The sequence below is a fragment of the Brevibacillus migulae genome, assembly GCF_004521915.1.
In the GTDB taxonomy this organism is placed as follows: Bacteria; Bacillota; Bacilli; order Brevibacillales; family Brevibacillaceae; genus Brevibacillus_F; species Brevibacillus_F migulae.
Window position 1 is genome coordinate 230,687 of record NZ_SDKD01000005.1, and the last position, 57,671, is coordinate 288,357.

At 49.6% G+C, this 57,671-nt stretch carries 52 protein-coding genes and 1 riboswitch (2 of these 53 running past the window's edge); of the genes, 4 read left to right on the top strand and 48 right to left on the bottom strand.

Going from position 1 to position 57,671, the window contains the following annotated elements; all coding sequences use genetic code 11:
- The 5 genes from EIZ37_RS07990 to EIZ37_RS08010 form a co-directional block, all read right to left on the bottom strand.
- Positions 1-857: the 5' portion of an LLM class flavin-dependent oxidoreductase gene (locus EIZ37_RS07990; RefSeq protein ID WP_134684049.1), read on the bottom strand. It extends 499 nt beyond the left edge of the window; 857 of the gene's 1,356 nt are visible here — the first part of the coding sequence; it begins with the start codon at positions 855-857; its stop codon lies off the left edge, out of view.
- A gap of 44 nt (positions 858-901) precedes the next feature.
- Complete coding sequence (locus EIZ37_RS07995; RefSeq protein WP_205683809.1) at positions 902-1,738, bottom strand: MetQ/NlpA family ABC transporter substrate-binding protein; 837 nt, start codon at positions 1,736-1,738, stop codon at positions 902-904.
- Positions 1,739-1,766: 28 nt separating this feature from the next.
- Positions 1,767-2,417, bottom strand: coding sequence for a methionine ABC transporter permease (locus EIZ37_RS08000; RefSeq protein WP_134684051.1), 651 nt, complete (start codon positions 2,415-2,417; stop codon positions 1,767-1,769).
- A 2-nt stretch (positions 2,418-2,419) separates the two neighbouring features.
- Entirely contained in the window at positions 2,420-3,439 is a 1,020-nt protein-coding gene (locus EIZ37_RS08005) for a methionine ABC transporter ATP-binding protein (protein ID WP_167568735.1), read from the bottom strand.
- Between the two features lie 108 nt (positions 3,440-3,547).
- On the bottom strand, positions 3,548-3,805 hold the full coding sequence (locus EIZ37_RS08010; RefSeq protein ID WP_134684053.1) for a glutaredoxin family protein: 258 nt from the start codon (positions 3,803-3,805) through the stop codon (positions 3,548-3,550).
- A gap of 346 nt (positions 3,806-4,151) precedes the next feature.
- Between EIZ37_RS08010 and EIZ37_RS08015 the strand changes: the two genes are divergently transcribed.
- Positions 4,152-5,168 carry an LLM class flavin-dependent oxidoreductase gene (locus EIZ37_RS08015; RefSeq protein ID WP_134684054.1) on the top strand — a complete coding sequence of 339 codons (1,017 nt, stop codon included), beginning with the start codon at positions 4,152-4,154 and terminating at the stop codon, positions 5,166-5,168.
- Between the two features lie 75 nt (positions 5,169-5,243).
- On the opposite strand, the gene EIZ37_RS08020 is transcribed toward EIZ37_RS08015, so the two are convergent.
- Together EIZ37_RS08020 and EIZ37_RS08025 are read right to left on the bottom strand one after the other, a co-directional pair.
- Positions 5,244-6,563, bottom strand: a complete 1,320-nt coding sequence (locus EIZ37_RS08020) for an LLM class flavin-dependent oxidoreductase (protein WP_407921127.1) — start codon at positions 6,561-6,563, stop codon at positions 5,244-5,246.
- A 387-nt stretch (positions 6,564-6,950) separates the two neighbouring features.
- Complete coding sequence (locus tag EIZ37_RS08025; protein WP_134684056.1) at positions 6,951-8,189, bottom strand: aminopeptidase; 1,239 nt, start codon at positions 8,187-8,189, stop codon at positions 6,951-6,953.
- A gap of 173 nt (positions 8,190-8,362) precedes the next feature.
- Between EIZ37_RS08025 and EIZ37_RS08030 the strand changes: the two genes are divergently transcribed.
- Both EIZ37_RS08030 and EIZ37_RS08035 read left to right on the top strand, forming a co-directional pair.
- Positions 8,363-9,487 carry an NAD(P)/FAD-dependent oxidoreductase gene (locus EIZ37_RS08030; RefSeq protein WP_134684057.1) on the top strand — a complete coding sequence of 375 codons (1,125 nt, stop codon included), beginning with the start codon at positions 8,363-8,365 and terminating at the stop codon, positions 9,485-9,487.
- A 184-nt stretch (positions 9,488-9,671) separates the two neighbouring features.
- Complete coding sequence (locus tag EIZ37_RS08035; RefSeq protein ID WP_134684122.1) at positions 9,672-10,223, top strand: shikimate kinase; 552 nt, start codon at positions 9,672-9,674, stop codon at positions 10,221-10,223.
- Between the two features lie 96 nt (positions 10,224-10,319).
- Here EIZ37_RS08035 and EIZ37_RS08040 read toward each other — a convergent pair whose 3' ends face one another.
- From EIZ37_RS08040 to EIZ37_RS08135, 20 genes are all read right to left on the bottom strand, one after another.
- Entirely contained in the window at positions 10,320-11,051 is a 732-nt protein-coding gene (locus tag EIZ37_RS08040) for a KDGP aldolase (protein WP_134684058.1), read from the bottom strand.
- 15 nt (positions 11,052-11,066) lie between these two features.
- Entirely contained in the window at positions 11,067-12,167 is a 1,101-nt protein-coding gene (locus EIZ37_RS08045; protein WP_134684059.1) for a DgaE family pyridoxal phosphate-dependent ammonia lyase, read from the bottom strand.
- Between the two features lie 38 nt (positions 12,168-12,205).
- Entirely contained in the window at positions 12,206-12,865 is a 660-nt protein-coding gene (locus EIZ37_RS08050) for a DUF4310 family protein (RefSeq protein WP_134684060.1), read from the bottom strand.
- Positions 12,866-12,867: 2 nt separating this feature from the next.
- Positions 12,868-13,653 carry a DUF4311 domain-containing protein gene (locus EIZ37_RS08055; protein WP_134684061.1) on the bottom strand — a complete coding sequence of 262 codons (786 nt, stop codon included), beginning with the start codon at positions 13,651-13,653 and terminating at the stop codon, positions 12,868-12,870.
- 37 nt (positions 13,654-13,690) lie between these two features.
- Positions 13,691-14,032 (bottom strand): DUF4312 family protein, encoded by a 342-nt coding sequence (locus EIZ37_RS08060; RefSeq protein WP_134684062.1) that lies wholly within the window; start codon positions 14,030-14,032, stop codon positions 13,691-13,693.
- 5 nt (positions 14,033-14,037) lie between these two features.
- Complete coding sequence (locus tag EIZ37_RS08065; RefSeq protein WP_134684063.1) at positions 14,038-14,400, bottom strand: SFCGS family glycine-rich protein; 363 nt, start codon at positions 14,398-14,400, stop codon at positions 14,038-14,040.
- Positions 14,393-14,794, bottom strand: coding sequence for a hypothetical protein (locus EIZ37_RS08070; RefSeq protein ID WP_134684064.1), 402 nt, complete (start codon positions 14,792-14,794; stop codon positions 14,393-14,395). The genes EIZ37_RS08065 and EIZ37_RS08070 overlap by 8 nt, the downstream gene beginning before the upstream one ends.
- Positions 14,785-15,918, bottom strand: coding sequence for an amidohydrolase/deacetylase family metallohydrolase (locus EIZ37_RS08075; RefSeq protein WP_134684065.1), 1,134 nt, complete (start codon positions 15,916-15,918; stop codon positions 14,785-14,787). The genes EIZ37_RS08070 and EIZ37_RS08075 overlap by 10 nt, the downstream gene beginning before the upstream one ends.
- On the bottom strand, positions 15,878-17,860 hold the full coding sequence (locus EIZ37_RS08080; RefSeq protein WP_167568723.1) for a BglG family transcription antiterminator: 1,983 nt from the start codon (positions 17,858-17,860) through the stop codon (positions 15,878-15,880). The genes EIZ37_RS08075 and EIZ37_RS08080 overlap by 41 nt, the downstream gene beginning before the upstream one ends.
- A gap of 186 nt (positions 17,861-18,046) precedes the next feature.
- Positions 18,047-19,093 (bottom strand): GNAT family N-acetyltransferase, encoded by a 1,047-nt coding sequence (locus EIZ37_RS08085; RefSeq protein WP_134684067.1) that lies wholly within the window; start codon positions 19,091-19,093, stop codon positions 18,047-18,049.
- 33 nt (positions 19,094-19,126) lie between these two features.
- Positions 19,127-19,891 (bottom strand): response regulator transcription factor, encoded by a 765-nt coding sequence (locus EIZ37_RS08090; RefSeq protein WP_134684068.1) that lies wholly within the window; start codon positions 19,889-19,891, stop codon positions 19,127-19,129.
- A gap of 27 nt (positions 19,892-19,918) precedes the next feature.
- Positions 19,919-21,790 carry a sensor histidine kinase gene (locus EIZ37_RS08095; protein ID WP_134684069.1) on the bottom strand — a complete coding sequence of 624 codons (1,872 nt, stop codon included), beginning with the start codon at positions 21,788-21,790 and terminating at the stop codon, positions 19,919-19,921.
- Between the two features lie 23 nt (positions 21,791-21,813).
- The gene (locus EIZ37_RS08100; RefSeq protein WP_134684070.1) at positions 21,814-22,854 is read right to left on the bottom strand and encodes a TRAP transporter substrate-binding protein; all 1,041 of its coding nucleotides are present in this window, start codon (positions 22,852-22,854) and stop codon (positions 21,814-21,816) included.
- 105 nt (positions 22,855-22,959) lie between these two features.
- Positions 22,960-24,258: a TRAP transporter large permease gene (locus EIZ37_RS08105; RefSeq protein WP_134684071.1), complete on the bottom strand. Its 1,299-nt coding sequence runs from the start codon at positions 24,256-24,258 to the stop codon at positions 22,960-22,962.
- On the bottom strand, positions 24,255-24,758 hold the full coding sequence (locus EIZ37_RS08110; RefSeq protein WP_134684072.1) for a TRAP transporter small permease: 504 nt from the start codon (positions 24,756-24,758) through the stop codon (positions 24,255-24,257). Before EIZ37_RS08110 ends, EIZ37_RS08105 begins: the two co-directional genes overlap by 4 nt.
- 17 nt (positions 24,759-24,775) lie before the next feature.
- Positions 24,776-25,624, bottom strand: a complete 849-nt coding sequence (locus tag EIZ37_RS08115) for an SDR family oxidoreductase (RefSeq protein WP_134684073.1) — start codon at positions 25,622-25,624, stop codon at positions 24,776-24,778.
- A complete protein-coding gene (gene uxuA / locus EIZ37_RS08120; protein ID WP_134684074.1) occupies positions 25,611-26,696 on the bottom strand; it encodes a mannonate dehydratase in 1,086 nt (361 codons plus the stop codon). The genes EIZ37_RS08115 and uxuA overlap by 14 nt, the downstream gene beginning before the upstream one ends.
- A gap of 20 nt (positions 26,697-26,716) precedes the next feature.
- Entirely contained in the window at positions 26,717-28,126 is a 1,410-nt protein-coding gene (uxaC, locus tag EIZ37_RS08125) for a glucuronate isomerase (protein WP_134684075.1), read from the bottom strand.
- Complete coding sequence (locus tag EIZ37_RS08130) at positions 28,107-29,636, bottom strand: tagaturonate reductase (protein WP_134684076.1); 1,530 nt, start codon at positions 29,634-29,636, stop codon at positions 28,107-28,109. The genes uxaC and EIZ37_RS08130 overlap by 20 nt, the downstream gene beginning before the upstream one ends.
- Before the next feature lie 30 nt (positions 29,637-29,666).
- A complete protein-coding gene (locus EIZ37_RS08135) occupies positions 29,667-31,160 on the bottom strand; it encodes a UxaA family hydrolase (protein WP_134684077.1) in 1,494 nt (497 codons plus the stop codon).
- 300 nt (positions 31,161-31,460) lie between these two features.
- On the opposite strand from EIZ37_RS08135, the gene dacB reads away from it, so the two are divergent.
- Positions 31,461-34,376 (top strand): D-alanyl-D-alanine carboxypeptidase/D-alanyl-D-alanine endopeptidase, encoded by a 2,916-nt coding sequence (gene dacB / locus EIZ37_RS08140; protein ID WP_134684078.1) that lies wholly within the window; start codon positions 31,461-31,463, stop codon positions 34,374-34,376.
- Between the two features lie 23 nt (positions 34,377-34,399).
- Here the strand turns inward: dacB and EIZ37_RS08145 are convergent, their stop codons facing one another.
- The 21 genes from EIZ37_RS08145 to EIZ37_RS08240 all read right to left on the bottom strand — a co-directional run.
- Positions 34,400-35,848 (bottom strand): amidohydrolase family protein, encoded by a 1,449-nt coding sequence (locus EIZ37_RS08145; protein WP_134684079.1) that lies wholly within the window; start codon positions 35,846-35,848, stop codon positions 34,400-34,402.
- A gap of 449 nt (positions 35,849-36,297) precedes the next feature.
- Positions 36,298-36,423, bottom strand: coding sequence for a putative holin-like toxin (locus EIZ37_RS26705; RefSeq protein WP_407921124.1), 126 nt, complete (start codon positions 36,421-36,423; stop codon positions 36,298-36,300).
- 54 nt (positions 36,424-36,477) lie between these two features.
- Entirely contained in the window at positions 36,478-37,803 is a 1,326-nt protein-coding gene (locus EIZ37_RS08150) for a short-chain fatty acid transporter (RefSeq protein ID WP_134684080.1), read from the bottom strand.
- Positions 37,804-37,982: 179 nt separating this feature from the next.
- On the bottom strand, positions 37,983-39,344 hold the full coding sequence (locus EIZ37_RS08155; RefSeq protein WP_134684081.1) for a sigma-54-dependent transcriptional regulator: 1,362 nt from the start codon (positions 39,342-39,344) through the stop codon (positions 37,983-37,985).
- Positions 39,319-40,815: an ATP-binding protein gene (locus EIZ37_RS08160; RefSeq protein WP_134684082.1), complete on the bottom strand. Its 1,497-nt coding sequence runs from the start codon at positions 40,813-40,815 to the stop codon at positions 39,319-39,321. Before EIZ37_RS08160 ends, EIZ37_RS08155 begins: the two co-directional genes overlap by 26 nt.
- 138 nt (positions 40,816-40,953) lie before the next feature.
- A complete protein-coding gene (locus EIZ37_RS08165; RefSeq protein ID WP_134684083.1) occupies positions 40,954-42,624 on the bottom strand; it encodes an acyl-CoA dehydrogenase family protein in 1,671 nt (556 codons plus the stop codon).
- Positions 42,625-42,788: 164 nt separating this feature from the next.
- Positions 42,789-44,606 (bottom strand): APC family permease, encoded by a 1,818-nt coding sequence (locus tag EIZ37_RS08170; RefSeq protein ID WP_134684084.1) that lies wholly within the window; start codon positions 44,604-44,606, stop codon positions 42,789-42,791.
- 206 nt (positions 44,607-44,812) lie between these two features.
- Positions 44,813-44,965: riboswitch (cyclic di-AMP (ydaO/yuaA leader) on the bottom strand.
- Between the two features lie 132 nt (positions 44,966-45,097).
- Complete coding sequence (locus tag EIZ37_RS08175) at positions 45,098-45,418, bottom strand: rhodanese-like domain-containing protein (RefSeq protein WP_167568725.1); 321 nt, start codon at positions 45,416-45,418, stop codon at positions 45,098-45,100.
- Between the two features lie 13 nt (positions 45,419-45,431).
- On the bottom strand, positions 45,432-46,583 hold the full coding sequence (locus EIZ37_RS08180; RefSeq protein WP_134684085.1) for an MBL fold metallo-hydrolase: 1,152 nt from the start codon (positions 46,581-46,583) through the stop codon (positions 45,432-45,434).
- A gap of 27 nt (positions 46,584-46,610) precedes the next feature.
- Positions 46,611-47,066 carry a sulfurtransferase TusA family protein gene (locus EIZ37_RS08185; RefSeq protein ID WP_134684086.1) on the bottom strand — a complete coding sequence of 152 codons (456 nt, stop codon included), beginning with the start codon at positions 47,064-47,066 and terminating at the stop codon, positions 46,611-46,613.
- Positions 47,067-47,303: 237 nt separating this feature from the next.
- A complete protein-coding gene (locus EIZ37_RS08190) occupies positions 47,304-47,999 on the bottom strand; it encodes a YjjG family noncanonical pyrimidine nucleotidase (protein ID WP_134684087.1) in 696 nt (231 codons plus the stop codon).
- Positions 47,996-48,490, bottom strand: coding sequence for a DMT family transporter (locus EIZ37_RS08195; RefSeq protein ID WP_134684088.1), 495 nt, complete (start codon positions 48,488-48,490; stop codon positions 47,996-47,998). The genes EIZ37_RS08190 and EIZ37_RS08195 overlap by 4 nt, the downstream gene beginning before the upstream one ends.
- A gap of 43 nt (positions 48,491-48,533) precedes the next feature.
- Positions 48,534-49,232 (bottom strand): Crp/Fnr family transcriptional regulator, encoded by a 699-nt coding sequence (locus EIZ37_RS08200; RefSeq protein ID WP_134684089.1) that lies wholly within the window; start codon positions 49,230-49,232, stop codon positions 48,534-48,536.
- 15 nt (positions 49,233-49,247) lie between these two features.
- Entirely contained in the window at positions 49,248-49,673 is a 426-nt protein-coding gene (locus EIZ37_RS08205) for a DMT family transporter (RefSeq protein ID WP_134684090.1), read from the bottom strand.
- Between the two features lie 216 nt (positions 49,674-49,889).
- Positions 49,890-51,266: a family 4 glycosyl hydrolase gene (locus EIZ37_RS08210; RefSeq protein WP_134684091.1), complete on the bottom strand. Its 1,377-nt coding sequence runs from the start codon at positions 51,264-51,266 to the stop codon at positions 49,890-49,892.
- A complete protein-coding gene (locus EIZ37_RS08215; RefSeq protein ID WP_134684092.1) occupies positions 51,263-52,405 on the bottom strand; it encodes a rhamnogalacturonan acetylesterase in 1,143 nt (380 codons plus the stop codon). The genes EIZ37_RS08210 and EIZ37_RS08215 overlap by 4 nt, the downstream gene beginning before the upstream one ends.
- 105 nt (positions 52,406-52,510) lie before the next feature.
- On the bottom strand, positions 52,511-53,545 hold the full coding sequence (locus EIZ37_RS08220) for a glycoside hydrolase family 88/105 protein (RefSeq protein ID WP_134684124.1): 1,035 nt from the start codon (positions 53,543-53,545) through the stop codon (positions 52,511-52,513).
- 19 nt (positions 53,546-53,564) lie between these two features.
- Positions 53,565-54,452, bottom strand: coding sequence for a carbohydrate ABC transporter permease (locus EIZ37_RS08225; RefSeq protein WP_134684093.1), 888 nt, complete (start codon positions 54,450-54,452; stop codon positions 53,565-53,567).
- A 5-nt stretch (positions 54,453-54,457) separates the two neighbouring features.
- Positions 54,458-55,357 (bottom strand): carbohydrate ABC transporter permease, encoded by a 900-nt coding sequence (locus EIZ37_RS08230; RefSeq protein WP_134684094.1) that lies wholly within the window; start codon positions 55,355-55,357, stop codon positions 54,458-54,460.
- A 109-nt stretch (positions 55,358-55,466) separates the two neighbouring features.
- Positions 55,467-56,774 (bottom strand): ABC transporter substrate-binding protein, encoded by a 1,308-nt coding sequence (locus EIZ37_RS08235; RefSeq protein ID WP_134684095.1) that lies wholly within the window; start codon positions 56,772-56,774, stop codon positions 55,467-55,469.
- A 151-nt stretch (positions 56,775-56,925) separates the two neighbouring features.
- A protein-coding gene (locus tag EIZ37_RS08240; RefSeq protein ID WP_134684096.1) for an ABC transporter substrate-binding protein crosses the window boundary here: on the bottom strand, positions 56,926-57,671 show its 3' portion. 550 nt of this gene lie beyond the right edge of the window; only the last 746 of its 1,296 coding nucleotides appear in the window; its start codon lies off the right edge, out of view — the gene reads right to left on this strand; the stop codon is at positions 56,926-56,928.

Sequence of the window (57,671 nt, forward strand, 5' to 3'; positions counted from 1 at the left end):
ATGGCATCGGCTTCTTCCTGTGTATCCGCAATGATCGGGGATATGCCTTGCAGGATATGGAGTTCATCCGGTGTACGGCCATAAGCAGGAAGCCTGCTTTTCAGACTTTGATAAAACGCTTTCGCTCTGGCAAAATCTTTCACATGGGAAAAGACGACTTCTGCTGTGCGTGCAGCCAATCGCTGCCCAGGCTCGGAAGCACCTGCTTGCACGATAACAGGTTGACCTTGTTTGGAGCGGCCTATATTGAGCGGTCCTTGCACCGAGTAATACTTTCCTTTGTAATCCAATCGATGCATCTTGGTCGGATCAAAGAATACACCTGTTTCCTTGTCTTGAACGAAAGCATCGTCCTCCCACGAATCCCATAGCCCTTGGACCACATCGATGAACTCCTCTGCTCGTTCATATCGGTGATCATGCTCTACATGTGCCTCGCGACTGAAATTGCGTCCGGTTTCACCCGTAGCATCACCGGTTGTGACCATGTTCCAGCCCGCGCGGCCGCCGCTGATATGATCGACCGAAGCAAACAGTCTGGCTAAATTGTACGGCTCATGATAGGTGGTCGAAGCGGTGGCGACCAGCCCGATTTTTGAAGTCGCCCCAGCCAATGCAGCAAGCAAAGTAGTCGGCTCAAAGCGATTCAAAATATTCGGATGCGAATCTTCATTGACGGCCAAGCTGTCCGCTATAAACGCGATGTCAAACTTGCCGCGTTCGGCCGTCTGTGCCAAGCGTTTATAATACTCGAGATCGATACTTGCGTTTTTCGGGGCGGCTGGCAAACGCCACGATGCCACATGAATACCTGTACCCACCAAATATGCGGATAAGTGAATCTGCCTCTTAGTCATGAGCGTCTCTTCCTTTCTTCAGCGTCATTCAACGGATGGCACGATTAGTTTTTGTACGCATCTTTGAAGTTTTTCAGCTCTTCTACCGAAACTTGGGTAGGAATGTAGTTCCCTTTGTACGTTTCTGTGATAAAGTCCGAGACTTCTTTTGATTGATAGATGGCCACCAGCTTCTTCAGGTCCTCCCGATTCTCATTTTTCTTGGTTGTCGCAATCACATTAATATAAGGCTTAGCCGTCTGTTTTTCATGAAAGATCGCGTCTTTTAAGAGGAAGCCTGCTTCCACTGCGATCCCGTTATTGATGATCGAAGCGGCGACATCTTTCATCACACGCGGTGTGTTTGCACCATCAACCGGGACGATCTCGAGATTTTTGGGATTTTCCTTGATTTTGTCCGCACCGCCAAAACCGTCAAAATTGTCCACAACTTTGATAAGCCCAGCTTCCTGCAAAAGAACCAGCGATCGTCCCCAGTTTGAGTCATCATTCGGTACCGCGATCTTTGCATGGTTCGGAATGTCTTCGATCTTCTTGTACTTGTCTGAATAAATGCCGAGGGGAGCAATAATAGTTGAGCCGACTGGCACGATCTCCGAGTTGTTTTTCATATTAAATTGGTCTAAGAATGCGACGTGCTGAAAGGCATTCGCATCGATGTCACCCTCAAGCAAGACTGTGTTCGGATTTACATTCGCATTAAACTGCACCACTTCAATATGCAGACCTTGTTTTTCCGCTTGCGCCTTAACGAAGTCCCACGTTCGGCTTTCCGATCCCCGGATGCCGATCTTCAGCGTCGACTCTTCCGCTTGCGTAGCGCAACCTGCCGCCACCAAAGTCATGATTGCGAATAAAAGGAAAATGGCTACTTTTTTCATCATTGGATCTCTCCTGTCTTCATTAGCGTTATTTTCTGCGAATTCTACGCGCCAGAACGTTACCGAAGGATTGTAGGCTTTGCACCATGATGACGAGGATGACAACGGTTGCGACGATCGTAATCGTGCTGAACCTTTGGTACCCATATGTGATCGCCAAGTCTCCAATCCCGCCGCCGCCGACTGCCCCTGCCATCGCTGTTGCCCCGATCAAGCCGATCGTCGCCGTCGTAATGCTGAGAATGAGCGAGCCCAGGGTTTCCGGGATGAGAAAACGGAAAATGATTTGCACCGGCGTTGCTCCCATCGCTTCGGCTGCTTCGATGATCCCTGCATTCACTTCAAGCAAAGAGTTTTCCACCAAACGGGCGATGTATGGGCCCGTGTAGATGACCAAAGGCACAATCGCCGCCGTTGTCCCGATGGAGGTACCGACGATCAGCCGCGTGAAAGGAATGATCGCCACCAGCAAGATGATGAACGGTACGGAACGAAGCACATTGATGATGGGGTTCAAGGTCGAAAAAACGGCTTGATTCTCTAAAATATGGCCCTTGCGTGTGACGACCAATAAAATGCCGAGTGAAAGGCCGATCAGCGTCGCAAACACCAAAGAGACACCCACCATATAGAGCGTTTCGTAGATCGCCTGCACGACTTGAGCGGAACTGACTTCCATCTTTACAAAATCTCCTTTACAATTGCATTTTGTTGGAGCATGAACTGATACGCCCGGCTAATTTCCGGTTCACTGCCTTGCAGCTCGACGATCAAGTTTCCAAACGGTATTCCTTGCAGCTCCGTGATGTTTCCGAACAAAACATTGGCATCGCACTTGAACCGTTTTGCCACTTGGGAGATCATCGGTTGACCCGAGCCTTCACCGATAAACTGAATCTTGAAGATTCTCGATTTGCCCCGGTTTGCTTCCAGTATCCTGAATACACCTGGTGGAATATTGTCCGGAACAACCGACTTCACAAAATTACGGGCCGTTTCCGTTTGGGGATTGGCAAATACATCGAGCACATTTCCCAATTCAATGACTTCGCCTTGACTCATAACGGCGACTCGGTTGCATACCTCTTTGATGACATTCATTTCATGCGTTATCATGAGGATCGTAATGTTGTACTCCTTGTTCACTCTCTTTAAAAGCTGCAGGATGGACGCTGTTGTTTCCGGGTCCAAAGCCGATGTTGCTTCGTCGCATAAGAGAATCGATGGATTCGTTGCCAGCGCACGGGCGATTCCCACTCGCTGCTTCTGTCCGCCGGATAGCTGATCCGGATAATGTTTCGCTTTCTCCGTCAATCCAACGAATGATAGCAATTCAAACACACGATCCTGTATTTGCTTTTTCGGTGTCTGACTGAGGAGGAGCGGCATGGACACATTTTCAAATACAGTCTTCGTCTCCAATAGATGAAACTGCTGAAAGATCATCCCGATATCTTTCTTCGTGTTCCGGAGTTCAGCCACGGATAATTTCGTTACATCTTTGCCGCCAACGATCACCTTGCCGGATGTGGGGCGTTCCAGCAGGTTTACGGTACGAAGCAAAGTGCTTTTCCCCGCACCGCTAAAGCCGATGACACCGAATATGTCTCCTTTATTCACGGTAAAAGTAACGCCTTTTAAGGCCACCGTTGTTTTTTCCTTGCTTGTAAACAGTTTGTGAACGTCGTGAAATTCGACCACGCTGGTGTTTCGTTCATTCTGGATGCCAATAGGCGAATGTGTCGTAATCGATGCTTCGAGAACACTCGGACCGTTCCCCATCTCTTTACCTCCTGGCTGTGTATGACTTTACTTGTGGGACAAAAGCGATTCGAGGCGATCCAGCTCCGTATGAAGCAATGCCTCGTATTTGCCGTCCCCGCCGATTTCCACGACCGGGATGAGACGAGTGCCGTATTTGATTTCCAGCACATCACGGAGAACGTCTTTTCCTTCTACATCAATCCATTCGTACGGTTGTTTCTCCGCTTCCAACAGCGCTTTGACATTCGAGCAATACGAGCAGCCATTTTTTCCCCATAAGATCACTTTTTGGTTTGTTGCCATGTACATTTCCTCCCTCTCTCCCATTGCTGGTGGCCATCGAAAACAAAAAAGACTCCCTGCCTTGGCAGGAAGTCTCCAGTTTACTGGTCGACGAACCATTTAATTCTTATCGGATTACTTGGGATAATATCATCCACAATCTTTTCCGTCAACCTATTTTCATGAAAGTATTCGTCCAGTACTAAATCAAATAGCCATTGACAATCATGTCAATTACCGATAAAATCCAAGCAAATAACTAGGAAAAATACATCAAGTACTGCCGACTGGTCAAACAGAGGCCCCTTTTTGAAGGTTTCCCCTTCGAAGGGGCCTCTATTTTTTTCATCATTAGGAGGGAAAAAAAGTGACGCTGAAGCTTAGCATCCTGGATCAAAGTCCCATTCAAGAAGGGGAAACTGCGGCAATCGCTTTTCAGCATACGATCGCTTTGGCAAAGAAAGCGGAAGAGCTCGGGTACCACCGTTTTTGGGTATCGGAGCACCACGACCTGGATCATGTGGTCGGCTCCTCTCCGGAAGTGCTCATCAGTCATTTGCTAGCAAAGACCGAGCGAATCCGAATCGGGTCAGGTGGCGTCATGCTGCAGCATTATAGCCCTTACAAAGTAGCAGAGAATTTCCATGTGCTTGCTTCCTTGGCTCCTGGGCGCGTCGATCTGGGGATTGGCAGGGCGCCCGGCGGTCTGCCCCTCTCGACAAAGGCTCTGCAGCCGGATGAAGTGACAACTCGCAAAACGTTGGCGGAAAAACTTGTGGAGTTGGAGCGATTCCTCCATGACGAGTGGAAGCCAGGTCAACCGTTCTATGGTTTGAAAGTCACTCCCACTCCTCCTCAGCCAGCCGATTTATTCCTGCTGGGAACCAGCATTGCCAGCGCGGAATTAGCTGCAGAGCGTGGGATTCCCTATGTCTTCGCGCTTTTTATTAACCATGAGGAGGCCGATTGCCTTTCCGCGATGGAGACATATCGTCAGCAATTTCGTATTGGGAAAAAGGGCACACCGGAGGCCATCCTCGCCCTTTCTGTCATCGTCGCGGACACAGAAGAAGAAGCTGAGCAGTTAGCGGCGGAGGCCAAAATCGTGAAAATCCATTTGAACAGCGGAAGAACGTTAACCCTTACCAGCTTGAAAAAGGCTGAGGAGTTTGGTCAACAATCCGCCGAGCCGTACAAGATTGAAGTAAAGGAAGCTAACGTGATTCGCGGTACAAAAGAAAGCGTACGGAATACACTGATTGACTTGCAGCATCGGTACCAAGTGGGTGAGATGATCGTTACCACACCGATCAAGGATTTTCAAAAACGTCTTTACTCGTATGAGCGATTGCGAGAAGCATTTTCGGAGTTGACGGTTTCATGAGTGACGATTAAGGCGGAATAGAAAAGACTGACTCTTGTGGATGGAGATGCATCGGGTCAGTCTTTTCTTTGTCATTTATGAGTGGATACTGGCTTGTTGCTGTTCTGCGGCTTTTTTACTCGTGTATCGGTTTACAGGGATGGAAAGTCCCAAATTTCCGCGCAGCGTGTCCGCTTCATACTCAGTACGGTAAATCCCTCGCTCCTGCAAGAGCGGAACGACGAAATCGACAAAGTCGTCTAATCCACCAGATACACTGGTGTGGATGATGAAACCATCCGCCGCTTTCTCATCAAACCACTGTTGAATCCGATCAGCTACCGTTTCAGGTGTGCCGATAAAGGCGCTTCTGGGCGTAGCGGTTTCCAGCGCTACCTGCCGCAGTGTCCACTGCTTCTCCTTGGCCGTTTGCTTGATCTTGTCTGTCGTGCTCCGAAAGCTGTTGCTCCCGATGTCACCCAATTCGGGAAATGGGTCATCCAACGGGTATTGCGAAAAATCGTGGTGATCAAAAAATCTTCCCAAGTAGTTCAAGGCATGCTCAATGCTGACCAGTCTCGCAATCTCCTCATGCTTTCTCTCCGCCTCCGCCTGTGTCGAGCCGACAATGGGACGAATGCCAGGGAAAATGAGGATGTCATCTGAGGAACGTCCATATTCCGCCGCTCTCGTTTTTACATCCCTAAAAAAACGTTTCGCGTCCTCCAGTGTTTCAACTCCTGTGAAAACCGCGTCGGCTGATTTCGCGGCCAACGTTTTTCCACTCTCGGATGAACCTGCCTGGAAAATGACCGGATAGCCTTGTCTGGAACGCGCGATGTTCAAAGGACCTTGCACGGAGAAAAACTCCCCTTGATGATTCAACCGATGCATTTTTTGCGGATCGAAAAATACGCCCGTATCCTTATCCCTTACAAAAGCATCGTCTTCCCACGAGTCCCATAAGCCTTTTGTCACCTGCAAATGCTCCTCCGCAATCCGGTAGCGGTGCTCATGGGAAGGATGTTCTTTTTTTCCGTAGTTAAGCGCTGAGCCTTCCAAGGGAGACGTCACGACATTCCAGCCAGCCCGCCCCCCGCTGATGTGATCCAGAGAGGCAAACTGTCTGGCTACGGTAAATGGTTCACTGTATGTAGTCGAAACGGTTCCGACCAGACCGATTTTTGACGTCATCGCCCCCAATGCAGACAAAATGGTAAGCGGTTCAAACCGATTTAGAAAATGGGGCAGTGATTTTTCGTTGATATACAAACCATCGGCAATAAAGACAAGATCAAACTTCCCCTCTTCTGCTTTTTGGGCCTGCTGCACATAGAACCCAAAGTTCACACTGGCATCCGTCAAAGCGTTCTGATGCCTCCATGCACCCATGTTTCCCCCCACTCCATGTATCATGGTTCCTAGCTTGAGCTTTCTTACACTGGTCAAGTTCATGTCCTCCTTCGTTTGCCATTTTTCGTAAAATAGAGGCTTTTTTCAAGGAAAGCAAAAAAGCCCCTATTGTACATAGGAGCCTTTGGTTGACCAATCAGCATCTTGTTCTTATTCGATTTGTGGTTGATTCTTACAAACAAGGATATTGGCATAAATCCGAGTTGTCAAGTAGGGATATGGCCATTGTAAATTCTCCCTTCATCATCGTCTCAATATCAAGATTGCGAAGTGCTATCCAGATAATCACGACTAACGTGAAAAAGGCAGCCAATTGATCGGTTGCCTTTTTGCTAATCTTGTAAAAATCGTTTGTCCTATTATCTCAGTGAGATGCTTGAACCATATGCCCTACAGTTCAAAAGCCCAATTCCCTTTGCGGAAAACAGGTTCCAGCGTTCCATCCGCAAGTTCGCCGTCGATATCAAGCTCGGCTGAGCCAATCATAAAGTCCACATGGGTGAGGCTGACGTTGCCGCCTCGTTGCAGCAGCTCTTCTTTGCTGAGCGAACGTCCGCCCTCCATGTTGACGGGATAGGCGCTGCCCAATGCGATGTGACAGGACGCGTTTTCATCAATCCCCGTGTTATAGAATATACGATTCATGCCCGCAATTGGCGAAGAGACTGGAACAAGTGCCACTTCTCCCAGATAGCGGGCTCCTTCGTCCATGTTGAGCAAGGCTTCCAGATGCACCGCTCCCGTCTCGGCAGTGAAATCCACGACTCTTCCGTCTTTAAATGTCAATGAGAAGTTGTCCACGATATTTCCGTTCAGATTGAGCGGCAAGGTACTGCGAACGGTTCCATTTACCCCTGTCCGTTTCGGCATCGTGTAGACTTCGTCCGTCGGCATGTTCGCTACGAAATAAACACCATCTTCGTTCAAATCTCCGCCACCTAGCCATAGATGCCCGTCTGCCAGCTCCAGCGACAGGTCGGTACCCGGAGCCTTATAGATCAGTCGGCGGTAACGCTTTTCATTCAAACGATTTTGCAGCAGCTTCAGCCGGTCGATATGATCGCGCCATGCTGCAACCGGATCCTCTTGATCGACACGATTCATGCGGAAAATGGCGTCCCACATGGCAGGAATGCGTTCTTTCTCGGGAAGCTCCGGAAACACCTTATCCGCCCATGCCTTCGTAGGTGCTTTCATCAGACACCAGCTAAACTTATTGTTTCGCACGTAAGACTGGGCTTTCTGACGCGCTTCAGCCATCGCTTTGTTGGCACGTGCCACTTTGGCCGGGTCGATTCCTTTATAAAGCTCAGGATCTGGGACTTTAATATGTAATAGGGCTCCGCCGTTTTCAGCAAGCATCTCCATCGTGCGGGCTTTCCATTCGGGATAGTAGGAAAATGACTCATCCTCCGCAGATTCAAAACGGATCCGGGTGCTAATCTCATCGATCCAATGAATGTCTACATAGCGTGCACCATTCTCATAAGCCTTCCGCACAATTCTGCGAGCAAGGTCGGCCGTTTCAATCGGTGCTTCCAGCAACAGCACCTGCCCCCTCTGCAGATTCACACCGACTTTAATGACTAACTCGGCGTACTTCTCCAACTGCGTTTCAAACGACGACATATCAATTTCGCTCCTTTTATGGATTACCAATGCATGGAATACTATCATTATAACAGGTTCCATCAGAACGATGTCCTTTGCTTGTCAAAGGATCCTGTATTGGGTAATGGATTGCCAGACAGGTATAATAGAGAAGTGCAGAAAGAGAAAGAAGTAAAGAGGATGCTGAGAATATGAAAAAGTGTATCGTAGTGGGAGCAGGAATATTGGGAGCATCGACTGCCTACCAATTGGCTAAGGCAGGAGCCGATGTGATCATCGTGGACCGCGCGGATAAGGGACAAGCCACGGATGCGGCTGCCGGAATCATCTGTCCCTGGTTGTCACAGAGACGCAATCAAGCTTGGTACCAGCTCGCGAAGGGTGGAGCTCGGTTCTATCCCTCACTCATCGAGGAACTAGAACAAGAAGGAGAGATGCAAACCGGGTATCGCCGTGTCGGGGCGCTTAGTATACATAAAGATTTGCAAAAGCTTGAAGAGATGGTCAAACGAGCCGAAAAGCGCAAAGCAGATGCGCCAGAGGTCGGAGAGATTGCACTGCTATCTCCAAAAGAAGCAAAATACTTGTTTCCGCCGCTTGCTGATGAATATGGCGCGGTGCATATTAGCGGGGCGGCCAGGGTAGATGGGCGTGCGCTGCGGGATGCCCTGCTTCGAGCGGCACAACGTCATGGAGCTTCATACGTTAACGGGGATGCTGTCCTTCAGCACGAAGGTACGCGAATAACCGGTGTGCAGGTTGGAAGTGACCGCATTGATGGCGATACCATCGTTGTTTGTGCGGGTGCTTGGGCCGATCAGCTGCTGGAACCACTGGGGGTCCACTTCAAAGTGACCTACCAGAAAGCGCAAATACTTCACCTGGAACTGCCGGCTGCTGATACCGATTCCTGGCCAGTCGTTATCCCTCCGAATGATCAATATATGCTCGCCTTTGAGAACGGACGGATCGTAGTGGGCGCCACACACGAAAACGATGTGGACGGATTTGACACACGGCTCACTGCAGGCGGCATGCATGAAGTATTGAACAAAGCGTTGGATACAGCCCCAGCCATCGCGGATGGAACGTTTTTAGAGGCGAGAGTCGGCTTTCGTCCCTTCACTCCCGGGTTCCTTCCCGTGATCGGGAGTCTGCCCGGTTGGGATGGAATACTCGTTGCCAACGGCTTGGGTGCCTCCGGTCTGACGATGGGACCCTATATCGGTTTTCAGCTTGCCAAGCTGGCGTTGGACATGGAGCTCGACATTGATCTGGAGCTTTACAAGGTGGAAGGCGCGTTGGTTCATTCCTGAATTCACAGACTGAATCACCGGATGTCGGGGCTAGAATGAACTCAGCCCCCGTCCTTCTTCCTGCAATTGATCATGAACTGCGGGAACATCTGCGAACTCATCAATTTGATTTGACACAGTTGATTTCCACCGATCATAATAGACGAAAGCATTATCATTCCGATAGAGAAAGAGCGTTATGAATATGACTGAAAATACGAACATTTCCATACGTGAAAAGAATATTGCGTTCATCGGTTTTATGGGTGCCGGCAAGACGACGATCGGCAAGCTCGTAGCAAAGAAGCTCTACCGCGATTTTATCGATATTGATCAAGAGATTGAAAAACGTTACAAGATGCCGGTATCTCAGATCTTTCAAGAATTTGGGGAAGCAGAGTTTCGTAGAATGGAACGGGAACTGATCGTTTCGCTTTGCACCACTACCCGGTTGAAGGTCATCTCATTAGGCGGTGGCGCTTATCTGCAGGAAGAGGTCAGAAAGGCTTGCTTGTCTACCTGCATCGTATTTTTTATCGATTTGTCTTGGGAGTCTTGGAAGGAACGCATCCCGTTGATTATCGACAGCCGCCCCATCCTGCAGCAAAAATCTTTGGATGAAATCGAGAGTCTCTTCCTAAGCAGACAAAAAGCGTATTCCCTCCACCATTCGAAAATCTCCACCAACGAATTAAATCCAGAGACTGCAGCCGAGCAAATTGTGGAATCCCTCAAGCTAGCTTGGGAACTTTACTAACCTGGTCGTCAACAAAATGATTGACACCGCCACCCTCTTTGTTCGAGCAATAAAATGAAGAGCCTTTGCTATCTGCAAAGGCTCTATATTCTTCCATTACAATCGTTCCATTACCGCTTGCCGTAAAGCCCGGATATCCTCTAACCGAGTATAGCCAGTGGTTTTATCGACGATGGCCGTATACACATGGGGGATGATTTGCTCCACCCCTGGCTGTAAGCATGCCTCGATCACCTGGCCGATGGTACGGACATTAATCCCTCCGGTCGGTTCAAATATCGTAATCTTTTGCCGGACCGCAGCTCGTACCATTTCCTCGACTTCGTCCAGACGCTCCGTCCCCTGGATCGGAAAAAATTTGACGGAGGTAACGCCCACATCCGCCAGCATCGCGGCAGCGGCATCACAGGAAATCGGATCGGAAAAGGCTCGACTGTGCGGTCCTGTTGAAACGATGACTTTTCCGGGAATTCCGCTGGGAGCGATCAAGGCATTCACGATCGTATGCGAACTATCGGCGTGTTGCAAGCATGCGAGCGTATACCCCGCTGCCGGAAAAATCTGATTTACGTGAACAGGTTTGGTCTGTGCTGCAACGTCCGCCACCTTTTTCCATTGGGCCGGATCTCCATCCCCCAATCCAACGGAAACCGGAATGTTTGCTTGTTGAAAGGCATTTATGGTCTCTACCGCCTCTGATACGGACGGGAAAGATTTTACCATCAATCCGATCAGCACGTTGCCATCCGTCTCCTCCAGGATCTGTCTTGCATTCTCGATATTTTTGGCTAGTACATTAAACCTCACCAATGGTTTTGCAGCTGACAAAAGGGTCCCTCCTCCTCATGGTTGCATGATCTCTCTGATCCGTTGGACGATGACTTCTTCCTGCCCCGCCAACAACGGTCGCGGGTCGATGCTGATGATTCCGATATTTCCATAGTGATTGCGCGTATGGATCGATGGTGTGCCGGATTCCAGTTGTCGAATCAAATCGCTCGCATGCAAGCCAGCCGTATGTGGATCGATCTTCAGCTGCGCCCGGTATATCGCACGTCCCGCTTCGTCTTGCACCACTTCGCCTTTCAAACCAGGTATGTCGCTGAGTTGATCAACCAGCCACTTCATTCGCCGCAGCTGCTCAGTTGCATTCGCAGCCGATACGTCATAGCGCTGTAACGCAGTCAACAGTCCAACGATCGCTTCCTTGCCCACCTTCATCGCCCGTCCGATTCCTTTGTACTGTGCCCGGCATGCCTCCACGTAGGTTGCACGACCGCAGATCAATCCAGACGTCGGCCCCCCGATCGCCTTGCCGCCACTGTAAATGACAAGATCTGCTCCCTGGGCCACATAGAAGCGAAGATCCTCTTCTGCTGCCGCATCCACGATCAACGGCAGCTGATACTGCTTGGCGAGACGAATGAACGTCTCCAGCTTTTGCATGCCTTTTTGCACGGTGTGATGGGATTTCACGTAAAACAACGCAGCCGTACGCTCATTGATCGCATTTTCCACATGAGCATTTTCCACGTGATTGGCGTGCCCCACCTCGATTGGTTTCCCGCCTCCCAGACGAATCATTTGTGTAAGGGATGCACCAAAATGAATGCTGTGACCTTTCTGGATGATGATTTCGTTGGGGAACCCCTCCGAGAAAGGCAGTTGCTCGATCAGGTTCAAATTCGTGCCTGCGATGACCGCAGCTGTCGCGATGGCGATACCTGCAGCCGCTCCGGGTGTGGGACAGCCATCCTCTGCATCCGTCGCTTTTGCAATGTATGCTCCGGCCTTCCGGATGAGGTCCTGGATGTCTACGTAATCCATGGCCGCATCAGCCATTGCCTTGGCAACCGCAGGGTCAACAGCGCTTGCCCCCAACGCCGTCATCTTTCCACTGGCATTGATAATCGGCTGTAAACCGAACGTTTGGTAAATTCCCACTTGTATAGCACCTACTTTCCGTGATCCGTACGATTTTTTTATTGAGCCGCAATCGGGAATATGGCGCCCAAAATCATCGCCCCGATAATGGCTCCCCCCGCAACGGGCTTTTTGTAGTGGTAAAAGATCCCTCCTCCAATCGTGGCCCCAATCCCGACTGGTATGGAGGCCATGATGGCGGAAATGATGATGAGCGGACCGAGATAGCGCCCAGCCGCATTGCCCGCCCCCATCATGATGTCTGCTCCAAACGTTGACTGCGAAGAATTAATCGTGAACTTGCGAATGAGAATGATCACGGCTCCGATGGCATATCCCAGCACGGCACCCGTCAGCAGGGCAAGCGGAAATGACGTCAGCGGCGCGGTTATACCAGCGCCCAGCATCAGCGCAGGTACGCCTATCCCGATCCCGGTCTGCAGTGATCCCCCGATGTCCAAAATCCCGACAAGCGGGCCTTCCAAGACCCGGGCAAACAGAAAGCTGGCACCAAACGCCGCCGCTGCTCCATAGCTCCCCCCTTTGATCCCCGCCTCTAGCATGGCGACAATCGCAATATCATTAAATGCGCCGATATGATAGACATAGTATAGATGCGTACCGGCAAAAATCCCCGAGGCAAGCGTGGCGACAAAGATCGGGAATGCCCATTCGGAAAACCAAAAGCCTCTAGTTTGTTGCAGTGGAAGTGTACTCATCCTTATTTCACCGCCGATCCGAACATTTTATGGAGATCAATCAACCATTGAGGTACCTCGACATTGATGCTGTGCAGGAAAGCCGCATCAAATCCACGGAAAAATCCACTGAGCACAAACAACAGCACCACAGCTGTGACCAAGGTTTTCGTAATGCGGTCCCAGCCGCTGTCGTCCACCCCTTTCCCAATCAATATCCCTAACACGATGCCTGGTACCGCATTGCCCATCACCAGGTGCGATAACCCGCCCAATACGGTTCCCCATACCCCGGTTCTGCGGCCCGCATCCATCGCCGCCATCCAGAACACGATCGGCATGATCGGGTTGATCAGCCAGTTGGCCGCGGGAACCAGCACTTTTGTCGCAACCATTTGCATCGAGACGGGAATCGCCGCTGCGGTTGAATTCAGAATCGTCACCACGACCGCACCGATGATCGCTCCTGCTATGGCCATCCGCTTTGGATTGTGCAGCGTTTCCTCTACGTTTTTGTTTTTCCAGAGCAAAGCGGCAGCCGCCCAGTTTGGCAAAATCCGATGGTCGACATCCTGTGTTAAGGCACCAGCGCCTACCACCGAAGCCCAAGAGTTAAAGAGGAAGCCTAGTCCAAAAGAAAAGTGTGAAATCGGGTCACCCGCGCAAGCGTTCAGCTCCCCAAAAGTGCGAAAAGCCCCCATGCCCTGAACATTCGGTGCATGAAACATGCGGGCAGCGCCTGCGCCAACACCGAATCCCACCAAAGCGCCAATAATCAATGATTTAAAGATAATGAGCAAAGTCACCACATAAATCCCCCCTTTTTCTATTCAATTGGTTAAGGTACTATCTCTGAGCCAGCATCTGCTTCCCTTGAACCGCATGAGCATGATTTTCTTGTTGAAACTCTATCTTTGAGACCTCTATGATCCCAAGACGAACACTGATTTTCGCTGTAATCTCGTAGGTCGTTCTTTGCCTTGGGAACAGAAAGCCTAGGAATTTCTCGGTATGAATCGCCTCTTTTGCCGAAAGGACCTCGACCTCTTGCGGCTCAATGCGTACGATCACTTCCGATACTTGCTTGGAGATTGCCGTCTTGATCTGTCCAAAAATTTTATTGAAGGCGCCTTCTTTTGTTTCAGCGGCTCCGCTTAGCGTCAGCGTAACGACCTGCTCTTTGTACATGCGCTTCACCTGCCTAATTGGATATAAGTTTCCGTCATTCTTCTTCCCAATTCCTCCGTATCCATGAATCCAAAGCCGATGACGCGATGCCCTTTTCGCAAAGCCGTAATCCCTGCTTCGACTGAGCGAAGGCCATATTCAATCGAATATCCATATTTCGTTTTGGCTGTTAACGCCCCGGCACCACCGCTTCCGCAAAAAGACAGCCCGAAATCTGCGTTTTCCGCTTGCATCACATCGCCAACCTTCATGTCCGCTCCTACTCCAGGGATGACGATCGCGATGCCTCCGGCTGCTTCCACGCCCAGAGCGACATTCTGACCTTTCCCCAGCCGGTCGCCAATGACCACCTTCACCTTTTTAACCATGTACATGACCTCCCTGTTCCCATTCTTCTTGCAGTTTTCTAGCCGTTTCAAAATGGACGGCCATGAGGAAAATTTCCGTATCATCCGGCTTCGCTGACAGCCCGCTTAGTCCGTAGGCTTCTAAGATCCGGGAGCTTAGGGCAAGCATATCAGGCGGGATCTCCGCAAAGAGGGAGCTGTCCATGGCAGGAAGCTTCTCCCCGCTGGTTACCCTCCGCATGAAGGCTAGCAAATGAACGCCCATCAGCAGCATCCGCTCAGATGAAATCATCAGGCCGATGCCCGATGCTTCCTGTTTCACCAGTGTGAGGAGTGATTTTAATTCAGAAATTTCAGATATATCGATATGTGATTGTTTCGCTATCTCTTGAATCGTTTCATTAATCATAGACACTTCAATACCTTTCCTGCTTTTATCGTGTACTGAGGCAGCAGTGTATAGTCCGATGCGATTTGCATATTTTCGGAATCCGTTAATGCCGCAGGAGATTGCTCGAGCTTCAGTACGGTTACATCGGCGATCGTCCCCTGCTTGAGGGTTCCGATTTCATCCGCGAGCCCCAATACACTGGCAGGGGCAATCGTCGCGGCTTCGATGACTTTCTCTAACGGGAGGCCCACTGCGAGACATTTGTTCATTGTGGTAACCTGGCTATATACAGGTCCCTCGATATTTTGCCGGTAAATGTCCGAACTAATGGAAAAAGGCAATATTCCTTCCTTCATCGCCTGGCGCAAGATTTCGAAGCTAAAGCTTGATGTTCCGTGCCCGACATCCAATAAAACCCCTCTGTTCAATGCAGATGTTACTGCCGGAATCGGCCTGCCTTCCTCATCGAGAATGCCGCCCTTTTTTCCATGAAACGCGTGCGTGACCACATCTCCCTCTTTAAGCAGATCCAGGATTACGGGGAGTGCCGGGGGTGCGTTCCCGATGTGGACCATCAATGGCAGATTGACTTCATCGGAAAGTTTTCTTGCCATTTTTAGCGGTTCGATGCCGCTGTTTTTTACGACGGATGCACTCATTCGGACCTTGATCCCCCTGATCTCCGGAAAATGCTTGATCAACTCGGCGGATTCGACAGGAGCTAATCTGCTAAGATCGGAAAGTTCCGAAAGACCCCTGCACAATCCGTCACCGGAAATGTTGAGAAATGCCAAAACCTGTGTGATGGCTGGCTTAACCGACTTGGCGAGAAAAGCTTCAAATGTAAAAGCACCTGCACTTCCCGCATCAACGACAGTCGTCACCCCTTGCTCGACCCCTACACGATCAGCGAAGATTCCCAATGCTGTGTCTTCTTCAAAGACGTGGGTGTGCAAATCGATCAGTCCGGGCGTTACGATACAGCCGCTCACATCCAACACCTGTTCCGCCGGAAAATCCACTGGCAAATTCCCTTGTTGAACAACAGCGGCAATCTTTCCCTTTGTAATCGCAAGATCATACATGCCGAAGAGTCCCATCGAAGGATCAATGACCCGTCCATTCTTTACGAGTATATCCGCTTTCATGATCAGTTCGGCCACTCCTTTCGTATGCAAAGTAACGCAAGATCGCATCGATTTCACTTGGCGGCAGCGTCAACTCAGCCTCCTCCAGCACAGACAGCAATCTTTGCCGTACAGGATTTATCTCCAGCGCGGAATGTCTCATTTCGTTAACCATATCTGTGTATGCTGAGCCGAAAGTCAACCGGTTCACCATCAGCATGATGTGCAATTGGAGCCCAGCTGCCCTTTGTTCTGTTAGCAAATCTTTACAGGAATGGATGATCTTTTGGCTTAGCTCAAACCCTTTGAAAATAATTTCTTGTGACATTCTCTCCATGATCGGCAGGTCTTGTTGATGAATCTCCGCGCCTAGCGTACAAGGAAGCGGGCTTTTCTTCTGCGTGTGCCTTGCAAACAGCATGGGCTTTTTCATCCGGATGGTTGCAAGCACTTGATGAATCGTAGCAATATCATTCCTCGTTGGCAGCGGATGCACGATGATCACGGGTATCTCCACTTGCAACGGGAGAACACTGATAATCACGTCCACTTTCCTCGATGCTATGTATTTCTCCACTTCCAGCGCGGAACAAAGGCCGACCACCTGCAAGGCTTTCACTTCATTTTCCAAATGCGTTTTTAAAAATCTAGCGGTCCCTCTCCCTGTACCACAGACCACAAGTGCGTTGATTTTACGTATTTCCTTCAAACGGTCATAGGCTGCTTGAAAATGGAGAACGAGAAAAGCGATATCCGAGTCCAAGAGCTGTATGCCGTATGGTTTTAAGACAGATTCGCACGCACCTTTGACATGGCGGAACATCTCCGGATAGGCTCGCATAATCTCATCGGTTAATGGATTCGGCTGCAAGATCCCGCTTTTGTATGTGGCGATGCGGTCGGAAAGGTGTGAATGCAAATGGGCAAACAATTCTGGCTCCTCGTAAAAAGGCATGCCCGCAAGCGCACTGATTGTTTCCACCAATTGCGTGGTGATTTGATACATTTCTTGCTGCTGTGTGGCAGACAACACATCTTCATCTGAGGAGGAAAGCACTCCCATAACCGGCAAGCAGATGAAAGCGATCTCCTCGTCGGGCAGCTCGAAGTCACATTTTATCGTCAACCGTCGAAGTATGTTTTTCAATAATGCGAACCCCGTCCAGCTTTTCGCTTTTTCGATATCGCTTGTCTCAGGAAGCGGCGGTTGCTTGGAATGCATCCTGTGAAAAGAAATACATAGCCGAATGATGCCGCTGATCACCGCCCGATCTGATATGCACAGGTCCAATCGCATTTTCACTTGATCTACGAATTGTTCCATCACCTGCTGAATCATCTGCAGATCCCGTCCAGAAAGCTGAAAAAGCTGCTGGATCTTACTTGGCAGATGAGCATCGTTTTTAACTAGCATGCGATGGACCATATGCTGCATATCCGCATTGTCCAGCAGGCCTTGTACGACATACTCCATGGCAAGACGCTTTTTCCACTCGGAGCCCTCCAGCAACAAGCCAAAACGGGTTTTGCTATGCAACGTCAGCTGGCAGCTGGCGACATGCCTTTCTACTTCTTTTAAGTCCGAAATGATGGTATTGCGGCTCACACTAAACTTTTCCGCCAGGTCATTGATCCGGATATATCGAGAGGCAAGCAGCAATTCCCAAACGATGTATTTCACTCTTTCTCTCTGGTTCAAGAAAATATCTTCCGCTTTATGCTGATTTAATACTTCGCGCAAACGTCTGCGCTTTTCTGCTCCCTCATCGATCCATATCCCTTTGTTGCGCTGGGAAAGCAACGGTACCTCATGCTCCCTCAGCCATATACGGAGCCCTTCTAGATCGTATTTGATTGTCCGCTCACTGACTTTGAAATGATGAGCCAAATCCTTGATCACCATTGGCTGCTTCGAATCAATAATGACTTTGAGAAGCTCCCGGGAACGTGAGGAAAGCAGCATGTTTACACCTCTTTCGTTTTGTTCGGTGGCGATTTCTGTCGGATGGTTACTATTCATTATAGAGCAGTCAATTTTTTTGAAAAGAACGAATACTTTCACTATGAATTCGTGCAATGATTGCGCAAAAAAACCCTTCCTTTGCGCTTAAAGGAAAACGAAAGGAGGGTCTGCTTACAAGTTTTTGGTTTAATCCGTCAATGCAGCCTTCAGGTCGAGCTCATTGTAACCATTCGCCCAGACAATGCGGGGGTCCACCTTGCGCACCAGCCGATGTGCAACGGGCTGAAACCCTTGCTTGGGCCAGTACCGTGACGATAATAGATGAGTAGCTCGCCAGTCTGTCTCGCAATAGCGGTAGCCCTGCCCGATGGCAAACTGCAGCCCGGCTGCGAGAAGCGTTGTGGAAACTCCACGTCCTCTTGCCTCTTCGATTGTACTTCCGACGGTGAGTCGAATGGTCCTCGCAGGCAGCAGGAGGCTCGGCTGTTCTTCACGCAATTCCCGGTACGCTTGCATACCGACCGGGGTATCACCGAGAAACGCAATCCACGTGTGAAACGAGGAATCATCAAGGATTTCAGCATACCCGTCGCGTAATTCCGGAAGATCCTCGGGCAAGGCAACGCCCCACACCGGCCGGCCCGCATGAGCAAGTGCGATCAGAGTAGAAAAGGATCGGAGGATTTCACGGTCTTCTGGTTGTGCCCTACGAATCGATAGCTTGGGATTTTGTCGATACACGTCAGGCTTAATATGCTCAAGATCCATCAAGGCATGGGTTTGTTCATAGCTAAATCCTGCCTGCAGCCAAGGATCGAAATGAGTATGTCCATTCCCAGGCAGCAGCGCATAGTGGTCAAAGATTCCATTCTTTACCCAGATTTCGCCCACCACGGCATATAAGTCGCGAAACAATTCAGGATCGGCTTCTGTGTCAAGCACCGCTCCCGCCGGATGAATCCATGCGTGTCGGCCGCGAATTGAGTTAATCGCCACATTGCCGATTAGAAACCCAATCATTTTTTGCTTGTGAAAGGCGGCTGCTCCCATTGATCCTGCGCTTTTCCATACGGTTTCCAATACCAGAGCAGCCTTGGCTGGCTCCTCATACGCAATGGGCAACAAGGGTGCGGACTTACGATTTTTTTGATGCTGTTTCGCCAGGAGAATACTGGCTTCATCAAGCATGTTTGCTGCAAAGGGGACAATTTCAACGCCAGCGATGCTTTTCATACACGCACTCCTCTACCAAGTCATCATCATTTTCTAACGAATAAGCTCTTTGCGAAACTCCGATGGCGTTTTCCCTACCATGCGCTTAAAGGAATGGCTGAAATACGAGGTGTCGTTGTATTGCAGGCGTTCGGCGATTTCCGAGATTCGCAAGGACGTGCAGGACAGCAGCTTTTTGGCCTCCTCCATTCGGAGCTTGAGAACAAAATCAATAAAATTCGTTTTGGTTTGCTGTTTAAACAAGTGGCTAAGGTAGCTAGGATTCAGATGAACAGCCGAGGCCGTTTCTTGCAGGGTCACTTCTCCCGGCATTTTGCTTTTAATATACGAAATGACTTGTTCGATCGTGGAACGTTCATTTCCATTGATAGTTCCTTCAAAAGGGGGGGCGGCATATTCCTTTTCTTCTGCTCGCATTTTCCGTGATTCGAGCGCATGATTGATTTTTTGCAGGCATTTTGCCATATCCTCAACCAATACCGGTTTCAGCAAATAATCCCTTACGCCCATTCGCAGCGCCCTCTGGGCATAATGGAATTCGTCATGGCCGCTTACGATAATGATTTCCGTCTCTACATGCTCCTCTTGTATCGATTGTACAAGCTGCAATCCGTCCATCACAGGCATCCGTACATCTGTTATCATCACGTCGACTCGCTGTGACTTCAGCCAATCCATCGCTTCCAGTCCGTGTGCGGCTTCATGAATGACGTGAAAAGGAAGCTCTGTTCGTTCCACGATTTTTTTCAGAGAAGCTCTTACCCACCTTTCATCATCGACAATCAGTAACGAATACATCGCTTCACCCCTTCTCCTCTGCTGCCATTATTCTAACGGGAGTCGAATGAATACCTTTGTGCCTTTCGTTTGCTCACTATCCAGCCATAGTCCAAAGCCCTGGCCAAATAAGTATTCGATGCGTCTATGCACGTTCACTACACCTATGCGCGAGCCTCCCATGGAGATGTCGCGGTATTGCAGATCATGAAGGATCGAATAAAGCTTCTGCGCTTCCATACCCGGACCATTATCGGATATTTCAATGATATACTTGCTTTCTGATTCTTTATAGGCCCGGATCCGTATCGAGGTCTGACCAAAGCTGGGATCAACCCCATGATGAATACAATTTTCGATAATCGGCTGCAGTGAGAACTTGGGGATTTTATTTTGGAGTGTCCACTGGGGCATATCGATCTCATAATCTAACCGTTCTTCAAACCGGTATTTTTGGATTTGCAGGTAAAGCCGGCATACCTCCAACTCTTCCTGCACAGTAATGGTCGGTGATGATTCCTTAAGGTTATAGCGCAGCAAACGCGATAAGGATGCGCCGATCTCCGCGATGTCGTCCATATCGGCCTCCAGGGCCATGCCCCGAATGGTCTCCAGCGCATTATAGAGAAAATGAGGATTGATCTGTGACTGGAGGATCCGCAGCTCCATTTCTTTTTGCCGCAGATTTGCTTCCGTTTCTTTCAATTTGGAATCGTAAATCTCATCCAGCAATTGTGTGAGACGATCCACCATGTTGTTAAAACCTTGAGAGAGAACACCGATCTCGTCCTTGGATTCAACGATGACTTTATCGGAGAAATCCCCTTGCTCCACTTTCTTGATAAATTGCTGAAGCCGTTTGATCGGGCGAATGATGCTGGAAGCAAAGGTAAAGCCGATCGGATAAGCGATACATAAGGCAATGAGCGCCACCCATAAAATGTATTGGCGAATATTTTGGCTGCCCTGGGTAATCTCTTGGTAAGGGATCAAGGTCAGCATCGTCCAGCCCAGATCGTTCGAACGGCTAAACGTGAGCAGCTCCTTGGTTTTTTCACCTACCAACAGGGACCCGCTTGAATCGATCAACAGCGATGGAAGCGCATGGAAGGGAGCACGCTCCCCGATTCGGTTGAGGTGTGGGTGGAATACATAGTGGCCTTTCGCATCGAGAATGCTCATATAACCGGTGCGTCCGACTGTCACCATATCCGCAATTTCTCTGATTTTCTTAAAATTGACGTCGATGATGATCATCCCCACCGGCTCGAACGTTCTGGGACTGATGAGCCTCCTCGCGATGGAGATCACGGGTTCCTTCCGATCCGGCAGCTGGATGTGGCGACTGATCAGCATGGATTGGCCATTCAAGGGAACATCCTGGTACCAGTACTCCTCGGTAAGGTTGGCTGCGGAGCTGTACGACTTGACTCCCATGGTGTCAATAATTTGCAGGTTGTCGAGAATGACTGTGATCCCGGCGATGTCACGACGAGAATAGGCAGCATCGTACAGGATTTGCTGAATGGATTTGCGGATCCCGCTCTCTTCGATTTCCTCCACCGTTTGCATCTGCATGAATCGCTGCATATCACGATGATTGACGATCTTCAGTGCGGAAATCTCAAAATCAAGCACATAGTACTCCAGGTGGGTTTTCACCTGTTCAATGATCTGCCAGCTGGAGCGTTTGGCTTCCTCCTCCAGTACCTTGGATGATTGCTCATAGGATACATACGCGACGATGAGCATCGGGATCACGATCAGCAAGCCAGAATGAACCAGCATTTTGATGGCAAGAGAAGAGTCTCTTAATAACAAATAATGGAGCAATACCGAGATGCCCTTCACCCATTTTTGCAATCTCCACACCCACTTGTATAGAATCGTTGGTCGGGTAACGTCGAAGAAGAGGCTCACTTACGAGCCTCTTCATTATGGATTTACTTTCTGGCCTTATCGATCGCGTCCAAGGTGGCCCCAAATTCGGGACGATATTTTTCAATGACAGGCTTCACCGCTTCTTTCCAAGGAGCCAGATCCGTCACTTGGGTGATCACGGAACCTGCCGCTTTGACTTTCTCCTCGGATTCTTTCTCATACTTGTTCCATTCATCGATTTGGTAGGCGACCGATTCCAATGCTGCTTCTTTCAGGATTTTCTGATCTTCCGGAGACAGCTTTTCCCAGGTAGCGGTGCTGACCAACAGCACTTCCGGCACGCGTTGGTGCTGATCGACCAGAAAATATTTCGCCACCTCGTAATGCTTGGAAGAATAGTAGCTAGGGTAATTATTCTCCGCTCCATCGATAACGCCTGTCTGGATCGCGCTAAATACATCTCCGTATGGCATAGGCGTCGCGCTAGCTCCTAATGCTTCCATCAGATCCACATTCACCTGATTTTGGATCACACGAATCTTTTTCCCTTTGAGATCCTCGATTTTTGTTACCGGGTCCTTCGTATAGAAGCTTCTGGAACCGGGATCAAAATAAGTGAGCCCTTTCATTTTAGACGATTCTAAACTTTCAAGCAACTTTTCGCCGGCTTCGCCCTTCAGGAAGTTCCACATATGCTCCTGACTGTCAAAAATGTACGGCAAACTGAATACACCGTAGTCTTTATTAAAGCCTGCCAAAGACCCGGAGCTTACCCGTGTGAATTCGATTGCTCCCAACTGAACCTGTTCGATGACCGCCTTTTCCTCTCCCAGTTGAGCGGACGGGAACACGTCGATCTTGATTCTGCCCCCTGATTTTTCATTCACGAGCTCCGCAAATTTTTTATCTCCCAACGTGGTTGGATAGTCAGGCGGATGCGTTTCTGCCAATCGGAAGGAGTAGGTTTGTTTCTCAGCCTTTGCGGGTGCTCCCTCCGTGCCAGGTTGCTGACTTGTCGCTTGATTGCTGCCACATGCCGACAAAATCCCCGCGATCAAAAAGGTGGAAAGAACAACGGAAGCCATTTTCGAAAATGATTTCATTCTTTGAACTCCCCTCATCATTCATATGATTTCTTTTGACAAGTATAAATGAAAGCGCTTTCCATTTTGATTGAATATATTTATGTTTTTTTGTGATTTATTTGGTTATTTCACAGCCATCATCTGGGGCAACCAGAGCGAGATTTCCGGCACATAGGTGATCAGGAACAGGACGGCAATCATGGCCAGCAAAAACGGCATCAACGCGCGACTCGCTTTGCCGACGGATACCTTCCCGATCGCACAACCGACGAAGAGCACCGTTCCGACCGGCGGTGTCAATAAGCCGATTCCCAGGTTTAAAATCATCACGATGCCAAAGTGTACCGGGTCCATGCCCAACGAGGTCACCACCGGATACAGGATCGGTGTCATGATCAAAATCAGCGGAGCCATATCCATCGGAGCACCAAGAATCAAAAGCAGGATGTTGATCATGAACAAGATCGTGTAAGGATTATCCGTAAAGCCCAAGAACAAATCCGTTACCATCGCAGGAATCTTCAGATAAGCCAATACCCAGCCAAACGCATCGGAAGCAGCGATGAGAAAAAGCACCATGCAGATCGTCCGAAACGTTTTCTTCAAGATCACGACCGAATGAGAAAGCGGCACATCCTTGTACACAAAGAACGTCAGAATGAAAGCGTACAGGCAAGCAATCGCCCCTGCTTCGGTAGCGGTAAACCATCCGCTGAATATCCCGCCCAGGATAATCACGCCGGTCATCATCGATAGGAAGCCTTCTTTGACAATGCGCGGAATTTCTTTCACCGGGATCGGATCTCCCTTTGGGTAATTCCGTTTTCGCGCGATGAGATAGGCGGTAATCATTAATACGACGAGCAGGACCAGACACGGAATGACTCCAGCCATGAACAGGGCCGATACAGATACTCCCCCTGCTGCCAGTGAATAGAGAATCATATTATGGCTGGGCGGCATGACGACACCTTGAATCGCGGCAGCTGACGTCAGCCCGACCGTGAATTCCGGATCGTATCCTCTCTTTTTCATTGCCGGAATGAGAACCGAACCGACGGAGGATGCGTCCGCAGCAGCAGAACCGGAAATGTTTCCGAAAAACATGCAAGCTACGCAGGTGACAAGCCCCAATCCGCCGCGAACCGCTCCAACGAAAAGCTGAGCCAGGTTAATCAGTCGAGTCGCCAGTCCCCCCTCGCTCATGATCTGCCCTGCCAGGATGAAAAAGGGAATGGCTAACAGGCTGTAGGAATCCAGTCCTTTGATCATGCGTTGGCCGACGACCACCCACGGGATGTCCAGGTAGATGACCGTCAATAGCGTAGATCCCGCAATCGTAATCGCAATCGGAAAACGAAGCAGCATCATGAGGACGAAGCTGGATACTAAGAGAATGGTAGCGATCGTGGTAACGGTCATCTCGGCAGCTCCTCCTCCAAACCTTTGTGACGTCTTGTATCGATCCCAAGTAGGGTGAGGACGCTGTAGACGCAGATCATGATCCCGGTAATCGGCATGACAATGTAGTAAAGACTATTTGTCCACCCCGTAGCGGGCAAGCGATTCGCGTATTGGTCCACCGTAAAATTCCACCCGTTGATCACCAGATAAGCGCCAAACAGAAAGATGCAAAGCGCGATGAATTTATCCCAATAATGATTGAATGTCTTGCCGAAAAGGTTGGTGATCGAATCCATGGCGATATGAAGTTGCTCGCGAAACCCGATGGCTATCCCCATAAAGGAAAACCATACCATCAACAGCAGCGTAATTTCTTCCGACCAGAAAAAAACGTGATTGAACAGCTTCCGGGTAAACACCTGCACGATGACGATCAGCGTCATGACTGCAAGCGCGGTTAAAGCAAAATTTTCAAAGAAAGAATCAATGCGTAACGCCCATTTTTTTAACCTTTCCACAAGTCCTCCCCCTTCTCTTATACCCCTGAGTACGCCAAAAAGCCGCCATCCACAGGGAGAGTGATCCCAGTGATAAAGCCTGACATATGTTCATCCGCCAGCCACAATACCGAGCCCAGCAGATCATCAGGCGTGCCAAATCTTCTCATCGGCGTATGGGTAATGATTTTGTGGGATCGTTCTGTCAAGCTTCCATCCTCGTTTGTCAGCAGACGGCGATTTTGCTCGGTCAGAAAAAATCCCGGCGCAATGGCATTTGCGCGTATCCCCGATTCTGCCATGTGGACGGCCAGCCATTGGGTGAAATTATTGATCGCTGCTTTGGCGGCACTATACGCAGGCACTTTCGTCATGGGGGAAGGAGCACTCATTGAAGAAATGTTGATGATTATCGCACCTTTCCGATTGTGCATGTGCAAGGAAAATACCTGGGTAGGAAGCAGGGTGCCAAGCAGATTCAAGTCAAAGACGTAGCGAAATCCTTCTTCCGTTAAATCATAAAAGGTAGTCAGTTCCTTGTTGGCGAGATCCTCCAGCGAAAACGTTTCTTTCGTGGTGATGCCCGCTGGATGATTGCCGCCAGCGCCGTTGATTAAAATATCGCAACCGCCAAATTGTTCGGACACGATTTGCGCTGCACGTTTTACGTCTGCCATGTCTAGCACATTGCAAGCAATCGCGAGGGCCGTGCCGCCTGCCTGTCTGATATCCTCCGCTACAAGCTCTCCTTTTTCGGCTGTGCGATTGAGGATCGCGACCTTCACTCCTTGTCGGCCTAGCTCTTTTGCCATGGCGCTGCACAATACGCCGCCGCCTCCTGTGATGACCGCGACTTTCCCCTGCAAATTCGGATTAATGGGAAGCATGCTTTTCACCCGCCTTTGCTCTTTCCAGTGAATCCCAGATTCCCCACAGGTACATGATGCCGAGCGCTCGATCATAAAGTCCGTAGCCAGGTCGGCACTCTTCATCAAAAATGTGTCTGCCGTGATCCGGTCTGACGTAACCGGCAAACCCGTTCTCATGATAAGCCTTGACGATCGCGTAAATGTCAACCGTGCCGTCTTGTGTGCGATGGGAGGTCTCAATAAAATCGCCATTCTCATAGACGCGGACATTACGGATGTGGGCAAACGGAATCCGGTCCGCAAATTCGCGGATCATCGCCGGGATGTCATTGGCGGGATTCGCCCCCAGCGATCCGCTACACAGCGTGACACCGTTATGAGGGCTATCGACAAGCCGGAGCAAGCGTCGTATGTTTTCCTGGTTTGTGATGATTCTCGGCAGACCAAAGATCGACCAAGGGGGATCATCCGGATGTATCGCCATCTTAATGCCATGCTTTTCGGCAACAGGAATGACCCGTTCCAAGAAATATTGTAGATTGTTCCATAAATCTTCTTCTGTCACGTTCTGATAGGCTTCAAACAGTCCGGTTAAATGCTTCAGCCTTTCCGGCTCCCATCCCGGCATCACATATTGTGGATTTCCTGAGATTTTTTCGACCAACTCCATCGGATCCATGTTCTCTACCTTTGCCTTTTCGAAAAACAAAGCGGTCGAGCCGTCTTCCAATGCATGATAGAGATCCGTACGCGTCCAGTCGAACACAGGCATGAAGTTGTAGCAAATCACCTTGACCCCTACCTGGCTCAGCTTTTCGATGGTCCGCTTATAGTTCTCGATATATAGCTCTCTGGTAGGAAGTCCGAGCTTAATATCCTCGTGAACATTGACACTTTCTACCACGTCGATGTGAAACCCGTATCGATCCGCTTGTTCCCTTACCTCCAATATCTTCTTCATCGGCCACTCTTTTCCGGCGGGAACATCATGAAGCGCCCAGACAATTCCCTCCACACCGGGAATTTGTTTGATATGACGAAGCGGAATCTTGTCATTTTTTTCACCATACCAGCGGAAGACCATTTTCACACCTGCAGCTCCCCTTTCCATCAATCCGTTTGAAAGCCAAAATATTCTTTGGCGTTGTGGTAACAAATGTTCTGCACAATCGTCCCAAGCAGCTCACGATCATCGGGGAATTCTCCATTCTCGACCCATTCGCCAATCACGTTGCATAAAATTCTCCGGAAGTATTCATGTCTCGTGTAGGACAAAAAGCTTCTGGAGTCGGTCAGCATGCCCACAAAGCGGCTCAATAGACCACAGTCAGCCAATACCTTGATTTGCTGGATCATTCCTTCTTTGGTGTCGTTAAACCACCATGCGGAGCCAAATTGCATTTTTCCTGCGATTCCGCCTCCTTGAAACGACCCCATGAGCGTGGCAAGGATGTGGTTGTCCCGAGGGTGTAACGAATAGAGGATGGTTTTCGGCAAGCTATTGTTTGTGTCAAGCGAATCCAACAGCCGGCACAGCGGTTGCGCAATCAGACTGTCATTGATCGAGTCGTAGCCGGTATCCGGTCCGAGCAGGTGAAACATCCTCGTGTTATTATTTCTAGCTGCATTGATATGAAATTGCATCGCCCATCCCAACTCGTGATACAGTTTCCCCAAATAAAGCAGCGTGAAGGTTTTGTATGTTACCTCTTCCTCTTTGCTGACCGGGGATCCCTGCAGCGCTTTTGCAAAGATAGCCGCCGCTTCCTCTTTTGTGGCTTCGCGAAAAGGCACTTCATCCAGCGCATGGTCGGAGATGCGGCCGCCGACGGAATGAAAAAAACGTACACGTGATTCCAGAGCGCTCAGGAACTGGTCGTAATTTTCGATCGTTTGTCCGCTTGCCTCTTGCAACTTTTCCACCCAATCCAGGAAGGTCTCCCGATTGATTTCAAGCGCTTTGTCGGGGCGAAAGGACGGAAGGACCGTCACAGCAAATTCGGATTGCTCTTTCAGCCTGCGATGATAAACCAACGAATCTACCGGATCATCGGTGGTAACGATTACTTTTACATTCGATTTCTCAATCAAATCTCTGGCACCATAGCCTGCTTGTTGAAGCTTGGCATTCGCCTTCTCCCAGATCATCGCCGCATTCTGTTCATTCAGCAGCTCCTCAATGCCAAAGTAGCGCTGCAGCTCCAGATGCGACCAGTGATACAGCGGATTGCCTATGGTCATGGGAATCGTTCTTGCATACGCGAGGAACTTTTCATAGTCGTCAGCATCGCCTGTGATCAACCGTTCCTCGACACCATTGGCCCGCATCACCCGCCATTTGTAGTGATCCCCCTTTAACCAGATTTCGGTCAGGTTTTGATAGCGCTTATTTTCATAGATTTCCTGTGGACTTAGATGACAGTGGTAGTCGATGATCGGCATCTCCTTGGCCACATCATGGTATAGTTCCACTGCCGTATCGTTTCCGAGCAAGAAATGATCATCGAGAAATTTCTTCATGCAACGCCTCTCCTTCCACCAATTGTTTGACCGCATTTCTCATTCCGCGTTGGGCAATGAGGGTGACATAGCGATGAACCTTTTCGGCAAGCCCCGGAATTTCGAACAGATTTTGCCCCCATAGGGATTCCTGACGCAAAATAGTCTCGATCACATCTTGCAGCTGCTTCTCTTCCCCTTGGTACGCGGACCACGCTTCCGCTAAGAAGGAAATCGTTTCAGCTTGTTCCCGCACGGTGTAATTCTGACCATCGCGTGTGCATGCCAGGGTATTTTCTCCTGATTTGCTCCCTTGGTACAAGATGAGGAGAGCAGCCAGAGAGAAAGGAATGATCGTTGGCAGTCTCTGTTCCTTCTCCACCGTTTCCAGCAAAGTCGGCAGCAGTCTCGTCTTGAATTTGGCAAACGAGTTCAATGCGATGTCTAACAGATAGTGCTTGGTAAAAGGATTGCGGAAACGTTCAATCACCGATTCCCGGTAAGACCAGCTTACGTCCGTGTTCCCGTCAACCATGGGCAATATCTCCTCATCGATCCCCTTCTCGACCCATCTGCGCAGCAAATCGTCCTGCATCGTTTCGAACACTGTATCTTTCCCGCACAGAAAGGCTACCGGCACCATCAACGTGTGGGCACCGTTTAACATTCTCACCTTCATGTCCCGGAATGGTTTGACCTTGGCCCAATGCACGTTCAATCCCGCTTCATGGAAGGGAATGGCTCTCGCCGTCTCCTCATCCGCTTCAATAACAAATAAATGATAGGGCTCTCCTACGGTAAGCAATTGATCCACATACCCAAGCTGTTCGTTGTATACATCCGCTTCGTCCTTTGGATAACCGGTCACGATGCGATCGACGAGGGTATTGCAGAAACGATTGGAGCGCTCCACCCACTGCGTGAAGCTGACCGGAAGACCCCAGTCATCCGCGATCCGCAAAACGATCTCTTTGAGCAGATCGCCATTGTTTTCCACCAGTTCGCAGGGAAATATCTTCAATCCCGTTTCCTTGCCATCTCCCAGCACCTTGAAGCGATGATAGAGAAAAGCGGTCAGCTTCCCTGGAAATGACAAGGGGGATTTGTCCGCGACATTGGGCTCTTTCCAGTAGGTGATCCCCGCTTCTGTCGTGTTGGAGAAAACAAATTTGATATCCGGACTTTCAGCTAATTGCAGCACTTCTGACCACTGCTCATATGGATTGATTCCTCTGCTGATCGAGGAAACAAGCTCGATTTGTTCCACATTTCTCCCATTCTCGATTCCTCTCAGGATACAGGTGTACAAGCCATCCTGAGCCTGGAGCTTGGGGACCACTTTTCCATGAGGAGTGGGTTGGATCGCTGCGATTCTTCCCTGAAAAAGTCCCTTTTTGTTGAGCTGATGTACCATCCAATCAACAAAACCGCGCAAAAAATTCCCTTCGCCAAACTGGACGATTTTTTCAGGAAGATTCCCGGCAAGCTTTCTCTCGGAATCAGATAGAAATGATTGCTGTAAGCCTCGCAAGGTGATGGATGCCCCTCTCTCCACAGATTTTCAAAGGATGACTCCATCTTTGAAAATGGCGATTTCTTTAAATCCATAGATCTCGTTTTTCGTGCGTTGTTCGCCGGAAGCGACCTTCACAATGTAGTCAAACAGCTCTCGTGTCAGCTCGCTCATCTCTTTTCCTTCCAGCAGCTGGCCGGCATTGAAATCGATCCACCGTTCCTTTTTCTCGGCCAACGCCGAATTGGTGGATATTTTCACGGTGGGCACCGGTCCGCCAAAAGGAGTGCCTCTGCCTGTCGTAAACAATACGAGATGAGCGCCTGCCGCTGCCAAATTGGTGACCGAGATCAGATCGTTTCCGGGTCCTTGGACAAGATTCAGCCCGGGCTTTGATACACGTCCGCCATACGGCAATACATCAACGACCTGTGCAAATCCGCTTTTTTGCACGCAGCCCAGCGATTTTTCTTCCAACGTGGTGATCCCCCCCGCTTTGTTGCCGGGCGACGGATTTTCATAGACAACTTGATCATGCTTGATGAAGTATTCCTTGCAATCGTTGATTAGATTAACCAGCTTCGCAAAGACCTCTTCGTCAGCTGAACGTTCCATCAGAATGGTCTCAGCACCAAACATTTCCGGGACTTCCGTCATAATCGCCGTCGCTCCCTGTGAGATGCAAAGATCAGAAAAGGCACCGACTAATGGGTTGGCAGTAATCCCGGAAAATCCGTCCGAGCCGCCGCATTTAAGGCCGATCCGTAGCTTGGAAAACGGAACGGGCTCCCTTTCGCAGTTGGCGGCATAGGCTGCCAGTTCACCCAATAACGCCAAGCCGGCTTCCAGCTCGTCTTCAACCTCTTGGCTCACGAGGAACTTCACTCGCCGATCGTCATAGTTACCCAGAACCTGTTTAAACAGCTCTACGTAATTGTTTTCACAGCCAAGACCCAGTACAAGGACGCCGCCTGCATTCGGATGGTGCACAAGATTGCTTAGAATCGTCTGCGTATGTTTGAGGTCATCTCCCAGCTGCGAACAGCCATATGGATGCGCAAAGTGTTGAAATCCATCGATATTCTCCGTGGCAAGCAGCTGATTTGCGGTTTTGGCCAGCAGCTCTGCTGTTTTGTTAATGCAGCCAACCGTATTGATAATCCAGATTTCATTGCGGATTCCAACCTCACCGTTGCTGCGCCGGTAGCCTTGGAAGCTGTAGAGAGTGCGTCCCGCAGAAGCCGGTCGTGCCTTTCCCGCCTGGTATTGGTATGATTCCGTACCTTCCAGGTTGGTCTGGACGTTATGGGTATGGACCCACTCGCCGGCCAAAATGTCCTGCTTGGCGTGACCAATCGGATAGCCATATTTGATAACGTTTTCATTTTGTTTCATATCGATCACGGCGAGTTTATGTCCCTGAGGAATGTCCTGTTTGACGATGAGCGTTCTGCCATTGACCGTAATCGCTTCCCCCGTCGTTAGTGGCGCTAAGGCTACCATGACCGAGTCTTCCTTGTGGATTGCATGAATCTTTTTCATCGCATCCCCTCACGTTGTGTGATTTTTCAGCCAATTGATTCCATCTGCATCCATTGTAAAGAATGTTTTGCAGCAACAACATTGAATATCTTTGTGTAAATAATCAAATTTTTTATATCTGGCGACTCATTTCGCTGTTACGTTGTACATCAATTGCTTCGTTTCCGCTTTTGGCACCCAGATCGAGCTTCGTGCATAGGTATATAGTCGGAATTTTCCAAATTATATTGTCTACAGGATTTTCCTGTGTTTACATTTTAGTAGAAGAAAGTGTTGGTCATGAGGGAGGGGTCGTTGGGAATGAACAAATATTTTGCAAAACATGCCATGATGTTACGGATCATCGTCACATGCTTGCTGCTTTTTCAGGTGGTTGCTGCCACACCCGCCTTTGCAGAAGAAACAACAGAGGAAACCTTGCTTTCCCTCCATGTGGACAAGCTGTTGGCCGATCTGGAAAAGGATCCGAACGGCAAAGGATTGCTTGCTGGCATCCAGATTTACAATCTATCTTCCAATGAGCAGCTGTATGCGCACAATGAGCATACCCGGTTCGTGCCTGCTTCCAACATGAAACTATTCACCATCGCTACTGCTTTGGATCGACTCGGCCCAGACTACCGGTATAAGACGGAAATCTATGTAGACGGTCCCATTTCCGAGGATGGCTCTTTGCAAGGAAATCTCATCTTGAAGGGATATGGCGACCCGTCTTTCACTTCGGAAGATTTAGAGGAGCTCGCAGAGGAGTTGATGGATAGAGGGATTCGTCACATTCAAGGGAGCATCCTGGTGGACGAAAGCTATTTTGATGAGATGAGACTTGCACCCGGCTGGATGTGGGACGATGAGCCTTATGATTACAGCGCTCAAATCAGTGCATTGGGCTTGGATCGGAATATCGTTACCATTGAAATCAAGCCGGACAATCGAGTGGGTGAAGCACCAAACATCCAATTGATTCCCGAAAATTCTTATCTGTCTGTCAGCAACTCGGCCACGACCGTCAGCGGAACTTCTAACAATACGCAGGTGAATCGCCCGCGTGCCAAAAACCTCATCACGGTGAAAGGAACCATTGGCGAAAACGCGAAAACGGTGAAGGAAACGATCACGATGGAAGACCCTGCCCTTTACGTAGGTAATGTCTTTTCCCATTATTTGGCGGAAAATGGCATCACCATCAATGACCCGCTGCAAATTCAAAAAACAACTGTCGATTCTGATGATCCTTTCCTTACCCACCATTCGGAGCCCCTCCGTGAATTGATTACCTATGCGAATAAGGAAAGCGATAACTTTTACCTGGAAATGTTGTGCAAAACCTTGGGGGCGGTTGAAGGTCGCCAGGGAAGCTTTGAGGAAGGCGCAAAAGTGATTGCCGAATATCTGGAAGATGCAGGTATCGAAGGTTATCAGCAGGTCGATGGCTCTGGATTGTCTCGTCACGACCTGATCTCAGCTGCAGACATGGTAGCACTCCTCCGCTATGTTGAGTCTCAGGAATATTGGGACGAATTCGTGGATTCCCTGCCGATCGCCGGTGTCGATGGCACACTGGCGAATCGGATGAAAAATACACCTGCAGCGAATAATCTAAAGGCCAAAACAGGCTCTATGTCCGGAGTCAATGCGCTTTCAGGAACCGTCACCGCTGAAAATGGCGATACCCTCCTCTTCTCGATCTTGACCAATGGCGTATACAAATCGGCTTCTGCACGGAAACTGCAGGATGACATCGGGGTCCTGCTGGCAAAATATCCCAACCTCTCTGAACTGAACCTGGAAGAGCCAGCAGAAGAAGAGCCTGATCCGTTATCCGAAGTGCTGGACCCGATCTGGGAAGAGATTGAGGAGAAAGGCATGTTCGCTGGTATCGCGGTACGTGCGATCAACCCGGATGGCGAGGATACCGTCCTTTATGAACGAAATGGCGACAAGCTGCTGACTCCGGCCTCCAATATGAAGCTGTTTACGATGGCCACGGCTTTACGAGAGCTGGGAAATGATTATCGCTTTAAGACAGAGATCTACTTATCCGCTCCAATCAGACGGGGTGTCGTAGACGGAGATGTGATCATAAAAGGGTATGGTGATCCAACGCTTCATACGGATGACCGTTCCAGTGTCATGGATGGCCCTGAGATGGAAGAATTGGTGAAGATCCTGGAGAAAAAAGGAGTCGAGCAGATCAATGGCAACATCATCGTAGACGACAGTTATTTTGACGACAATCGACTCCCGCTTGGCTGGACATGGGATAACGAGAGCTACGGCTACAGTGCCCAGGTCAGCGCGCTCTCGCTCAATCGCGGCTCTTTGCGCCTCTATTATTCTCCTGGCAATAAAGCCGGGGATCCGGTGGAATTGGAGCTAGTCCCTCAGACAGATTACGTTCAGATCATCAACGAAGCGCAAACGGTAGATCGCGACGACCGCAATACGCTATCCATCGAACGCCAACGCGGGAAAAATGTGATCATCGTAAAGGGCAACCTCCCGCGTGGAACGGATAAAGACTATGAACGCTTGTCCGTTGAAGAACCAGCGTTGTACACCGGTACTGTATTGAAGGAAACCCTGCTGAAAAAAGGCGTGAAGCTTGCCGAGACGAGTACGGTCATACAAGGCCAAGTCCCTCATGACAGCGACAAGATTGGGACCGTCTATTCCCAGAAGCTGTCGGAGATCGTGGAATACGGCCTGAAAAACAGCGACAATCACTTTACGGAGATGCTGCTGAAAACGCTCGGTGCCGTGAAGGGAGACGAAGGCAGCTCGGAAGCAGGTGTCTCTGTCGTCCAAAAAACGATGAAAGATCTGGATGTCAATACCGACTTCGACATGGTGGATGGTTCAGGGTTAACTCGGTATAACATCGTCTCCGTCAACCACGTGACTTCATTGTTATCGGCATTATCCAAACAACCCAGAAAATTTGAGCTCTTTTATGACGCCCTGCCGATCGCAGGGAAAGATGGCACGTTAAAAGATCGGATGAAAAAGACCGAGGCCGAGGATAATGTACACGCCAAAACAGGCAGTCTCGCAGAAGTGAGCAGCCTGTCCGGCTATGTGACCACCAAAGATGGACAGGAATTGTGCTTCTCCATCCTGATGAATAACTACCCAGGTAAAGCAAAAGACATGACTGACCTACAAGATCAAATCGCGATTGCTCTGGCTGAATTGGAGCTGGACGAATTGACTGAATAACATGTAAAATAGGCATCCCTCGCCTACTCAGACGGGAATAATGGTTCCCTGTCTAAAGGCGAGGGATATGTTTTCACCATCGACTGTAGTGTTTCGCTGTCGAGCAGTTTACCGTCCGTTACGACTGCCGCTATCGAACGCGAATGGCTGATATCCTCCAGAGGGTTTTCATCCAGGAGCACCAGATCAGCCCATTTTCCCACTTCAATGCTACCGGCATGGTCATCTACTCCCAAAAATTTGGCAGGTGTGATAGTGGCTGCTTGCAGCGCTTCCAAAGGACTCAAGCCGGCTTCAACGAGAAGCTCCAGTTCATCATGCAAACTAAATCCGAACACACTGGGAATCGGCTCCTTGTCCGACCAGAGTGTGTCGGTACCCGCCATAATCGGAACGCCTCGCTCCTTCATTTCCGTAATAAGCTGTGGATACAGCTCATATAGACGTCCAATGACAGATCGCGACATCTCCAGCCCCGCTTTATTCTTTTCCTGGTAATCGATCCACATCTTTTGAACTTCAGTGGGAGCGTATTGTGTGCGAGATGCGTCCATATCCGCTAGCAAATTGTGAAAGGTAGCCAAGGTCGGTACGATATAGGTTTGATTTTTGGCAAAGGTTTCAAAAAGTGCGTGAGCCTTCTCGGTATCGAAGGATTGTGCAGCTGCGAGATCAACGGCAAAGATGTACGGTATATGGTTGGCATACTGTGCCCGAATCTCCTCCTCTTGTCGGGAAGAAGCAATCAGGATCCCATAAAAATGTTCGATGCTTTTCTGTCCCAAATCCGATGCTTCCATGGCGCTTACCGCAAACGGAACATGCCCTGCAAACGTCAATCCCTGCTTTTGCGCTTCGTCCGCAATGGCCAGATACAGGCTGCGCGGCAAATACGTGTACACTTTTACAAAGTTGACCCCGACTTCCTTTAACTCTCTTACCTTTGCTCTTGCCTCCTCTTCCGTTTTCAAGTTCACCTGCATCAATGATCCATCGCCCATCGTTTTCGCCCCGTCCAGAGCTGGTCCGGAAAAGAAGAGACGAGGCGCTAATGTTCCAGCATCGATCGTTTTCCGCCATTCATCCAATTGGCTCAAGCTGGCGCCCATGTCACGCACGCCGGTTACACCATTGGCCAACAGATACGGAAACGCGTTTTCTTGGTCATCGAGCAAATGAACGTGCATATCCCAGAGGCCGGGTATCAGATATTTGCCTGTGCCATTGTAAATGAGAGCTTCTGGGGGAATGCTTATTTCGCTCGATGGCTCTACTTGTACGATTTCGTTTTCTTCTATAACTACTGTCTTATCCGGTTGCAATTTGCCCTCTTTTACATCGACAATGGTGACATGAGTAATCGCATAGGGTTTCTCTTTGTCTGTTTCAGCTTCTGAAGCTGCTGAAGCGCTTCCTATCATGCTGGTAAGCAAGCATATAAAGAAAAGCAGTTGCGAAACGTGCTTTTTCATCGATTCCTCCTCGATCTGTATGTTTTTCTCAGAAGATTGACAAATATACTGACTCTCCTTTTTCCCGTGTCCTTCACTACTTCATAGGAATCGGTTATACTGCCCGTGAAAAGTATATGATTAATCATAGTCAAACCTTGATAGAATGGAAAGGGCTTTAACTCGTTCCCGGATGCTCGCTTCGCAAAAGGATATAACTGTTTCGCGCCAAGTTTGATTTTAATAGCAGCATTTTACACATCCAGAGAGCTCGAAAAAATGTTAGCTGCTCAGATTTTAGAAATGCTTTTCTATGAACATCGTGATAACATTGTTATATGGACAAGTTAATTTATATTTAACTCTTCATATAATAAAAATGGACCACAGGTGTTCCCGCACCTATGGTCGTGTACATTGCTTTCCCCTCAAGGGGACTGCTCAATCGAAGATGCATTGAAAAAAGTAGATCACCTAGCTGCCAAGCTCATAGGTGATCTACTTTTTTTGTGGAACGAGAGTATCGCGGCAATCAGCAAGCCGCAAGAAATCATTAGCGAAATCGTTTCATATAAGTGGAAAAGAAATTTTATCAATTCTAATCTACTAAAAAAAGCATGCCTCGAAAGACATGCCCCTTATTACAAAGATTAAAGGAAAAGAGCTCCGATGGAGAAAAGAACGCCTGTCACGATCAGCGTAAGAACACAATAGCCCATGATATCCTTGGCTTTCAATCCGGCAATCGCCAGCACAGGGATCGCCCAGAATGGCTGAACCATATTCGTCCATTCACCCCACGCTACCCCCATGACCACCTTCGGAATGTCTGCCCCCAGCTGTACAGCGGCTTCCACCATAATCGGACCTTGCACGGCCCACTGCGCTCCGCCGGATGGGATGAAGATATTCAGAAAGCCTGCGCTGATAAACGCCCAGAACGGTAATGTATCCGCTGTGGAAATCGCGGTGAACCATTGCGAAATAATGACCGCCAGTCCCGATTTCTCCATCAGCGCGATGATTCCGCCATAGAACGGGAACTGCAGCACAATCGCACCCAGTGATTTTCCGCCCTCCATAATATTGTTGACGTATTCGATGGGCGATCTGCTCAGCAAAAGTCCTGCGATCAAGAACGTCGTATTAACGATGTTGATATCCAGGGTTCCTCCCTTTCCGAAATAACGGAAAAGAAAGATCGCACCTGCCACACCGATGATGAGATTGAGGACTCGCAGCTGTTCAACCTTGCTTGCCCAAGACTGAGGAGCCGGCTGGATCGCTACTTCCAGTGTGGCAGCTTCTTCGTTTTCCAGCAGAGATTGATCGATGCTCCGCACATCTTTGTCTTTGGGTGCCATGGCGATCATGAGAATCGGCAGCGCGATGACGATCAGTGCAGCTGTGATCAAGTTAAACGGGGTAAGCAGTGTGTCGCTGATCGGAATGACGCCAATGGTCTTCTCGAGCGGATGCCCCTTCGTCGCCACCAATAACGCCGCGCTGCTCGTATAACCCATGGTCCAGATGACGAACCCCGAATAAGCCGCAGCCACAAGAAGCGGATAATGAACATTTTTGATCCGCTTTGCCATCTGCTGGGCGATGACCGCTCCCACCACAAGCCCAACACCCCAGGAAAGCAGGTTGGCCAGCGATGAAATCAGTACTGTAAACGCGTAAGCCGCTCGCGGGGTATTGACTACCGAACAGAGTCGATTCAGTGCATTTGTCACGGCAGGCGTCTTGACCAGCGCTGCACCTGTGACCAGTACGAGACAGATCTGCATAGTGAAGGCGAGAATCCCCCACAATCCGCCGGACCAATAATCAATGAGGTCGAGCGGTGAGCTCGGAGTCATGAACAGGGCAGCGGCATAGACTACAAATGTCAGAATGACAGCGAATAAAAATGGATCAGGCAAATAACGTTCCATCACTCTTACGAAAAAATTAGCGGTACTGCGAATCATGAAGTAACCTCCCTTTAATGTCAAAATGGTAAGCGCTTACAATAAAGGTATTTATGAATCGCGCCTTTCCATGGGAGTAATGTTGCAAATCTCGTGCCATTAAAAAACACCTTCAAAATGAAGGCGTTTTCGTGTTATGTGCGCATATCATTGACTACTTTTTGCACAGTACGTGCCCTTTATTGCACACCGTATTCTTCGATCTTGTACAACAAAGCTCGCCGTGACATTTCCAAGCGATTGGCGGCCTGCAGCTTGTTTCCTTTCGTCTCCTGCAAGGTCCGGATGATGACTTCCCGTTCCACTTCCCGGAGGATTTCTTTCATCGTTTTTCCTTTATACGGATCGTTCTGTCTGAACCCCTCTTCCTTTCGCTCCGCCGGCAGATCGATATGCTCGGGCAGCAGTGCCGGACCGTTTGCGATCACCAGAGCCCGTTCGATACAATTTTCCAGCTGTCGTACATTACCTGGCCAATCATAAGCGACAAGCTTTTCGATCGCCTGCTTGGAAACGTAGCTGAGCTTTTTCCCAGTCTCTTCCCCAAACTTGGCTATAAAGTAGTGCAGCAGCATCGGAATGTCATCTTTACGCTCCCGCAGAGGCGGTACCTGAATGGGGACGACGTTCAACCGGTAAAACAGATCTTCCCGAAACAGATTCTGTTTGATCCGTTCTTGCAGGTCTTGATTGGTCGCTGCGATCACACGGACATCGATCGGGATCGCTTCAAGTCCGCCGACTCGGGTAATGCTCCTTTCTTGCAGCACCCGCAGCAGCTTTACCTGCAGAGGCAGGCTCAGTTCCCCCACTTCATCCAAAAAGATCGTGCTCTGGTCGGCGATTTCGAATAGCCCCAGTTTTCGTTCATTGGCTCCTGTAAAAGCCCCCCGTTCATAACCAAACAGTTCGCTTTCCAGCAAATTTTCCGGGATCGCCCCGCAATTTACGGAAATCATGGTCTTTTTGCATCGCGGGCTGTTGGCGTGAATCGCTTTTGCGATCAATTCTTTTCCGGTTCCGCTTTCTCCCTGAATGAGCACGGTTGCTTTCGACATGCTTACTTTTCCGACTAGCTTATACACCTCCTGCATGGGCGCGCTTAATCCGACCATATGATTCATCGCGTAGACATCCGGATTTGTCTCCAGCCACTCTTCCTGCTGTGTCATCGGCATGCGGCTGTCCAACGCTTTTTTGATGACTTGCTTCACTTGCATGAGATCGAATGGTTTCTGCACATAATCAAAAGCGCCCAGCTTCATCGCTTCCATGACCTCATGAGCGGATCCGTAGGCAGTCATCATGATGATGGCCGGCGAAGCTGCATGCAGCGGCTGCATCCGACGCAGCGTTTCCATCCCGTCCATTTCCGGCATCCGCAAGTCAACCAGCATCACATCCGGATGGTGGCGTGCCGCCATTTCCAAAGCAGCACGTCCATCCGTTGCCTCCAACGTATCATAACCGGCTTTACGCAAGGTGGTGGTTAACGCTTTGCGGACATTGGCTTCATCATCCACAATCAGCACACGCTGCATCCTTCTTGTTCTCCTTTCGTATGGCCGGGAGCGTCACGGTAAATTGCACGCCGTCCCGTTCGTTATTCACTGTGATATGACCGCCATAGGCCTGGACGATTCGCTGAGAGATGGAAAGCCCGAGACCCGTTCCTGTTTTTTTGGTTGTGAAAAACGGCTCAAAGATGGATAATTGATCCGCTTCTTCAATCGGCGCCCCTTCGTTATAAAAATGGATCATGACTCGCTCGTTGCGGGTCTCGAGCTCCACCCACAGCTGTCCCCTGTATGGAGCCGCCTGTATCCCATTCAGCAGGATGTTGAGAAAGACTTGTTTGAGCAGCTCCGGAGATGCATCGACGTCTGGGAGGGACGTTTGTTCACGCTGCTTCACGGAAAGCTCTTTTTGCTTGAAAGATGGCTTGAGCAACACGAGGGTCTGCTGGAGGACCTCCTGAACAGACACGGGGACATGTTTTTCCTCTGATGGACGCGAAAAGAGCAGCAATTCCTCTGCAAACCGATTTAACCGCTCGACTTCCTCTATGATAATCGTAGTATATTCACGACTATCGTGATTGGGCGGCAAGTCATCCTCAATGATCTGCGTAAACGCCTTAATGGATGTCAGCGGATTACGCACCTCATGGGCGATGCTGGTGGCCAGTTCGCCGATCAACGCCAGTTTTTTTGCCTGAGCCAGACTCGACTGACTTGCCTGGAGATCTTCCGCCAGCTTGTTGATCGCATCAATAATTTCCCCCGGCTCTCCGCGCATTCGCTTCATGCGGAAGGATAGATTGGTGCTGAGCTGGCGTAGACCTTCCTTGATCTCGGTGAGAATCAGCTCCAAGCGATGAATGACCATGCCGCTGGCCGCAGCCGCGACCAGGCACCCGATCCCGACAATCGCATAGATTCCGTATCTCATACCTTTCAGCTGAACATCAATATTGGACATCAATTCATTCGCCCAGGCGTAGCCGATTACTTTTCCATTCCGAATGAGCGGATACATGGCATTCATGATGTTCCCGCGTACCTGATCGCCAACCGCTACAGCCATTTTCCCAGTACGCATGACTTCACGTCCGGGATGGTACATGGGTATCGATTTTCCGACATGCTGATTCATCTCCGAGCTCGGTCCATAGGTCACTATCGCATCCCATTCTGCCGCGTAATACCCGACACCGATCCCTGGGTTGGTCCGGGCAATTTGATCCGTGACCGGACCCAGCACCTGATTGAGCAAGGCAATTTTCTGTGCGCGATTCATGGACTGGGCATTTCGCTGCTGCAAGAGGCTGTTGAAATCTTCTGATAATGCATAATCCAGCTGGTGTGTGATCGCGATCAGCTTCGCTTGTTTTTCTTCCAACAGTGCGTTTTCGGCCAAGTGCAGCAACGTGAAGCCCGTGATGATAATCGGCATGATCGTTACAGCAAGCACGGAAGCTGCAAAGCGGATTCGATAAAGATACGTTCTCATACGAGCCCCCGATGAAAGCGTTTTTCTATTCGTATCATACCATAACGAGCGTAACTTGGAATTTATCCATTGGCACGCGAAAGAAGAAACCCGCTCCAGTGTTCAAACAGAGCGGCTTTCTCGGGATTGTTCGACTCTCTACACAATCTCATCAAAATACTCTACTGTTTTCATTCGTCCGCCAACCTGGCGAAGCTCCCAGGTTTCCTCCAAATAAATCTCTGCAAGCTTCTCGTATTTTCCCCCATGCCGATTTGCCCATTCTACGGCGATCACGCTTTCGTACAGCCATGCCATCCGCTGGATCAACGTTTTTGCCTCATAGGTCTGCAAAGCTTCATCAAAGTTGGCAAAATGCTCAAGCGTAACGGCAAGTTTGTCAAGTTCTGACGCCACGATTGGTGTGAGCGAATATTCCTGAATCGCGGCCAACCGTTTCCGCATTTCCTGCACAAACACATGATGGGCATCATAGCGATTCACGAGCCGGATGAGCTCGAGCCCTAAAATATTCGCAGTCCCCTCCCAGACTGTCAGCACCTGGGCATCACGCAGCAAGCGCGGGGTGACAAAATCTTCGATGTAGCCGTTTCCCCCGTGCATTTCGATCGCTTCATGTGCAAAATGAATGGCTTGTTCAGCGGTTTCCTTTTTCATCATGGCGATATACAACCGGTTCAGGATCAATTCCTGTTCGGATGCAGTGCCTTCGGTTACTTTTTCAAACAAGCGGATCAGATCAAACACAGCTGCCAGCTCTACATGAAGTTTTGCGGCGAGCTTGCCCAGCGTATCCTTCACCATCGTGAAATCAGTCAACCGCTTGCCAAACGCATTTCGCTGACTCGCATACTCCTTTGCTTCCGACCACCCTCTGCGCATGATGCCAACGGAAGCCACCGCATTGCAGATCCGTGATAGGTTCAACGCTTCCATCATGTAGTGAAACCCTTTTGCCGGATCTCCGACCACATACGCATACGCTCCGTCAAATTCCACTTCACCGGATGGTACCGCACGGACGCCCAGCTTATCTTTTAGGCGGCGTATACGCAGTCCATTCAAGCTGTCATCTTCCAAACGCCACGGTACGGCAAACAACGTGAGACCTCGTGATCCGGCAGGCGCTCCCTCGATACGTGCTAGCACCATTGCTACTCCGCACATCCCGGCGTTGGAAGCGAAATATTTTTCGCCGTACAAACGATAATGGTCCCCATCCATTACGGCTCTCACAACATTCGCGCCTACATCAGAGCCACCCTGGCGTTCTGTCAAAAAGGTAGCACCCTCATACAACGGTATTTCACCTGTGGAGCACACATGGGGAAGAAAACGCTCCTTTAAAGCGTGGTCCGCATAATGATCAAGCAGATAGGCCGTTGCCAGCGTCAACGTTACCGGACAATAAAAGCCTGGCTCCGATTGCGACAGCAAATAGCCCTGCGCAAAGCTGTACGTGTAATTTCCTTTCTGTCCGAGGGCAGGTATGTTTTTATGCACGTACCCGACAATCCCTGTGCCATAGGTTTCTGCGACCGTTTTCCGATAACCTTCATTCACCCAGACCTCGGAAATTTCTTCGCCGTAGCGGTCATACCTTTTCAGACTGGGCTGGCCTTCACGATCCGTATGCTTGGCTCGTTCATCGATCTCATTGGCACACAGCTCGCCAAAGGCAAGCAGTTCCTGTTTCGCATACTCCAGAAACGGTCCGTCCAGTGTTTCCTCCACAATCAGACGGAGCGTGTCATCGCCGGAAAAGAAATTGCGGCGTGCTTTGTTTTTTTGCTCCTGCAATACTTTCATGCTATGCTTTCCCTCCTTCGCGCAGCTTGGCCGCCTCCCTAATCGTTTTCACATCACCCCCACCAATGGCTGTTTATCCGTAGTATAGCATTTGCGTTAAAGGAAAGAACAAGCGAAAAAAAGCCAGTCGCACACAAGAGCGTGAGCGACTGGCTGCAGATGTATTATTTTTTTAAACGGTAAGGAACAGTAGCTATTTTCACATCTTGGCGGGCAAACAAATATGCTCGCATTAACAAACTTGTCTGGTTATGAAGAAGGTTATGCCACCATTTCTTGGTGATGAATTGCGGAATCAGTACCGTTACGTGATCTGTTTCTGCCTTTTTCCATTCGACCGTATCGATAAACTTAAACAGGGGTCGAATAATGCTGCGATAATGGGAACGCAGGACAATCAACCGCACCCCGGGATTCCACTTCTCCCACTTTTCCTCCATCTTTTTCATATCTTCATCGCTGAACCCGACATAGACCGCGACAATATCGTCCGTGAGGGATTGCGCATAGCTGATCGTGCTTTTTACGACCTGTGAGATCCCGGCGACAGGGATGACGATGACGCTTCCTTTGGGCTCCGGTTTCTCCGTCGCAATATCAATTCGCAGCTCATCAGCCAAGTCCCGATAGTGTTCATGAATCTTCTTAAAGATGAAAATCACGATCGGCAGGAACAAGAAGATCGTCCAAACCTGCGAGAATTTGGTTACCAAAAAGATCAGGCAAATCGTCAGCGTGGTCAGCATGCCAACGGTGTTAATCAGGAAAGGAACCAACCATCCCGCTGGCTTTTGGGTGATCCAGCGTTTCATCATGCCGGCTTGCGACAAAGTAAATGGAATGAACACACCTAACGCATATAATGGAATTAAATTCTCCGTTTCTCCCTTAAAGGCAATGACCAAAATGGCGGAGAGGACTGCCAAGACAATGATTCCGTTCGAAAAGCCGAGACGGTCCCCGCGAACCATGAACATATTCGGCATAAACCGGTCTTTGGCTAACATGAATGCGAGCAAGGGAAAAGCCGCGAACGCTGTATTGGCTGCTAGGAATAAAATGAGTGCTGTTACTGCTTGAATCGCATAATACAAAAATCCTCGCCCAAATACGGCAGATGCAATTTGTGACACGACGGTCTCCTCGGTGGCTGGTGCAATGCCATAGGCATAAGCCAACAGACTAATTCCCATAAACATCACGCCAAGGATAAGTCCCATCATGACAAGGGTCATCGCTGCGTTGCGCGGTGCGGGATCCTTGAAGTTGGGAATGGCATTGGACACCGCCTCTACCCCTGTCAACGCCGAACAGCCGGAGCTAAACGCCCGCAAAAGCAGAAATAACGTGATTCCTGGAACGGCAATTCCATATTCAGGCGTTTGTGCTTGTACATGACCGGTCAGCCATTGATAGCCGCCGCCGATGATGAGAACGAGCATCGCAAAGACAAAGAGATATACCGGGTACATCAAAATGGTTGCCGATTCAGTGATACCGCGCAAATTCAATATCGTTACAATGAGGATCATAAACAAGGCAATCAGGACTCGGTAATCATGCAGAATCGGAAAAGCGGACGTGATCGCGTCGGTTGAAGCAGACGTACTCACCGCTACCGTCAAGATGTAGTCCACCAGCAATGAGCCGCCAGCGACCAGTCCGGTTGTGGTCCCTAAGTTATTCTTGGCCACAATGTATGCGCCGCCGCCAGTTGGATACGCAAAGATGGTTTGGCGGTAGGACAAGATGAGTATCGTCAATAACCCTACTACCGTTAGTGAAATCGGAATGGAGTACCACAATGCCACAGCACCCAAAACTATCAACACATGCAGTATCTGTTCCGTGCCATATGCGACAGAAGATAAGGCATCGGAAGACAGCACAGCTAGCGCTTTGACTTTATTTAATTTTTCCTCTGCCAGTTCATTTGATTTCATCGGTCTTCCGATTAAAAATCGCTTAAAATCGGATATCATGCTGATTTCCCCTATCCAAAAATATCTGTCTGTTTTTTTACTTTCCTTCGTTTACACAATGACGATCACTTACTTAGCTTGTTTTGCCCTAATTTCGTTTTTTCTCTCCCCTCTCAATAAGAAGGCAACAAAAAAAGCCGTAAGAGGAGGTCCCTCTCGCGGCTTCTTGGCATAGTCAAATAAACCATGTCAAATACACGATTTTGGTTGCCTCTCTTGAAACGCTTACGAGGTTAGCTGACGGATTCGGATGTAAGAGTCACCCTACTCGATAAATCGAGATTCACCCCGTGTGGATGGTATGGATATCCACGTTTGGTTCCCCCGCCCCTTAATAAAAGGCTCAGCGATTTTGCGTGTTTTTTGGATTGACGAACCTTATACTACTCTCCTGAATCAAATCTGTAAATCCCTTTTTAAAAATTTCACAATTGACCCATTGAGGGCAAAAGTACAGGCGCCATCAATTTGTCGCCTGTCCCTATCAAACATCATTTGCCGGTCTCAACTTCTCCGAACCATTTGCTCATTCCACCTGTCATATTGACAACGCGGTATCCTTTAGAGGCCAGGAATTCACACGCTTTTCCACTTCTGCCACCACTGCGGCAGACGACGATGGTCTCCTTATCCGGATCGAGTTCATCCATTCGCTCCGGCAGCACCCCGAGCGGAATATGCTTCGCCTGTGGGATATGTCCCTCTTCCCACTCGTCGGGTTCACGGACATCCAACACCACGATATCCTCTCTGTTCTGTAAACGTTCATGCACATCGGATGGAAACTGCTCTTTGATGGCAGCATTAGACATGTTCATAACCTCCTTATTTCTCGTGAACAGCACAACGGTTTGGGCCCATTTCCATGTCCTGTTGCTCTTCTTCGTTCGGACTCAGTTTGCCCATATTCACCTGACGAATATCTTGGTAGGCATTCGGTTGCGGTGGCAGATTTTCAGTGACGGCAATACGGAATTGATCTTCGTCTTCCAGGCAAAGACCCGGATTGTGCTGATACAATTCCCCGAGCCGTGCGGACACGCTCCCGTCCATTTTCAATTCTGTTATATTGCCAAAGTGCGCTGGCAGCACTATCAGATCCTCCGACAGTTCCTTGAAACGGTTATACAGCGTATCTCTCAGGTCATCTACCCAATCCTCCGCTTTTCCGGCCAAGTCAGGTCGGCCAATCGAACCAACAAATAAAACGTCACCAGTCAGGAAATAGGTATCATCCACGATTAACGACGTACTGCCCATGGTGTGGCCAGGAGAATAAATCGGTTGAATGGAAATCTTGCTGCTGCCTACCCGTATTTCCTTGCCTTCCTCCAACCCCTCATACGAAAAAGTAACCTCGGCAGCATCCTTCGGCGGAAGCCAGTAAGTCGCTCCCGTATGGTCCGCTAATCGTTTCCCGCCTGAGATATGATCAGCGTGAAGATGTGTATCAATCGTATTGGTTATTTTGACGTTGCGTGTTTTGGCGAAATCTTCGTAGATCGCGGTCATCCGCAGCGTGTCCACAACCGCCGCCTCTCCATTCGAAACGACCATGTAGGATAAACAGCCTTTCCCAATCCGGACAAATTGGTACAGCTCACCACCATCCTTCAAATCCCCTACTTTGACTGGTTCCAGGTGCTGACTCCACCCCTTCATGCCGCCATGCAGATAGCTTACATCCAGTCTGCCCGCTTCCAAAAGCTGTTTTGCTACGAAAATCGACGAACCCTCTTTCGCGCATACAACCAGCACTTTTCTTCCTTCCGGGATTTGATGGAGTGCCTGATCGATCCCATCGATCAAATCAAAATAGGGAATGTTGATCACGTCAATGTTTTCCCCTTCAACCTTCCAATTCGCAAAGTCAGATTCATTGCGGACATCGAGGATAAACAACGATTCCTTATTGAACACAATCCGAGTTAATTCATGTGGTGTCATCGCTTGCAAAGCAGCTGGGTCTATGTTCATTTTTGGTTTCCCCTTTGGTAAAGTTTTTTATCTCGTCTCGGTTGAGCCTATCCATGCAACCATGCCCGGCAGCACATTCTTTACATTGGAAAAGCCATGCTCCGCAAGCAGTTGACAGGCCAGATCGCTGCGATTGCCTGACCTGCATACGACATAAATTTCATCATCAGGCCGCATCTCACTTAAACGCGTTTCCAATACCCCTATCGGTATTGATTTGGCACCCGGGATCCGCGAAAACGCATACTCTGCAGGTTCACGCACATCCAAAACGTGGATATCGTCGGACAGCTTTTGCTGAAGCTGTTGTCCTGCAGTTCTCGCCCATCCCTGCATGTCAGCCAATGATCCTTTATCCGTCGCCTGAACTTCAATCACTTCGCCTAGCTGCATCGCTTCCATCGCTTTTTTCGTGCGGACGATTGGCATCGGGCACGCCAGCCCTTTACAATCCAATGTTTGATTGACTATGATCTCATTCATGTTGTGTACCTCCGTCGTAAGGAAATGTGTATATATACATATACCCCTATATGTATATAGGTTATGTTGTTATTCTTGGATTGTCAATACCCGTTCCACGCTCATCCGTTTGTATGCGAAAAACAGCGGCAATCGAGGGGAAAATCAGTTCCCGATTGTCGCTGTTTTGACTACTCTATTATTTTTCAAGCTTCTTTCACTTTCATGTGTCACAGTGAAAAAACACAGCTTTAGCTCTTAAACATCCATGCCCAGGATTCGATACAGTTCATCAAGCCTTTGGATCTCATAGGTTGGTAGGATGCCTGTCTCATTCGGCTTTCTGCCTGGGTTGAACCAGCAGGTGTCCAGGCCAGCAAGCTGTCCCCCTTTTATGTCGGAGCTTAGTGAATCGCCGATAATTAGCGCTTCTTGCGCTGAAAAATCCGGAATGCGTGCAAAGACATAATCGAAATATTCCTTCATCGGCTTTTGAAAACCCGTATCTTCGGAAACAAAAATATCAAGAAAGAAGGGATGCAACCCGGAATCACGCAATCGTTTATCCTGCGTTTTGGATACGCCATTCGTCACCACATATAAATCATAATCTTGACGAAGATTCTTGATCAATGCCAAAGCGCCTTCGATCAACTGATGTCCCTCGTCCAGAAACCGACGGTACTTTCTCTCCAGAAGCGCCCCATCCACTTCTTGCCCATATTCCTTGAACAATCGGGAAAACCGCGTATTGACGACTTCGTCCCGATCGATTTTCCCCTCTTCAAAAGCTATCCACAGCCCATGGTTAATCCGTTTGTATTGTGTTTCCAGATCTGGTGTAAAGTCCAATTGTTGGTCCGCAAACAGCAACTCCAAGGCTGCTTTTTCCGCAGCGCCAAAATCCAATAACGTATCGTCTACATCAAATAATAGTGTTTTATATGTTTTCATGATGACCTCTCCCATTTCTGCTCTGGCAGCGGATTTGCCGAGCGCTTGAAAACCGTGCTACCGCCCAGCTTAAATACCAAAATGCCGCCCACGATGATGACCACACCCATCAATTGTTGAAAAGAAAAGGGCACCTTGTCCAGACCGAACAGTCCCAGCGAATCCGCAAAAAGAGCAAATCCGAGCTGCGATGTCAATACGATAGAGATGGCGTAGGTTGGTCCAAGCAATCGGATGCCTTGCACCAGGCATGCGACCACCCCAACACCGATCATACCACTGAACCAAAACCAGGACTGCATATTTTGCAATCGGAATAATTGGCTACCTTCAAAGAACAGCCCGGCAATCAGCGAAGCCAAAAACCCCATCCCCAGTACCAGCGTTGTAGTCTGCCAGCTACCGGCGTGTTCATTTACCTTGCTGTTGAATATATTTTGCAGGCTTACCAGCGAACCGGCCAATACCGCAAAGAAAAGACCCAAGACCATTGTCGTTCCTCTCCTATTCGCTTGTTTTCGAGGAGGGCTGCTGTCATTCGTAGATATTCTCGCAGGCTCGTGCGCTCAATCCAACCCGATCCTTCACGATGACATACCCTTTTTGCCGCTCGGTCAGCCCCTCCTCACAAAATTGCTGGATGACGCGATTGACATGCCGATAGCTCGTGCCGATCAAGTTTGCCGCATCCTTCAGATTGGTGGTACTGAGACAGCCTTGGAACCGCACATCGGTTTCGTCATAACAGACTGACAACAGGTAGCTCGCCAGCCTGACCTCTACCGGATACATCAAATTGAAGCTCATCGAACTGGATTTGATGGCAAACTTCTCCGTAATGATGTTCAACAAAAAATGCAGCAGCGGGGCATGGTTGCTACCGTATTTTCGCAACCAGCGGTGATGCACCCCAATCATCCTTACAGGCGTTACGGCTTCCACCGTGTTTATAATATCCATGCCGCGCACATATTCGACATCCCCGATGACCTCCAGCGGTTTTTTAAAGGAGAGGATCAATGTTTTGCCTTCCGCGGATGTGGTATAGATTTTGAGCTTCCCTTTCACGAGAATGTACAGGTACTGCGGAGCCTCACCTTGCGTACAAATCTTCTCCCCTTGCTCAAAGCTGTATAGCGTCATATGCGGGAGTAACGACTCATTCCATATCGACTCGATCTGATATTCCTGTAAAAAAGCCATCAGCTGTGCGGGATCGTGCATTTCTTTCATCGAGCCTTCATCTCCTCAAAATCGTAGGATCAACACACCTGCAATCATCATCGCAAGACCGATGAATTGCGGAAGTCGCATCCTCTTCCTAACCACCCCAAACCACCCTTTGCCATCTATGAGAAAAGTCAAACTCAGCTGGGCAATCAGTAGGATAGAAATGGCAAGGGTGACGCCTGTAAGTCGGATGGCCGTCACATTGCTGTATATGATGACTGCAGCCAAGGCTCCGCCTGTCAGATAGAGCGGCTTTACTTGTTTCAACCCTTTCAAGTTTCCGCCCCGGACAAAGAGCAAGATCACGAGAGCGGTGATGAAACCTGTCATCTGCGTGATCGTCGCCGCCTGCCAAGTGCCAATGGCTTCACTAATGCGCGTATTGGCAACTCCTTGCAATGTAATCAACGTTCCTCCCAGGAAAGCAAAGATCCATCCCTTCATGCTTATCTCCCCAACAGTAGATTTTCTTCCTCTCTATTACACGATAGATGCAGCGTTTGGGGGAAGGACATTTGTCCTCGATCGGGTGTCTGTCGGACCTTTTCCTTTTTCATTATGCGTTTATCAGAGGAATCCGTAAACGAAATGTCGATCCGGTGAGTAGAAAAGCGGCTACCAGGGCAATTTCCACACCCTAGAAGCCGCTGTTGTTTCATTTCAGATATCCCACTCGGGTAAATAGGGCCGAAGATTCCCAAGCATCTGCGAAAAAAGGGATGCCGCATCATTTCGCGATAATGAACTGACTAGCGGGTCCTGCTGAAAGGCTTGTAACAGCTTTTCTTTGTCCTTCATCATGACCGCCTGAAAAACGGCTTCCTGATTCGCGACATGGCCCATGACCAGCTGATGAACATCCTGTGGCAGCTGGCCAGCGATGATCGGCTGCATGCTGTCTCTTCTCACCAGGGCATTGGTCTCCACAATCGCTCCCTGTGGGAACCCTTGGATCTGTCCCTGATTCGGCATATTCACATTCGTGATCATTTCTCCGAACCCTGCCAACGCCAGCATGATCTGAATGCCTTCTTCCCCAGAGGGACTTATCTTCACATTGTCCGCACCAGAAAGAATGTTTTCAGTCTCCATTCTTTTGGCTTGAAGCATTTGCTTGCGGAAATCGACACGAGTCAGATGAAATTTCCATCTTTGCACCGTTTCAGGGTCTTTGAGATAGCCAAAGGAAAGAAATTCGGCCAAGTGCCGGTCACCTGCTGCGGCAATCAACCCGAATCTTTGGAACAGATCAAACTTGACGCGATGAGCGGAGTGAAATACGCTCGTGCGCCAGTCATCCTTTGACTTCTCAAAGCCTTCTTCTCTGTATTTCGCGACAAATTGCTCATAGATCGGCAATAAATCAAGGCCTTGATACGACGCCCGATCGATCCAGGTAAAGTGGTTGATACCGAGTACATTCACGTGAATCTCTTGACGCTCTTTCACCTCGATCCCCAGCCTATCGGCAAGCATATCAGCCAACAGCTGCTGGGTGCCAAACACTTCATGGCAGCAGCCAAACGCCTTGATCTGGGGAAACACTTCGTAGAGTGTACGGACGCAAAGGGACATCGGATTTGTATAGGAAATGACCCAAGCATCGGGGGCATGCTCCTTGATTTGTTGCGCAATCGATGCGTACATGGGAATGGTTCGCACGGCCCGCATGATACCTCCAGGTCCGACTGTGTCGCCAACCGATTGATAGATGCCATACGCTTCCGGCAAATGTACGTCGGTTTCCATGTCATCAAGCGTCCCCGGCAGGATGGAAATGATCACAAAATCGGCGTTAGCCAATGCTTCTTCTATCGTCGCAACAGCGGTGTAGGTCCACTTCCCTTTTGCGTCGGGGTGCGCCGAGATCATGTTCCCCAAACGCTCATTCTTACGTGCGGCTTCCATGTTGATATCGTACAAAGCCACTGTACCGGACATCCTCTCCTCCAGAGCCAGATCAACCATCATGCTGCGCGCCCATCCCAGAGAGCCACCGCCTATGTAAGCAATTTTCAACTCCCGTCCCTTTGTCATTTTCCCCCCTCCTTCGCTTGCTTTACGCCCACGTAACCTGGTCGCAAGTAGGACGACAGGTCATGAATGCCTTTCTCCCGTATCTCCTCTGCAACGAACCCGGCAATGCGGATTGCTCCACGTTCATGAAAATGTGTATCGTCTTGGGCGCCAAGCGGAAAATGTTCATACTCACCGGGGGCGGTCCACATGAAAATGCGCTTGCTCGCCTCTGCTCCGAGCTGTGCCAGGAATCGTTTGCTTTTGGCCGCAAGATCAATAAGCGGGACTTGCTCTTCCTCCGCTACCTGCCTCATCGCTTCCAGATACGGCCCGTGTGTGTCTACGAGCTTTCCGGATTCATCAAAGTGGCGTCTGTGAACCGGGGTGACCAACACCGGAATCGCTCCCGCTTTTTTCGCACCATCCAGATACACCTGCAGATATTCCGGATAGGAGGTGAACGGATCGGTCCCTCTCTCGTCGGTCTTTTGATCGTTGTGACCGAATTGAATCAGTACATAATCACCCGGACGTATTTGCCGCCATATGTTCTCGAGCCGCCCTTCGGCGATAAAGCTTTTGGAGCTCCTGCCTGACCGCGCATGGTTGGACACTGCGATGCCATCATGAAAAAAGAGCGGTAATACCTGCCCCCAGCCCGTACATGGGTATTGACCCGATACCTGATCCGTGACCGTGGAATCGCCCGCCAGAAAAATCGTTGGCGTATCAGTCGGCTCCAGCATCAAAAAAGATACATGCGGAGCCGGCCCAACGAATGCAATGGAAAACGGAGGTTGATCCACACGAATCGTAAATGACTCAACCTCCGTGTGGCCAGCATCCACTTCTTTCTCCCATACCAAGACTTTCCCCGTTCCGCACTTTACTGTGGTCACAGAGGGAACATGCGGGTGTCCGAATGTGACTGACACCTTGTATATGCCATCGGGAACATCAACGAGAAACGAATCAACTGCAGGAACATGGCATCCTCCGGGCAGCGTATCCCTCAGGTCTTCATCTAGCGAAAGGACATGATTGACATATCCATAACCAAGCTCCTTGCTGTATCTCGTCGCAGAGGTTACACGCACTGCATGTTCACGCAGAGTATGTTCCCCCTTTTCATCAAAGTGAAAGGTCGCGCAAGTCATCCTGATTGATCCCCTTTCATTCCCATCGATTGTGGTTCCTTCCCTTGTCTTCCCATCGCAACTCCACCATTTTGCCGGACTTGGGATTGTTACATCATGGGGTGATTAGACAAACGTCCTTCTGTTGGCTTGCAGCAGCGCGGAGAGAAAAGCCAATGTCAGTCCTTGCCCCCAGCCTTGAATTCGCTTGCACGGCACTGCCTTATAGCCCTCTGCGTCACGCATCACAGCCGTGCCAGCCGACACCTGGGTGACCATTCCTTCCTTGGTGACATGCCGCAGAATGCCTTGGATGGACCTCTGGATATATTTGTTGTAGAGCGAGCCATAGGAAAGAAGCGCGGTAGCAATGCCCGCGGAGCCGGATATTTCCTCATAGGATGTCGGATCGGTCAACACGGTGTGCCACAGTCCGTTTTCCGATTGCAGCCGGACCAGCGCGCTCACTTGATCGCGTAAAGAGCCCTCGATGATCATGAAAGAAGGATGGGTCACATGCACAAGCTCCAGCGCTTTGGCCATCGTTAATGCGGCCCACGCATTTCCCCGCGCCCAAAAAATACCTGACATATGATTTTGCGCGATGTTATCCCATCCGTGATAATAGAGGTTGGTGACAGGATCCTGCAGAAAGCGCTCATGTCCGTGATACTGCTTGAGCCCATCCTCGAAATAATCCTCCCTGCCCAGCATGGATCCGACGCGCAGCAAGAAATAACCCGCCATCATCATCGTGTCGACCCATGCCTGTTCGGGAAAATTGTACACTTCTGAATTGACCGTATGCTGAAAGATTCCGTCCGCGAACCGCTCTGCATCATGCTGCAGATATTGCGCCATCTGCGTGGCAATCTCGATATATGTTTCATCCTCGGTCGCCTTGTACAGGGAAAGGATACAGTGGCCGATCGATACGCCGTTCACGGATAAGCGTGGCAAGCCGTCCTCCAGCTTCTCGTCCACCCATGCCTTGAGTAGATTCAAATAGGCTTTATTTCCCGTGGCTTCATACGCTTCAGCAACTCCGAAAAACGCAACGCCTCCTGGCCAATCCCAATTAAAATCCATCTGGAATGTGCGGTGAACGATCCGATCAATGGCATCCCGAATTTCTGCTTCATCATAGGTGAGCGCTGGCATCTCTCTCATTCCTCCCTTTCTATTTCAAACCAGTGGTACTAATGCCTTCTACGATATACTTCTGAAAAATAAAGAAGATGATGATCACCGGAAGCAAGGACACGACGGACATGGCAAACATCGCTCCCCAGTTGGAAGCCGACTCGCTGTCCAAAAACAGCTTTAACGCGAGCGAAACGGGATAGAGATCCGGACTATTCAGATACAGAACCGGATTGATCAGATCCTCCCAACGCCAGTAAAACGAAAAGATCGCCGATGTCGCCAAGGCAGGCGTGATCAAGGGCAAGATGACTTTGAAAAAGATGCCGAATCTCCCGCAGCCGTCGATCTTGGCCGCTTCATCCAAATCTACGGGAATCGTGCGGATAAACTGGACCATCAAAAAAATAAAGAACGGATAACCGAACCAATGCGGCACGACAATCGGTTTGAACGTATTGATCCACCCCAGCTTAGCGAACAAGATGTACTGCGGGATCATCACGACCTCATGCGGCAGCATCATGGTCAGCATCATGCAGGCAAACCAAAAGTTTTTTCCGGCAAACGGAATGCGGGCGAACCCGTAGGCAATCAAGGCCGATGAGATAACCGCACCCGCTGTGGACAAGACGACGATGATCAGCGAATTTTTGATAAAGGTGAGAAACGGTTGACCCGCAATGCCCTTCCAGCCCTCCGAGTAATTGCTCCAGATCCACGGATCGGGAACCAGAGAATGGGCTGTCGAGAAAATGCTGGTGCTCTCCTTAAACGAACTGATCAACAGCCAGATCACCGGATACAGCATGACGATGGCCAATCCAGCAGTAAACAGATGATAGAAGAGGTTGCGAGGTCGAAAGCGTTTTGACTTCACGGGCTCTGGACCATTCACTGCCACTTTGGCGGAAACTGTCTCCATCCGCTTCACTCCCCCTTCGACTCATAATGAACCCAGTACTTCGAGGTTTTAAAGAACACAAAGGTAAGCAGCGCGACGAACAGGAGCATGACCCATGCCATGGCGGATGCGTAGCCCATCTGGAAAAAGCTGAAGGCTTTCTGGAACAGATATAGTGAGTACAGCAAGGTCCCGTCCAGCGGTCCGCCCTCCCCTTTGGAGATGATATACGCAGGCGTGAACGTCATGAACGCGGCAATCGTCTGCATGACCAGGTTAAACAGGATGATTGGGCTCAACAAAGGAAGGGTTACCTTGAAAAATTGCTGAACCGCATTGGCCCCATCCACACTCGCCGCTTCATAGTAATCTTTCGGAATGTTTTTTAAGCCCGCCAGAAAAATCAGCATGGATGAGCCAAATTGCCACACAGCCAGAAGGATCAGGGTCCACAGCGCTTTCATCGGGTCCTGGTACCACAGAATCTGCTTGTCGATGCCCACAAAGAACAGCAGCGCGTTGATCATGCCTTCATTGCCGAAAATATTGCGCCACATGATCGCGACGGCTACGCTGCCTCCGAGGATGGATGGCAGGTAAAACAGCGTCCGGTACAACCCGACTCCCCGTGAAGCCCGATTCAACTGCATCGCGATAAAAAGAGCAAATGCCAGACGCAAGGGAACTCCAGCGAGCACATAAATCAGCGTTACTTTTACCGAGCTCCAATACTTTTCGTCATTGGTAAACATCTCCGTAAAGTTATCCAGACCAATCCACTGTGGCGAGGAAAACAGATCGTACGAGGTAAAAGACAAATACAGCGACGCCAGCATAGGGATGATGGTGAACATGAGAAACCCTGCGATGAACGGCGCGATAAACGCATATCCTGCGAGATTGTCTTGCTTGGGGCGAAACTTCATCGTCATTCACTCCTCTTGGGACCACTTCCCTTTCAAGGTGGAGTAAGCGAAGGATAGCTGATCAGCGCAACCGATCAGCCATGCCTCCGCCGTTCTCTGTCATTGGGGCCTATCCCTTATTTTTGGCAAGGATTTCATTCGCCTTTTGCCTGAACTTAGCCGCTCCCTCTTCCGGTGTGATCTTCTTGAAGAGAATCTGCTCGCTGATATCTTTCAAGGTTTTGATGACTTCCGCAGATCCCGGCGGGTCCATCGGGCTAAGCGGGCTTGAGTTCTTCGAGACTTCATTCACATACTCAAAGACTCTTGTTTGGTCTGGAGACAGTACAGGCTTGATCCCTTCCAGCACCTTGGAGGATACGGGCACACCCCTGTCACCTTTGATCAATTTGTTGGCTTCGATATCGTTCAAAAAGAAGCTGATGAATTTTGCTGCCTCTTCCTTGTGCTTGGAATTGCTGGCGATGGAGAAGAACATGCTTGGCTTCAAGAACATGCCTTCCTTTTGATTCGGTCCTGGCGGCAGATGCAGGGCAAGCGGTCTTTTCGCCGTCTCCATAAATCCGATGTATTGATTGGACCAGTTCCAGCTCATGAACGCTGTGCCTTTGACGATAAAATCATCCTCGATCCCTTTTAGCTGTGCCTGCAAGTCCGGTGTCGGGATCGCACCCGCCTCGACCAGCCTCAGCTTGCGTTGGAAATACTCGACAAACAGGGAATCGTCCGTATATCCGAGCGAGGTCCCATCCGCGCTGTACATATGCTGCCCATGAGTCCTTAGATAGTAGGGAAGGAAAACATCCGGCGGATACAAGCCGTTGCTGCCAAAAGAACCTGTCTTGTTCTTCACTTCGATCGTCAGCTTCTCAAAATCATCCCAGGTCCAATCCGGAGCAGGTGTCTGCAGCCCAGCTTTCTTTACATTTTCCTCATCCATCACCACAGTGAGCGCATTCACGCCGAGCGACATCCCGTACAGTTTATCGTTCAATTTCCCGCTGGCCACTACATCTTCGGTGATGGAGCTGACATCGATCGTGCCATTTTGCGTATAAGGTGTCAGATCCTCCAATTGCCCTTTATTCGCATACTGGGCGAAGTAGGAAGTGTCCAATTGGATGATGTCCGGCAGCTGATTGGCAGCCGCTTGGGGAGCTAGCTTTTTCCAATAGTCGTCGTAGTTGGCGTACTCCTCCTCAATCTGAACATGCGGATTCTGCTTCTCATACATCTCGATCACTTTTTTGGTGTACTCATGCCGGGGAGTCCCTCCCCACCAGGCGATGCGCAGTTTGATCGGTTCTTGTCCGGTTACTGTGCTGGATGATGCTTCATTGCTCGGTGCACTGCTGCTGCATGCCGCGATCGAAAATGTCATCATGCAGGACAGAGCCGCATAGACTACCTTTTTCATAACCTTACCCCCTCTTTTGAAAGCGCTTCTATTTCACATTGTAGGGAGTTGACAGAAAAGTTTGAATGTAAAAAACAGAGGCAGGTGTTCAAAAATCAGAGGAAAGCAGACAAAGAAAAAACAGGCTCTGAAAGAACCTGTCGGCTAGCGCTCATTGTCTGTTTTTGGCAAGAATCTCATTGGCTCGCTTCCTGAAAAGAACCGCCCCTTCCTCCGGGGTGATCTTCTTGTACAGGATCTGGTCCGAGATGTCCAATAAGGTTCGCACCACTTCTGTTGCATTCATCGGGTCAGGTGGTACCAGTGAGATGCCATCCTTTGATACGCGCTCCATATAGGAGAATACCTTCACCTGCTCGGGGTTGAGCTCTGTTTTCAGCGCTTCGACCACTTTGGATGACACAGGCACTCCTCGTTCTCCCTTCATCAGCTTGTTTGCTTCCACATTGTTGACAAAGAAGTTGATAAAATGGGCAGCTTCCTTTTTCTGTGTGGAGCTTCTCGCAATGGAGAAAAACATGCTCGGTTTGACAAACATCCCGGCTTTTTGTCCGGGGCCTGGAGGCATGAACAGTTCAAGCGGCCTGCTTGCTGCTTCCGAAAAGGAAAGAAAGACATTGGACCAGGTCCAATGAATCGGGCTCTCTCCCTTTACGATCAGCTCTTCCTCCATTTTCTTGATACGCTCGGTCACATCGGGAGAAGGAAATGCGCCAACCTCTTGCAGCCGTAGCTGACGGCTGAAATATTCGACAAATGGTTCATCTTCGCCATAGCCCAGTGAGGCAAAATCGGACTGATATAAGTTTTGGCCTTTCGTCCGGAGAAAATAAGGGAAAAACACTTCAGGAGGCTTCATCCCATTTGTGCCGTAACGATTCCCTTTCTTCTTGACTT

Excerpts from the sequence above, each read along its gene's own strand:
- EIZ37_RS08225 (WP_134684093.1), bottom strand. The coding sequence starts at position 54,452 with ATGGAGACAGTTTCCGCCAAAGTGGCAGTGAATGGTCCAGAGCCCGTG.
- EIZ37_RS08080 (WP_167568723.1), bottom strand. The coding sequence starts at position 17,860 with ATGCTGCTTTCCTCACGTTCCCGGGAGCTTCTCAAAGTCATTATTGAT.
- EIZ37_RS08205 (WP_134684090.1), bottom strand. The coding sequence starts at position 49,673 with ATGAAGGGATGGATCTTTGCTTTCCTGGGAGGAACGTTGATTACATTG.
- EIZ37_RS08235 (WP_134684095.1), bottom strand. The coding sequence starts at position 56,774 with ATGAAAAAGGTAGTCTATGCGGCTCTGTCCTGCATGATGACATTTTCG.
- EIZ37_RS08020 (WP_407921127.1), bottom strand. The coding sequence starts at position 6,563 with ATGATACATGGAGTGGGGGGAAACATGGGTGCATGGAGGCATCAGAAC.
- dacB (WP_134684078.1), top strand. The coding sequence starts at position 31,461 with ATGAACAAATATTTTGCAAAACATGCCATGATGTTACGGATCATCGTC.
- EIZ37_RS08010 (WP_134684053.1), bottom strand. The coding sequence starts at position 3,805 with ATGGCAACAAACCAAAAAGTGATCTTATGGGGAAAAAATGGCTGCTCG.
- EIZ37_RS08165 (WP_134684083.1), bottom strand. The coding sequence starts at position 42,624 with ATGAAAGTATTGCAGGAGCAAAAAAACAAAGCACGCCGCAATTTCTTT.
- EIZ37_RS08215 (WP_134684092.1), bottom strand. The coding sequence starts at position 52,405 with ATGACTTGCGCGACCTTTCACTTTGATGAAAAGGGGGAACATACTCTG.
- EIZ37_RS08160 (WP_134684082.1), bottom strand. The coding sequence starts at position 40,815 with ATGAGAACGTATCTTTATCGAATCCGCTTTGCAGCTTCCGTGCTTGCT.
- EIZ37_RS08085 (WP_134684067.1), bottom strand. The coding sequence starts at position 19,093 with ATGAAAAGCATCGCTGGCGTTGAAATTGTCCCCTTTGCAGCAAACATG.
- EIZ37_RS08185 (WP_134684086.1), bottom strand. The coding sequence starts at position 47,066 with ATGAATGAGATCATAGTCAATCAAACATTGGATTGTAAAGGGCTGGCG.
- EIZ37_RS08155 (WP_134684081.1), bottom strand. The coding sequence starts at position 39,344 with ATGCAGCGTGTGCTGATTGTGGATGATGAAGCCAATGTCCGCAAAGCG.
- EIZ37_RS08175 (WP_167568725.1), bottom strand. The coding sequence starts at position 45,418 with ATGTCTAATGCTGCCATCAAAGAGCAGTTTCCATCCGATGTGCATGAA.
- EIZ37_RS08180 (WP_134684085.1), bottom strand. The coding sequence starts at position 46,583 with ATGAACATAGACCCAGCTGCTTTGCAAGCGATGACACCACATGAATTA.
- EIZ37_RS08145 (WP_134684079.1), bottom strand. The coding sequence starts at position 35,848 with ATGAAAAAGCACGTTTCGCAACTGCTTTTCTTTATATGCTTGCTTACC.
- EIZ37_RS08060 (WP_134684062.1), bottom strand. The coding sequence starts at position 14,032 with ATGTACAAAGAGCAGGTCGTTACGCTGACGCTAAGCGGAGCCGCTGAA.
- EIZ37_RS08025 (WP_134684056.1), bottom strand. The coding sequence starts at position 8,189 with ATGTCGTCGTTTGAAACGCAGTTGGAGAAGTACGCCGAGTTAGTCATT.
- EIZ37_RS07995 (WP_205683809.1), bottom strand. The coding sequence starts at position 1,738 with ATGAAAAAAGTAGCCATTTTCCTTTTATTCGCAATCATGACTTTGGTG.
- EIZ37_RS08065 (WP_134684063.1), bottom strand. The coding sequence starts at position 14,400 with ATGGTTAAAAAGGTGAAGGTGGTCATTGGCGACCGGCTGGGGAAAGGT.
- EIZ37_RS08090 (WP_134684068.1), bottom strand. The coding sequence starts at position 19,891 with ATGTATTCGTTACTGATTGTCGATGATGAAAGGTGGGTAAGAGCTTCT.
- EIZ37_RS08030 (WP_134684057.1), top strand. The coding sequence starts at position 8,363 with ATGAAAAAGTGTATCGTAGTGGGAGCAGGAATATTGGGAGCATCGACT.
- EIZ37_RS08105 (WP_134684071.1), bottom strand. The coding sequence starts at position 24,258 with ATGACCGTTACCACGATCGCTACCATTCTCTTAGTATCCAGCTTCGTC.
- EIZ37_RS08195 (WP_134684088.1), bottom strand. The coding sequence starts at position 48,490 with ATGGTCTTGGGTCTTTTCTTTGCGGTATTGGCCGGTTCGCTGGTAAGC.
- EIZ37_RS08170 (WP_134684084.1), bottom strand. The coding sequence starts at position 44,606 with ATGATATCCGATTTTAAGCGATTTTTAATCGGAAGACCGATGAAATCA.
- EIZ37_RS08100 (WP_134684070.1), bottom strand. The coding sequence starts at position 22,854 with ATGAAATCATTTTCGAAAATGGCTTCCGTTGTTCTTTCCACCTTTTTG.
- EIZ37_RS08000 (WP_134684051.1), bottom strand. The coding sequence starts at position 2,417 with ATGGAAGTCAGTTCCGCTCAAGTCGTGCAGGCGATCTACGAAACGCTC.
- EIZ37_RS08230 (WP_134684094.1), bottom strand. The coding sequence starts at position 55,357 with ATGAAGTTTCGCCCCAAGCAAGACAATCTCGCAGGATATGCGTTTATC.
- EIZ37_RS08190 (WP_134684087.1), bottom strand. The coding sequence starts at position 47,999 with ATGAAAACATATAAAACACTATTATTTGATGTAGACGATACGTTATTG.
- EIZ37_RS08200 (WP_134684089.1), bottom strand. The coding sequence starts at position 49,232 with ATGAAAGAAATGCACGATCCCGCACAGCTGATGGCTTTTTTACAGGAA.
- uxaC (WP_134684075.1), bottom strand. The coding sequence starts at position 28,126 with ATGAAGAAATTTCTCGATGATCATTTCTTGCTCGGAAACGATACGGCA.
- EIZ37_RS08035 (WP_134684122.1), top strand. The coding sequence starts at position 9,672 with ATGACTGAAAATACGAACATTTCCATACGTGAAAAGAATATTGCGTTC.
- EIZ37_RS08075 (WP_134684065.1), bottom strand. The coding sequence starts at position 15,918 with ATGAAAGCGGATATACTCGTAAAGAATGGACGGGTCATTGATCCTTCG.
- EIZ37_RS08150 (WP_134684080.1), bottom strand. The coding sequence starts at position 37,803 with ATGATTCGCAGTACCGCTAATTTTTTCGTAAGAGTGATGGAACGTTAT.
- EIZ37_RS08115 (WP_134684073.1), bottom strand. The coding sequence starts at position 25,624 with ATGCTTCCCATTAATCCGAATTTGCAGGGGAAAGTCGCGGTCATCACA.
- EIZ37_RS08220 (WP_134684124.1), bottom strand. The coding sequence starts at position 53,545 with ATGCCAGCGCTCACCTATGATGAAGCAGAAATTCGGGATGCCATTGAT.
- EIZ37_RS08050 (WP_134684060.1), bottom strand. The coding sequence starts at position 12,865 with ATGAGTACACTTCCACTGCAACAAACTAGAGGCTTTTGGTTTTCCGAA.
- EIZ37_RS08135 (WP_134684077.1), bottom strand. The coding sequence starts at position 31,160 with ATGAAAAAGATTCATGCAATCCACAAGGAAGACTCGGTCATGGTAGCC.
- EIZ37_RS08210 (WP_134684091.1), bottom strand. The coding sequence starts at position 51,266 with ATGACAAAGGGACGGGAGTTGAAAATTGCTTACATAGGCGGTGGCTCT.